The sequence below is a fragment of the Streptomyces sp. ADI95-17 genome, assembly GCF_003846175.1.
Taxonomy (GTDB): Bacteria; Actinomycetota; Actinomycetes; order Streptomycetales; family Streptomycetaceae; genus Streptomyces; species Streptomyces sanglieri.
Map to the genome: position 1 here is coordinate 479,810 of NZ_ML123044.1, position 57,671 is coordinate 537,480.

The following is a 57,671-nucleotide window of genomic DNA, read 5'->3' on the forward strand; positions in this document are numbered from 1 at the left end:
GCGTCCAAGATGACCTGGGCCAAGGGCCAGGGCCTGGGAGGCGCGTCCTTCTGGGAGTTCAGCGGCGACACCGCCAACGGTGAACTCGTCGGCGCCATCAACAGCGGTCTGAAGTAACCCCCACGGTCTGAAGCAGGCCGCACGGTCCGAAGCCCCCCACCGGCACCGTGCGGCACCCCGGAAAGCAACCGGGGAGACGGGTCCGCCCCCCGTCTCCCCGGTTTTCCCATGTCTAGGCCACGTTGACCCGCTGGCCGGGCGGAGCCGCCTCCAGCCAGGCGAGGAATCCGGTCAGCGCGTCGTCGCTCATGGCCAGCTCCAGGCGGGTCTCCCCATGGAGACAGCCGAGCACCACGGCGTCGGAGAGCAGTGCGAGCTCCTCCTCGCCCTCGGGGAGCCGCCGGGCGACCACCTCGATCGCGGAACGCTCCAGGACCCGGCGGGGTCGAGGAGCGTAGGAGAAGACACGGAACCAGTTGATCCGGTCCTCGCTGTACCGGGCGACCCCGTACACCCAGCCCTTGCCCGAGAGATCGGGCTCCTCGGGCACATTCCAGCGCAGGCTGCAGTCGAAGGTCCCGCCGGAGCGCTGAATCAGCCGCCGGCGCAGACCGAAGACGAAGAGTCCAATCAGGACCAGTGCGACGACCAGCCCGCCCACCCACAGCGCGAGGAACATCTCCACCGACCTCCTCGCGTCGTCGAGTAACGGATACCGCCAGAACTACAACCGCACCTGCATCGCCTCAGCCGCGACACGGTCTGGAGAGGTCTCCAGCTCGGGCCGCGGCTGAGGGTAAAGCTACGTGGTCGCGGGGCGCTAGCGCACCGCCACCGCACGCAGTCGCACTTCGGCGCGCCGCTCGGAGGCGGCGTCCGTGTCCGACTTCGCGCGCTCCAGCGCACGCTCGGCGCGCTGGACATCGATCTCGTCCGCCAGCTCCGCGATCTCGGCGAGCAGCGAGAGCTTGTCGTCCGCGAACGAGATGAAACCGCCGTGCACAGCGGCGACCACGGTCGCGCCGTCGCTCGTACGGATCGTCACCGGGCCCGATTCCAGCACACCCAGAAGCGGCTGGTGACCGGGCATGACGCCGATGTCGCCGGACGTGGTGCGCGCGACGACCAGGGTGGCCTCGCCGGACCAGACACTGCGGTCCGCGGCGACCAGCTCGACGTGCAGCTCAGCAGCCAAGGGTGGCTCCTCGGGTCACCACCCGGCCGTTCGAGCCGGGTGTTGGGTCAATTCTACGGGGCGTGGTGAGGGGGGCGGGACACACCCACCCCCCTCGGTGAGCCAGGGGCTCAGGAGACGCCGAGCTCCTTGGCGTTGGCCTTCAGGTCCTCGATGCCACCGCACATGAAGAACGCCTGCTCGGGGAAGTGGTCGTACTCACCGTCACAGATCGAGTTGAACGCGGCGATCGACTCGTCGAGCGGCACGTCCGAACCGTCCACGCCGGTGAACTGCTTGGCGACGTGGGTGTTCTGCGACAGGAAGCGCTCGACACGACGGGCACGGTGGACAACGAGCTTGTCCTCCTCGCCCAGCTCGTCGATACCGAGGATCGCGATGATGTCCTGGAGGTCCTTGTACTTCTGGAGGATCCCCTTGACACGCATGGCCGCCGCGTAGTGGTCCTCCGCGATGTAGCGGGGGTCCAGGATGCGGGACGTCGAGTCCAGCGGGTCCACGGCCGGGTAGATGCCCTTCTCGGAGATCGGACGGGAGAGAACCGTCGTCGCGTCGAGGTGGGCGAACGTGGTGGCCGGGGCCGGGTCGGTCAGGTCGTCCGCGGGGACGTAGATCGCCTGCATCGAGGTGATCGAGTGACCACGGGTCGACGTGATGCGCTCCTGCAGCAGACCCATCTCGTCGGCCAGGTTCGGCTGGTAACCCACCGCGGACGGCATACGGCCGAGCAGGGTGGACACCTCGGAGCCGGCCTGGGTGTACCGGAAGATGTTGTCGATGAAGAAGAGCACGTCCTGCTTCTGAACATCGCGGAAGTACTCCGCCATGGTCAGACCGGCCAGCGCGACGCGAAGACGCGTGCCCGGCGGCTCGTCCATCTGACCGAAGACGAGGGCCGTCTTGTCGATGACGCCCGAGTCGGCCATTTCCTCGATGAGGTCGTTGCCCTCACGGGTGCGCTCACCGACACCGGCGAACACCGACACACCGTCGTGGTTGTTGGCCACGCGGTAGATCATTTCCTGGATCAGAACGGTCTTGCCGACACCGGCACCACCGAACAGACCGATCTTTCCACCCTTGACGTACGGGGTGAGCAGGTCGATGACCTTGACGCCGGTCTCGAACATCTCGGTCTTGGACTCGAGCTGGTCGAAGTTGGGCGCCTTGCGGTGGATCGGCCAGCGCTCGGTGACCTCGGCGTTCGCCTCGGGCTTGTTCAGGATCTCGCCGAGGGTGTTGAACACCTTGCCCTTGGTGATGTCACCGACGGGGACCGTGATGCCGGTGCCCGTGTCGGTCACCGGGGCCTGGCGGACCAGACCGTCGGTGGGCTGCATCGAGATCGCGCGGACCACGCCGTCGCCGAGGTGCTGGGCGACTTCGAGGGTCAGCTTCTTGAGCTTGCCGTTCTCGGCCGGGTCGGCCACCTCTACGGTCAGCGCGTTGTAGATCTCCGGCATCGCGTCGACGGGGAACTCCACGTCGACGACCGGGCCGATGACCCGGGCGACGCGGCCCGTGGCAACGGCCGTCTCAACTGTGGTCGTCATTACTTGTCACTCCCCGCGGTCGCGTCGGCCAGCGCACTGGCACCACCGACGATCTCGCTGATTTCCTGGGTGATTTCGGCCTGGCGGGCCGCGTTGGCAAGCCGGGAGAGCGTCTTGATGAGCTCACCGGCGTTGTCGGTGGCCGACTTCATCGCGCGGCGGCGGGCAGCGTGCTCGGAAGCAGCGGCCTGCAGCAGCGCGTTGTAGATCCGGCTCTCGACGTACCGCGGAAGCAGGGCGTCGAGGACGTCCTCCGCCGACGGCTCGAAGTCGAACAGCGGCAGGATCTCGCCCTTGCCGTCCTCGTCCTTCGTGGCATCGAGACTGAGCGGCAGCATCCGGTCGTCGACCGGGTTCTGCGTCATCATCGACACGAACTCCGTGAAGACGATGTGCAGCTCGTCCACGCCGCCCTCGGCGGTCTCCTGGGTGACCGCCTCGATCAGCGGGGCCGCAGCCCGCTTCGCATCCGCGTACGTCGGGCTGTCGGTGAAGCCGGTCCACGAGTCCGCGAGCTTGCGCTCACGGAAGCCGTAGTAGGCAACACCCTTGCGGCCGATCACATAGGTGACGACCTCCTTGCCCTCGCCCCGGAGCCGCTCGGTCAGCTTCTCCGCGGCCTTGATGGCGTTGGAGGAGTAACCGCCGGCCAGACCGCGGTCGCTCGTGATGAGCAGGATCGCGGCCCGTGCCGGGGTCTCGGCCTCGGTGGTCAGCGGGTGCTTGGTGGTGGAGCCGGTCGCCACCGCGGTCACCGCACGGGTGAGCTCGGTCGCGTACGGCGTCGACGCCGCCACCTGGCGCTGCGCCTTGACGATGCGCGAGGCGGCGATCATCTCCATCGCCTTGGTGATCTTCTTCGTGGCGGTGACGGAGCGGATGCGGCGCTTGTAAACGCGAAGCTGAGCGCCCATCTGTCAGCCCTCGCCCAGGAGCTTGCCGTCCGAGGTCTCGAACTGCTGCTTGAAGGCGGCGACCGCGTCGGCGACCGACTGCAGCGTGTCGTCGGACATCTTGGCGCCCTCGGCGATGCTGGTCAGGAGGTCCTTGCGCTCACGGCGCAGGTACTCCAGCAGCTCGCTCTCGAAGCGACGGATGTCCTCGACCGGGACGTCGTCCATCTTGCCGGTGGTACCGGCCCAGATGGAGACGACCTGCTCCTCGACCGGGTACGGGGAGTACTGCGGCTGCTTCAGCAGCTCGACCATGCGCTTACCGCGCTCCAGCGACGCCTTCGAGGCCGCGTCCAGGTCGGAACCGAAGGCGGCGAACGCCTCCAGCTCGCGGTACTGGGCGAGGTCGACACGGAGACGGCCGGAGACCTGGCGCATCGCCTTGTGCTGGGCGGAACCACCGACACGCGAGACCGAGATACCGACGTTCAGGGCCGGACGCTGGCCGGCGTTGAACAGGTCGGACTCCAGGAAGCACTGGCCGTCGGTGATGGAGATGACGTTGGTCGGGATGAACGCCGACACGTCGTTCGCCTTGGTCTCGACGATCGGGAGGCCCGTCATCGAACCGGCGCCCATCTCGTCGGAGAGCTTCGCGCAGCGCTCCAGCAGACGCGAGTGGAGGTAGAAGACGTCGCCCGGGTAGGCCTCACGGCCCGGCGGACGGCGCAGCAGAAGCGACACGGCGCGGTAGGCGTCGGCCTGCTTCGAGAGGTCGTCGAAAATGATCAGGACGTGCTTGCCCTGGTACATCCAGTGCTGGCCGATGGCCGAACCGGTGTACGGCGCCAGGTACTTGAAGCCGGCCGGGTCGGACGCCGGGGCGGCGACGATGGTCGTGTACTCCAGCGCGCCGGCCTCTTCGAGGGCACCGCGCACGGAGGCGATGGTGGAGCCCTTCTGACCGATGGCGACGTAGATGCAGCGCACCTGCTTGTTCACGTCGCCCGAGCGCCAGTTGTCGCGCTGGTTGATGATCGTGTCGACGGCCAGAGCGGTCTTACCCGTCTGACGGTCACCAATGATCAGCTGACGCTGGCCGCGGCCGATCGGCACCATGGCGTCGACGGCCTTGTAGCCGGTCTGCATCGGCTCGTGCACCGACTTACGGACCATGACGCCAGGGGCCTGCAGCTCGAGGGCGCGGCGGCTGTCGGTCGCGATCTCGCCGAGACCGTCGATCGGGTTGCCGAGCGGGTCGACGACGCGGCCGAGGTAACCCTCGCCGACGCCGACGGAGAGCACCTCACCGGTGCGCTGCACCGGCTGGCCCTCTTCGATGCCGCTGAACTCGCCGAGGACGATGGCACCGATCTCGCGCTCCTCAAGGTTGAGGGCGAGACCGAGGGTGCCGTCCTCGAACTTCAGCAGCTCGTTCGCCATGGCCGAGGGAAGACCCTCGACCTTCGCGATACCGTCGCCGGCAACGCTGACCGTACCGACCTCCTCGCGCGAGGCCGCGTCCGGCTTGTACGACTGGACAAAGTTCTCCAGCGCGTCCCGGATCTCCTCCGGCCGGATCGTGAGCTCCGCCATCTGGGTTCCCTGCTCTCCTTGTTGGGCCCGAAGTTTCTTAAGGGGGTCTGGGGGCCGACCCCCAGGAATCTTCTGCAATTTCTGCACGGCCCAACCGGGCCGCTGGTCTTGCTCTGTTCTGTTGCTGCGCTGCGTCGGTCAGCCGGCCATGCGTCGGGTCGCCTCTTCGAGGCGCTCCGAGATGGTGCCGTTGATGACCTCGTCACCGACCCGCACCGCGATCCCGCCGAGGACCGTGGGGTCCACGTCGAGGTTCAGGTGCATCGGGCGGCCGTAGATCTTCGCCAGCGCGGCGCCGAGGCGCTGCTTCTGCCGATCGCTCAACGGCACGGCCGAGGTGACCACGGCGACCATGCGCTCCCGGCGGTCCGCGGCCAGCTTGGAGAGGGACTCCAGTCCCTCTTCCAGGCTACGTCCACGCGGCTGGGTGACAAGCCGCGTGACGAGGCGCTCGGTGGCGGGCCGTGCCTTGCCGCCGAGCAGGCTGCGCAGCAGCTGCCCCTTGGCGGCGGCGGACGCGGACCGGTTGGTGAGCGCGGCGCGCAGCTCCTTGTCGGAGGCGACGATCCGGCCGAACCGGAACAGCTCGTCCTCGACGTCGTCGAGGTCTCCGCTGCGCTGGGCGGCGGTGAGGTCTGCGATGTTCGCCAGTTCCTCGACCGAGTCGACCAGGTCGCGCGACTGCGACCAGCGGGAGCGGACCATGCCGGAGATCAGGTCGACGGTCTCGCCGCCCACCTGACCGCGCAGCAGTCGTCCGGCCAGCTCCGCCCGGGCCTCGCCGGCCTGCGACGGGTCGGTCAGGACCCGCCGCAGTGAGACCTCGCGCTGGAGCAGCGCCGTCACGGCGGCCAGCTCCTCGGCGAGCTTCGCCGCGTCGACCGACGTGTTGTCGGTCAGCGCGTCGAGCGACTCACGTGCGGCAGCCAGTGCCTCGCGGCTCGCGCCGTTCATCGGACAGCCTCGGCCTTCGCCTCGAGCTCGTCGAGGAAACGGTCGACGGTGCCGCTCTGCCGGGCGTGGTCCTCAAGGGACTCGCCGACGAGCTTGCCGGCCAGGTCGGTGGCGAGCTTGCCCACGTCCTGACGCAGCGCGGAGGCCGCGGCCTTGCGGTCGGCCTCGATCTGGGCGTGGCCGGCAGCGATGATCTCCTCGCGCTGCCGCTGGCCTTCCGCCCGCATCTCCTGCAGGATCACAGCGCCCTGCTCCTGCGCCTCCTGGCGCAGACGCGCGGCTTCGTGGCGGGCCTCGGCGAGCTGGGCCTTGTACTGCTCAAGGACGCTCTGGGCCTCGGTCTGGGCCGCATCGGCCTTCTCGATACCGCCTTCGATGGCCTCGCGACGCTCTTCCAGAACCTTGTTGATGTTCGGGAGGAGCTTCTTCGCGAGGAAGCCGAAGACGATGACGAAGGCGATGAAGCCAATGACGAGCTCAGGAATCGGCGGGATGAGCGGGTTTTCCGGCTTCTCCGCCGCGAGCTGAACCAGGGGGTTCAAGTCAGTGCCTTCCGTCGAATGGTCTGTTCGCGACCCGTCAGGAGGTCGGGTACACGAACGGCATGACCAGACCGATCAGGGCGAGCGCCTCACAGAAGGCGAAGCCGAGGATCTGGTTGGCGCGGATCAGGCCGGCAGCCTCGGGCTGACGAGCGAGAGCCTGGGTGCCGTTACCGAAGATGATGCCGACGCCGACGCCGGGGCCGATGGCGGACAGGCCGTAACCAACGGAGCTGAGGGAACCGGTGACGGCGGCAAGGGTCTGGGACATGCCAGTTCTTCCTTCTCTTTCACGGACCGGCGGGGGTTGGCCACCGGACGACTGGGGGTATGGGAGGCGCGATCAGTGGTGCTCGGCGAGAGCGCCCTGGACGAAGGTGCACGCCAGGAGCACGAAGACGTATGCCTGAACGGCCTGGATGAAGAGCTCGAAGGCCGTCATCACGATGACCATCACGAACGACACACCCGCGTAGGCGATACCGATGCCGTTGAGCAGGTACCAGCTGGCGATGGTGAAGAGCAGCAGCAGCGTGTGACCGGCGAACATGTTCGCGAAGAGTCGGACCGCGTGCGTGAAGGGCCGGACCAGGACGTTCGAGAAGAACTCGATGACCATGATCAGCGGGAGCACCGGGCCGAGCGACTTGTCGTAGCCGGTCAGGTTCTTGAAGCCGCCGACGAAGCCGTGCTTCTTGAACGTGAGGCTCATCCAGAGGACGTAGACGATCAGAGCCAGAGCCGCCGGGTACGCGATGATCGACGTCACCGGGAACTGGGCGAGCGGGATGATCGACCAGAGGTTCATCATCCACACGAAGAAGAAGAGCGACACCATCAGCGGGACGTACTTCTCGCCCTCGCGCTTGCCGAGCGTCTCGTAGACGATGCCGCGGCGGACGAAGTCGTAGCCGGCCTCGGCGACCATCTGCAGCTTGCCCGGAACGACCTTCGGCTTACGGAAGGCGGCCCAGAAGAAGCCGACGATGATGACCGTACCGAGGAGCGCCAGCAGCATCGTCTTGTTGAAGTAGATGTTGCTGTCCGCGTCACCGAAGATCGGCTCGAACAGGAAAGAGTGCAAGCCAGGACCCGGGAAACCACAACCGTCGAAGATGTGGCAATCGGTCTCGAAGGCGAGCACCTGTGTCGGGTCAGCACTCACCGCGGGCTCCTTCAGCGTGGCGCATAGGTACGGCAACCTCGTTGTGTCGGCGCGGCGCGCAGCCGCGGTTCGGCACTGGACTGGTGTTACGGATGTGTGAGCGGCAGTCAGGCATTGAGCCTCGCGATCGAGCAGGCGTCAGCTCACATGCCCGCGCCCGCAGTGCCGCAGTTGGAACCGGACGATAGCAGGGTCTTGAACCTGCACTTATCCCGCCCCTACCCTTCACGACTTCGAGCCCGTGTTCTTGGGCTTTTCCGCCTTGTCGGACTCGGGTTCGACGTAAAGGATCTTGGCCTTCATGTGTGCACGCGTCTGTGCGCCGATCCACACGAGGGTCATCGCGACCAGCGTGATCGCGAACGCCTTCGGGTTGAACATCGTCGTGTTCTTGAAGGCGGCAACAAAGATGAACAGAAGGAGAAGCTGAGTCGTATACAGCATCAGCCCCATCGCCTGGAACAGGTGGGGCAGGGACCGCGCGGTCCGTTGCAGGACCAGCAGTCCGATCCCCATGAAGAGGATCACCACGATCGTCGCAACGCCCGCGCCAAGGGCTCCCTTGCCACCGGCGACACCAGCACTGACGGCGACGGCAACAGCACCGGCGACAGCGGTGGGCACGGCGGCTTGAAGGAGAGTCCGGGCGTCGTTGGACGGCATGGCGGCAGCTCCGCTTGCAGGGGGTGGGCAGTGTGTCGTCATGGACGAGCGTAGGCCCGGTCCGAGTCGATGCCTCGGGCCAATGGACCGTGCTACTCAGGTCCTTCGGCTCCGTCACCGGGCTTCGTGAACGGTATCACAAACTATTTGATGAGGTCTTTACCAAGAAAGTGTGCTTACAGTCACACGTGAGAGTGAATTCGCGCATGTGAGCAAGGCAACGCAATTGCTTGTCTGGTATTGCCCCTTGGTGCCCGAATTCTCAACGTGCGGATTCGGCCTTGTCTCTGTCCGAAAAACGCGAACGAGGGCCGATCGCAGTCGCCCCGTTGACGCCGGAGACTCCCACGACCACCGGAGTGCGCTCCTGCGACTCGGGCCCCTTCCGTCCCATCGGGGCTTCCAGGGGCCCCTGTTGGGCCTCGGCCTCCGACGAGGGCTCCGCCCCGGGCGTCCCGCCCTTGCCCCGGTGCCGGCGGTAGCGGGGCGGTACGAAGCGTTCCGCCCAGTACGGGGCCCGCGGGGTGAAGCGGGGCACCAGCAGCAGTACGAGGCCGATCGTGCTCATGCCCACGATCACCAGCACGATCCACAAGGACGTCGAGTGCACCGAGTAGCCCACCGCACCGAAGGCGATCAGGGCCGACCAGAAGTACATGATCAGCACGGACCTGCTGTGCGAATGGCCGATTTCCAGCAGCCGGTGGTGCAGATGGCCGCGGTCCGCCGCGAACGGCGACTGCCCGTTCCACGTCCGGCGCACGATCGCCAGCAACAGGTCGGCGGCCGGGATCGCGATGATCGTCAACGGCAGCAGCAGCGGAATGAAGACCGGCAGCATCGCGTGGGTGGCCTCGCGCTCGCTGCCGGCGAAGAGCTTCATCGTGTCCGGGTCGACCCGGCCGGTCACCGAGATCGCCCCGGCCGCGAGCACCAGACCGATCAGCATCGAACCGGAATCGCCCATGAAGATCCGCGCGGGATGCATGTTGTGCGGCAGGAACCCCAGGCACATGCCCATCAGGATCACCGTGAACAGCGTCGCGGGGGCCGCCGCCTCGATCATGTGCCCGTACCAGAGCCGGTAGGTGTACAGGAAGAACGCGGCGGCGGCGATGCACACCATGCCCGCCGCGAGACCGTCCAGACCGTCGACGAAGTTGACCGCGTTGATGGTGATGACGACCAGGGCGACCGTGAGCAGCGTGCCCTGCCACTGGGTGAGCGCGACGGTGCCGACGCCGGGGATCGGCAGCCACAGGATCGTCAGACCCTGGATGACCATGACCGCGGCGGCGATCATCTGCCCGCCGAGCTTGATCAGGGCGTCGATCTCGAACTTGTCGTCCAGCACACCGATCAGCCAGATCAGCGCGGCGCCGGAGAGCAGCGCCCGCGGCTCGGTGGAGAGCTGGAAGACCCAGTCGAGGTTGTGGAGATGGGCCGCGACGATCAGTCCGGCGCACAGCCCGCCGAACATGGCGATGCCACCGAGCCTCGGTGTCGGTTCTCGGTGGACGTCACGCGCACGGATCGCGGGCATCGCCCCGATCGCGATGGCGAACTTACGCACCGGACCGGTCAGCAGATAGGTCACCGCGGCCGTGACACAGAGCGTCAGCAGGTAATCACGCACGGGCTGCCCCATAGATTTCGCCGGCCATCTCAGCCCACACCCTAAACCGTCCGGCAATCACTGACGGCCGCGCTGCAGGGGCCTCATGACCGAGGACACAGCGAGCGCGCCGATCGGTTCCACACCGGTCGTCTACCCCGGATAGGGCGGATACCGCTCCGCCAGCTCCCGGACCTCGGCCCGGACGTCGCCCTCCTCACGCACCGCCGCCCCGAAGAGCACCGCCAGCCGGGCCATGTCCGCGTCGTCCATGCCCTGGGTGGTGACGGCCGCGGTGCCGAGCCGGATGCCCCGGGCGTCCCCGTACGGCAGCGCACAGGTGTCCAGCACCACACCCGCCGCCGCCAGCCGGGCGCGGGCGGCCGGCCCGTCGACGCCCAGCGGGGCCGGGTCCGCGACGATCAGGTGGGTGTCCGTACCGCCCGTGGTGACCTCGAAGCCCTCCGCCTCCAGCCCGGCCGCCAGCACCCGGGCATGGGCCACCACCCGATGTGCATACGTGGTGAACGCCGGGGTGGCCGCCTCGCCGAACGCGACGGCCTTCGCGGCGACGGTGTGCATCTGCGCACCGCCCTGGGTGAAGGGGAAGACCGCCCGGTCGATCCGCTCCGCCAGCTCCGCGCCGCACAGGATCATCCCGCCGCGCGGCCCGCGCAGCACCTTGTGGGTGGTCGCGCAGACCACATCGGCGTACGGCACCGGGCTCGGCGCAGCGCCCCCGGCGATCAGCCCCATCGGGTGCGCGGAGTCGGCGATGAGATACGCGCCCACCTCGTCGGCGATCTCCCGGAACAGCTCGTGGTCGGGATGGCGGGGGTACGAGATCGAGCCGCTCACGATCGCCTTGGGGCGGTGGGCGCGGGCCAGGGCGCGCACCTGTTCGTAGTCGATCAGGCCGCTCTCCGGGTCCACTCCGTACCCGACGAACTCGAACCAGCGGCCGGAGAAGTTGGCGGGCGAGCCATGGGTGAGGTGTCCCCCGTACGGGAGTCCCATCGCCAGCACCGTGTCGCCGGGGCGGAGCAGGGCGGCGTAGGCGGCGAGGACCGCGGAGGAGCCGGAGTGCGCCTGGACGTTGGCGTGCTCGGCGCCGAAGAGCGAGGTGGCCCGGCGGCAGGCGATGCGTTCGGCGACGTCGGCCTGCTCGCAGCCGCCGTGGTGGCGGGCGCCGGGATAGCCCTCGGCGTACTTGTTGGCGAGCGGAGAGCCGAGGGCCGCGAGTACCGCGGGCGAGGTGAAGTTCTCGGCGGCGGTCAGCTGCAGGCTGCTGGACTGGCGGTGCAGCTCCCCCAGCAGCACGGCGGCGATCTCCGGGTCCTCCCGGCGCAGGGCCTCGAAGTCCTGCGGCAGGGCGGCCCCGGGGGCGGAGGGCGGTGCGGCTGGAGTGGTGACCGGCATCGATGGGCTCCGGGCCTGGGGAGGGGGTGCGCTGGCGTCGGATCCAATGTAGGCCCGCGACGGGCCTCCTGCCCGCTGTACGGCGCCGTCGTGCACCCGTTGGGCCCTGCCCTGCCCGGCGGTGCGTACGCCCGTCAGGGTGGCGCGGACGGTGCGCCCGTCAGTGGTCCACGGGTACGCCGGTGAGCGCGGTGACGACCGGGTCCAGGGCCTGGTTGATCTCGTCGCCGATGGAGCGGAAGAACGTGATCGGGGCGCCGTACGGGTCGTACACCTCGTCCGCCTCGGCGGTGGGGGCCAGCAGCCAGCCGCGCAGCGCGGCCGCGGCGCGGACCAGTGCGCGGGCGCGCTCGACGACGCCCTCGTCCCGCGCGTCGGGCAGCGTGGCGGGGTCTATCGCCCGGACCAGCCGGGTGAATTCCTTGAGGGTGAACGTGCGCAGGCCGGCCGAGTGACCCATCGAGATCACCTGCGCGCGGTGGTCGCGGGTGGCGGTGAGCACCAGGTCGGCGCGGATCACGTGCTCGTCGAGCAGTTCACGGCCGACGAAGCCGGTGGTGTCGGCGCCGAAGTCGGCGAGGACGGTCTCGGCGTTGGCCTCCATGGGGGCGCCCTCGTGGCCCCAGGTGCCCGCGCTCTCCACGATCAGTCCGCCGCTGAGCGGATCGCCGAGGCGGTCCACCAGGGCATGGCGGGTCAGCCGCTCGGTGATGGGCGAGCGGCAGACGTTGCCGGTGCTGACGTGGAGGATGCGGAAAGTGTCGGCCCGCCCCGCTATGCCACGCCCCTCGGGGGCGGTCAATTGGCCACCTCAAGGTCGGGTACCACCTTGCGGAGCTCCTCGACGGAGAGCGCGCCGGCCCGCAGCAGCACCGGGACCTTGCCGGTCACGTCGACGATCGACGAGGGCACGATGCCGGGTGTCGGGCCGCCGTCCAGGTACACCGAGACGGAGTCGCCGAGCATCTCCTGGGCCGCGTCGCAGTCCTCCGGGGCCGGGTGGCCGGTGAGGTTGGCGCTGGAGACGCCCATCGGTCCGACCTCCGTGAGCAGCTCGATGGCGACCGGGTGCAGCGGCATCCGGATGGCGACGGTGCCATGGGTGTCCCCGAGGTCCCACTGGAGCGACGGCTGGTGCTTGGCGACGAGCGTGAGGGCGCCGGGCCAGAAGGCGTCGACGAGCTCCCAGGCCTGCTCGGAGAAGTCGGTGACCAGGCCGTGCAGGGTGTTCGGGGAGCCGATCAGGACGGGGGTCGGCATGTTGCGGCCGCGGCCCTTGGCTTCCAGCAGGTCGGCGACGCCCTCGGAGCTGAAGGCGTCGGCACCGATGCCGTACACGGTGTCGGTGGGCAGCACGACCAGTTCGCCGCGGCGGACGGCCGACGCGGCCTCACGCAGACCCGTCGTACGGTCGGTCGCGTCGTTGCAGTCGTATCGCCGTGCCATCAGCCGGCCTCCTCAAGCGTGTACGGGTGTCGCGGGTACGGGTCGTGCGGGTGGTGGCCGCCGGTCACGGCATGGCCTTGCGGGCCGTGGCGAACCGCGGCCGGTTGTTCAGGTCGGGGTGGTCGGCCGCGTCCGCCCAGCCGCGCTCCTCGGTGAAGATCCACGGCACCTGGCCGCCCTGGGTGTCGGCGTGCTCGATGACGACGAGGCCGCCGGGGCGCAGCAGGCGGTGTGCGGTGCGTTCGATGCCGCGGATGGTGTCGAGGCCGTCCTCGCCGGAGAAGAGGGCCATCTCCGGGTCGTGGTCGCGGGCCTCGGGTGCCACGTACTCCCATTCGGTGAGCGGGATGTACGGCGGGTTGGAGATGACCAGGTCGACCTGGCCGTCCAGCTCGGGGAGGGCGCTCAGCGCGTCTCCCTGGTGGACGGTGACCCGGGATCCGTCGGCGTTCTTCCTGGTCCACTCGATGGCGTCGTCGGAGAGCTCGACGGCGTGCACGCGCGAGCGCGGCACCTCCTGGGCCATGGCCAGGGCGATGGCGCCCGATCCGCTGCACAGGTCGACGACGGTCGGCTCGACCACGTCCATCGCGCGCACCGCGTCTATCGCCCAGCCGACGACCGACTCGGTCTCCGGGCGGGGGACGAAGACACCGGGTCCGACCTGGAGCTCCAGGTAGCGGAAGAAGGCGCGGCCGGTGATGTGCTGGAGCGGTTCGCGGGCCTCGCGGCGGGCGATGGCCTCCCAGTAGCGGGCGTCGAACTCCGCGTCCGGCACCCGGTGCAGCTCGCCCCGCTTGACGCCGTGGACGAACGCGGCGAGTTCCTCCGCGTCGAATCGCGGCGAGGGCACACCGGCGTCGGCCAGCCGCTGGGTGGCCTGGGCCACCTCGGCGAGCAGCAGGTTCATCGCGGTTCTCCGTACGGTTTACGGGCGGGGCGGGGTTTTGCTCAGGCGGCGGCGAGCTTGGCGGCGGAGTCGGCGTCGACACACGCCTGGATCACGGAATCCAGGTCGCCGTCGAGCACCTGGTCCAAGTTGTACGCCTTGAAGCCGACCCGGTGGTCCGAGATCCGGTTTTCCGGGAAGTTGTACGTACGGATCTTCTCGGAACGGTCGACCGTACGCACCTGGCTGCGCCGTACGTCCGAAGCCTCCTGCTCGGCGGCCTCCTGGGCGGCGGCGAGCAGTCGCGAGCGCAGGATGCGCATGGCCTGCTCCTTGTTCTGGAGCTGGCTCTTCTCGTTCTGGCAGGAGGCGACGACGCCGGTCGGCAGATGGGTGATGCGGACGGCGGAGTCCGTGGTGTTGACGGACTGGCCGCCGGGGCCCGAGGAGCGGTAGACGTCGATGCGGAGGTCGTTGGCGTGGATCTCGACGTCGACCTCCTCGGCCTCGGGCGTGACGAGCACACCGGCGGCGGAGGTGTGGATGCGGCCCTGCGACTCGGTGGACGGCACGCGCTGCACGCGGTGCACGCCGCCCTCGTACTTCAGCCGGGCCCACACGCCCTGGCCGGGCTCGGTGGCGCCGTTGCCGCCCTTGGTCTTCACGGCGACCTGGACGTCCTTGTAGCCGCCGAGCTCGGACTCGGTGGAGTCGATGATCTCGGTCTTCCAGCCGACGCGCTCGGCATAGCGCAGGTACATGCGCAGCAGATCGCCGGCGAACAGGGCGGACTCGTCGCCGCCCGCGCCGGCCTTGATCTCCAGGAGCACGTCCTTGTCGTCGCTGGGGTCGCGCGGGACCAGGAGGAGGCGGAGCTTCTCGGTGAGCTCCTCGCGCTGCTTCTCCAGGTCCTTGACCTCGGCGGCGAAGTCGGGGTCGTCGGCGGCGAACTCGCGGGCCGTCTCGATGTCGTCCCCGGTCTGCTTCCAGGAGCGGTACGTCGCGACGATCGGGGACAGCTCGGCGTAGCGCTTGTTGAGCTTGCGCGCGTTCGCCTGGTCGGCGTGGACCGCGGGGTCCGCGAGCTTCTTCTCCAGATCGGTCTGCTCGCCGATCAGTTCCTCGACCGCCTCGAACATCTTCGGGCTCCTGGTTTCTTCACTCGTGCGTGCCTGCTGGACGGCGTGATGCCGGCCGGGCGGGGGTACGTAACGGGGCCGCGTACCCCCGGCCGGAAAAAACGCCGGTCCCGACGCCCCCGCAAGAGGGCGCCAGGAACCGGCGCAGTGGCTCGCTACTTGCTGGCGGAGCCGGCAGCCTTGCCGAAGCGGGCCTCGAAGCGGGCCACACGGCCACCGGTGTCGAGGATCTTCTGCTTGCCCGTGTAGAACGGGTGGCACTCGGAGCAGACGTCGGCGCGGATGTTGCCGCCGTCGATGGTGCTCCGGGTGGTGAACGACGCGCCACAGGTGCAGCTGACCTGCGTCTCGACGTACTCGGGGTGGATGTCGCGCTTCAAGGGTTTCTCCTAGGTTCGGGAGGGCGCCGGGTCGTACGCGCGGATTGCGCGTCCGTGAACCGGGGCCGACGTACCAGTCTGCCAGGACCGGCCGTATCTCCCAAAACCGGGGGCGGGCCGCAACTATTCCCGGCCCGCCCGGTCACCGTACGACGTCGCCCGCGGTGCCCTTGTCGCCCGCCGACTTCTCGGTGGCGGAGGCGGGGATCGCCTTGTCGTGCGCGAGCGCGGTCCACACCTGCCGGGCGGACTCCTCCAGCGGTACGACGCGGTTCGGGTCGGCCGGGTCGTACTCGACGGGCAGGGTGACCATGTGGACGTTCTTCGAGCCCAGTCCCTTGAGGCCGTTCGCGAAGCCGGTGAGCTTCTCGACCGAGCCCAGGTCGGAGTCGGTGGTGATGGTCTTGGTGGCCGTGTCCGCGAGGTCGAACAGGGTCTTCGGGTTGGTGAACACCCCGACGGTCTTGACCTGCTCCATCAGCGCCTTGATGAACGCCTGCTGGAGCTGGATGCGGCCGAGGTCACTGCCGTCGCCGACGCTCTTGCGGGTACGGACCAGGCCCAGCGACTGCTCGCCGTCCAGGGTGTGGGTGCCGGGTTCGAGCTTCAGATGGCTCTTGGGGTCGTCGATCGCCGTGGTGGTGGTGATCTTCACGCCGCCCAGCTCGTCGATGAGCTTCTTGAAGCCGGTGAAGTCGACTTCGAGGTAGTGGTCCATGCGGATGCCGGACATGGCCTCGACGGTCTTGACCGCGCAGGCCGGCCCGCCGACCTCGTACGCCGTGTTGAACATCGCGCGCTGCTCGCCCGCGACGGGCTTCCCGTTCGTGTCGCTGGTGCAGTCGGGGCGGGTGATGAGGGTGTCGCGCGGGATGGAGACGACGGAGGCGGTCTTGTGGCCCTTGTTGATGTGCAGCACCATCGCGGTGTCCGAGCGGGCCGTGCCCTCGTCGGCGCCGTACGCGGAGTTCGCGCCGGACCGGGAGTCCGAGCCGAGCACGAGGATGTCCTCGGAGCCGTTGTCGATGTTGTCGGGGCGGTCCTTGCCGAGCGCCGCGTTGATGTCGACGGCCTTGAGGTTGCCGTTGAGCCTGAAGTAGGCGTATCCCAGTCCGGCACCGCCGACGACCACGACACCGGCCAGGCTCCAGGCGATGATCGCCTTCGCCCGGCGGCGACGGGAGGGCTTCTTCCGGCGCTTGCCGGTGGGGCGTATTCGGCCGCCGCTCCCGTTCTGCTCGGTCATGGGTCTCCTTCGGTCGTCAGCTCTCCCCGGCTACCCCCAGCGGTGTTCGGGCGCTGGGCGGTCGGCTTGTCGGTACTGCTTACGACGCCGCGGCACCAAGAAGGGTTGCACAGCCACCCGTTGTGTCCGCGTGAGGACAAAACGGGTATCCGGCACCGGCGAACAGCAGGTGATCCCCCGCTCACCTGCGGTTTCTTGCCCGATGCAGCCATCTCCGCGCCACTCGGCAGCACGTCCGGCATGTGGCAAAGGTCTCGAAACGGCCACGGGCGCCGGGTCGGCTGCGTCACATCCGCGCCGCCCCATGACACAGGGCCGCCCCCGTCACCGAAGTGACGGGGGCGGCCCTGCGGTTCGGCCGGTCCGGGGCGACGTCAGTCGTTGCCGTTGCCCGGGGCCGGCGTCGTCTTCTGGATCTGGAGCAGGAACTCCGCGTTGGACTGGGTCTTCTTCATCCGGTCCAGGAGGAGCTCGATCGCCTGCTGCTGGTCGAGCGCGTGCAGCACCCGGCGCAGCTTCCAGACAATCGCCAACTCGTCGCTGCCGAGCAGGATTTCTTCCTTGCGGGTGCTGGACGCGTCGACGTCCACCGCCGGGAAGATGCGCTTGTCCGAGAGCTTCCGGTCGAGCTTGAGCTCCATGTTGCCGGTGCCCTTGAACTCCTCGAAGATCACCTCGTCCATGCGCGAGCCGGTCTCGACGAGCGCGGTGGCCAGGATGGTCAGCGAACCGCCGTCCTCGATGTTGCGCGCGGCACCGAAGAAGCGCTTCGGCGGGTAGAGCGCGGTCGAGTCGACACCACCGGACAGGATGCGGCCGGAGGCGGGGGCCGCGAGGTTGTACGCACGGCCGAGGCGGGTGATGGAGTCCAGCAGGACGACCACGTCGTGACCCAGCTCGACGAGACGCTTGGCGCGCTCGATGGCCAGCTCGGCGACGGTGGTGTGGTCCTCGGCGGGGCGGTCGAAGGTCGAGGAGATGACCTCGCCCTTCACCGACCGCTGCATGTCGGTGACCTCTTCCGGACGCTCGTCGACCAGGACGACCATCAGGTGGCACTCGGGGCTGTTGACGGTGATCGCGTTGGCGATCGCCTGCAGGATCATGGTCTTGCCGGTCTTCGGCGGGGCCACGATCAGCCCTCGCTGGCCCTTGCCGATCGGGGCGACCAGGTCGATGATCCGCGTCGTCAGGACGTTGGAGTCGGTCTCCAGACGGAGCCGGTCCTGCGGGTAGAGCGGGGTCAGCTTCTGGAACTCCGGGCGGCCGCGGCCGGTTTCGGGCGCCATGCCGTTCACCGAGTCGAGGCGGACCAGGGCGTTGAACTTCTCCCGGCGCTCGCCGTCCTTGGGCTGGCGCACCGCACCGGTGACGTGGTCACCCTTGCGCAGGCCGTTCTTGCGGACCTGGGCGAGCGACACGTACACGTCGTTCGGGCCCGGCAGGTAGCCGGAGGTCCGGATGAACGCGTAGTTGTCGAGGATGTCCAGGATGCCCGCGACGGGGATCAGGACGTCGTCGTCGGAGACGGGAACCTCGCTGGCGAAGTCCTCGCGGCCACGGCGGCCACGGCGGTCGCGGTAGCGGCCGCGACGGCCGCGACGGCCGCCCGCCTCGTCGTCGTACCCGTCGTCCTGCGGGCCGCCGCCCTGCTGCTGGCTCTGGCGCTGCTGGCGCTGGCCGCCCTGCTGGCCCTGGCCACCGCCCTGCTCGTCGCCCTTGCCCCGGCGGTCGCGCTGACGGTCGCGGCGCTCACCGCGCTCCTGACGGTCGCCGCGGTCGCCGCGCTGGCCGCGGTCCTGGCGGTCGCCCCGGCGGCCCTCGGCCGTGTCGGCGGCGGCTTCGGCCTTGGCGTCGGCGCGGTCCTCGCCCTTGGGCTCGGCCTGCGTGTCCGCCTTGGCCTCGGCGGCCTTGCCGTCCGCCTTGGTCTCCGGGCTGCCCGCCTGCGCGGTCGCACGGCGCCGGCGACGCTCGCCCGCGGGCTGGTCGTCGCTGGCCGGCTGGCCGGGGATGTCGATCTGCTGCTGGGCCGCGGCCTTCTCGGCGGGAGCGTCGGCGGCGGGCTCGCCCCCGGTGCGTGCCTTGGAGGTGGCACGGCGCTTCGGCTTGGTCTCGGACGTCGCGGCGGGCGCGGCGGCCTTGGGCGCGGCGGAGCTACCGGCCTGCGCCTCCTTGATGACCTCGATCAGCTGGCCCTTGCGCATCCGCGCAGTGCCCTTGATGCCGAGGCCGGACGCGACCTGCTGCAGCTCGGCCAGGACCATGCCGTCAAGGCCGGTGCCGGAGCGGCGGCGCCGTGCGGTGGTGCCAGTGGCAGCACCTTCGGCGGGCGCGGCGCTGTCGACGCTCTTGTCGGCAGTCACGCCCATCAGATCGGTGGTGTCGCTCACGAAGGGTCCTTCCCTGGAGCGGACGTCGGCCTTCTGGCTCGGCGACCGGTTGTGCTGTCCGACTGCGGTCTTTTCTTGCGGACCGTGCCGGGGCGGTGGTCCGCCGGGTACGGCGGAGAGATGAAGGTGTGCATGGGCCCGGCGCGAGCATCCCCCTGCTCGGCCCACTCCTGGACAAGCGAGGGGTGTCGTGCCGGTTCCGGAGCGTGCACGAAACTGCTCAGGCAGGCTGCTCAGGCAGTTGGGGAGGCTCCCGGAAGAATTGGTGGTCCCGGAAAGGGACACGAAGCAACGCGCCACATAGACGTCGGTTGCAGACTTGAGGTTAACACTACCGGCTCCAACAAACATTCCCCCTCTCACTCACCGGCAATCACTTCTCGGCTACGGGGCGAGCGGCAGCACACTCGCGCCCGGGGCGTCGAGAGCGAGACGGTTGGCCGCCCACCCCTCGCCCGCCAGCTGTGCGACCTTGTCGGCCGCACCGACCTCGGCCAGTGCGAGCACGGTGGGCCCGGCACCGGAGATGACCGCGGGGACGCCGTCCGCCCGCAGTCGGTTGACGAGTTCCACGCTCTCGGGCATCGCCGGGGCGCGGTACTCCTGGTGCAGCCGGTCCTCGGTGGCGGTGAGCAGCAGCTCGGGGCGCCTGGTCAGGGCCTCGACGAGGAGCGCGGCACGGCCGGCGTTGAAGGCGGCGTCGACGTGCGGGACGGCGCGCGGGAGCAGTCCGCGGGCCGTCTCGGTGAGGACCGGCTTGCCGGGTACGAAAACCACCGGAACGATGGATTCTGCGGGATCCATCCTGATCGCGCGCGCCGATCCGCCGTCCATCCACGCGAGGGTGAACCCGCCGAGCAGACAGGCCGCGACGTTGTCGGGGTGGCCCTCGATCTCGGTCGCGAGTTCCAGCAGCGCCGCTTCGTCGAGCCGGGCGTCGCCGCCGGTCGTCACGGCGCGGGCGGCGACGATTCCGGCGCAGATGGCGGCGGAGGAGGAGCCGAGGCCGCGTCCGTGCGGGATGCGGTTGGCGCAGACGATCTCCAGACCCCGGGGCTGTCCGCCGAGCAGGTCGAAGGCCGTGCGCAGGGAGCGTACGAGGAGGTGGCGCTCGTCGCGGGGCAGCGTGTCCGCGCCCTCACCGGCGATGTCGATGTGCAGTCCGGAGTCGGCGACGCGGACGACGACGTCGTCGTACAGCCCCAGCGACAGGCCGAAGGCGTCGTAACCCGGGCCCAGGTTGGCGCTGGTCGCGGGGACGCGCACCCGGACGGCGGCGGCTCGGAAAGCGGGACCGGCCATCGGTTGGACGACTCTCCTTGTGAGGCAGCGGGGGTGGTGAAGCGTTTTCCTGGCGGCAGGAGGTCGTGGCGGCGGGGAGTGGTGTTCCGGGGAACCCGATGGCCACAACGGCCCATGCACCGCGGCAGATGCGGCGGGGCGGGTTGGCTACAGCTTATCGAAGGAAGGTTCTGTGGCGACATAGGGCGCACAGGAGGCGCACGATGCGTGTCGCACGCCTCCTATGCGCTCTCCGCCCCGAAAAGGGGCGGTTGAGCTGGGTTCCTGCCCGGTCCGCCGGGATCGGCCGACGGACCGGGGCACGCCCCGGGCAGGCCCTAGACCAGGCCCAGCTTCTCGGCGGCGGTGGCCGCGTCGACCGGGACCGTGACCGGCTGCGGTGCGCCCGCGACGGCCCAGTCGGGGTCCTTGAGGCCGTTGCCGGTGACCGTGCAGACGATCTTCTGGCCGGGGTCGACCTTGCCCTCCTCGGCGGCCTTCAGCAGGCCGGCGACGGAGGCGGCCGAGGCGGGCTCGACGAAGACGCCCTCCTGGGAGGCCAACAGCCGGTAGGCGGACAGAATCTGTCGGTCCGTCACCTCATCGATGAAACCGCCCGATTCGTCCCGGGCGTCCAGCGCGTACTGCCAGGAGGCCGGGTTGCCGATCCGGATCGCGGTGGCGACGGTCGACGGGTCCTTGACGATCTCGCCGCGGACGATGGGCGCGGATCCGGAGGCCTGGAAGCCCCACATGCGCGGGGTGTGCGTGGACATGCTGTCGCCCGCGTACTCCTTGTACCCCTTCCAGTACGCGGTGATGTTGCCCGCGTTGCCGACCGGGAGGACATGGATGTCCGGGGCGTCGCCGAGCGCGTCGACGATCTCGAACGCGGCGGTCTTCTGGCCCTCGATGCGGACCGGGTTGACCGAATTGACCAGCGCCACCGGGTAGTTGTCCGAGAGCGAGCGGGCCAGCGTCAGACAGTCGTCGAAGTTGCCGTCGACCTGGAGGATCTTGGCGCCGTGCACCAGCGCCTGGCCCATCTTGCCGAGCGCGATCTTGCCCTGCGGCACGAGGACGGCGCAGACCATGCCGGCCCGCACCGCGTACGCGGCCGCGGAGGCGGAGGTGTTGCCGGTGGAGGCGCAGATGACGGCCTTCGCGCCCTCCTCCTTGGCCCGGGTGATGGCCATCGTCATGCCGCGGTCCTTGAAGGACCCGGTGGGGTTGGCGCCCTCGACCTTGAGGTGCACCTCGCAGCCCGTGCGCTCGGAGAGGACCTGAGCGGGGACGAGCGGCGTACCGCCCTCACGGAGCGTGACGACCGGCGTCGTGCTCGTGACCGGAAGGCGGTCCCGGTACTCCTCGATGATGCCGCGCCACTGGTGGGTGCCCTTGCTGGTCATGGGTCCTTACTCCCCTTCAACACGCATGATGCTGGCGACACCGCGCACGGTGTCGAGCTTGCGCAGCGCCTCGACGGTCGCCGAGAGGGCGGCGTCGGACGCGCGGTGGGTGACGACGACGAGCGATGCCTCGCCGTCCTTGCCCTGCTGGCGGACGGTATCGATCGATACGCCCTTCTCGGCGAAGACCGTCGCGACCTGGGCGAGCACGCCAGGCTTGTCGGCCACGTCGAGACTGATGTGGTACCGCGTGACCACGTCGCCCATGGGGCTGACCGGCAGACGCGTGTACGCGGACTCACCGGGGCCGGTGGCCTCGTTGAGCTTGTTGCGGCAGACCGCGACCAGGTCGCCGAGGACCGCGGAGGCGGTCGGCGAGCCACCGGCGCCGGGGCCGTAGAACATGAGCTGCCCGGCCGCCTCGGCCTCGACGAACACCGCGTTGTACGCCTCGCGGACGGAGGCCAGCGGGTGGCTCAGCGGGATCATCGCGGGGTGGACCCGGGCGGTGACCGACTGCCCGTCGGCGGCGCGCTCGCAGATGGCGAGGAGCTTGACGGTGCAGCCCATGCGGCGGGCGGACGCGATGTCGGCGGCGGTGACCTCGGTGATGCCCTCGCGGTGCACATCGCCGATCCTCACCCGGGTGTGGAAGGCGATCCCGGCCAGGATGGCGGCCTTGGCGGCGGCGTCGAAGCCCTCCACGTCGGCGGTCGGGTCGGCCTCGGCGTATCCGAGGGCGGTGGCCTCGTCGAGCGCCTCGGAGTACCCGGCGCCGCTGGTGTCCATCTTGTCGAGGATGAAGTTGGTGGTGCCGTTCACGATGCCGAGGACCCGGTTGACCTTGTCACCGGCGAGGGATTCGCGCAGCGGCCGTACGAGCGGGATGGCACCGGCCACGGCGGCCTCGTAGTAGAGGTCCCGGCCGTGCTGCTCGGCGGCGGCGTGCAGTGCGGCGCCGTCCTCGGCCAGCAGCGCCTTGTTCGCGGAGACGACGCTCGCGCCGTGCTCGAAGGCGGTGGTGATGAGCGTGCGGGCGGGCTCGATGCCCCCGATGACCTCGATGACGACGTCGATGTCGCCCCGTTTGACCAGGGCCGTCGCATCGGTGGTGATCAGTGCGGGGTCGATGCCCTCGCGCACCTTGGAGGGCCGGCGCACGGCGACACCGGCGAGCTCCACCGGCGCGCCGATGCGCGCGGCGAGGTCGTCGGCGTGCGTCGTCATGATGCGCGCCACCTCTGAGCCGACCACTCCACAGCCCAGCAGCGCCACCTTCAGCGGACGCATACGCATCATCCGACCTCGTTTCCTTTACATCTGATGTGTGGACCAGTCTCACTCACCGGACGGGGGATTCTGCCACTCGTCCGGATCCTGAGATATGTATTTCATCAGCCGACATCGAGACGCAGGAGATCTTCCTCCGTCTCGCGCCTGACGATGACACGCGCCCGACCGTCGCGCACGGCGACGACCGGCGGACGCAGGGCGTGGTTGTAGTTGCTCGCCATGGAACGGCAGTACGCGCCGGTGGCGGGCACGGCGATCAGGTCGCCGGGGGCGAGGTCGGACGGCAGGAACGCGTCCTTGACCACGATGTCGCCGCTCTCGCAGTGCTTGCCGACGACCCGGACGAGCATCGGCTCGGCGTCGGAGGTGCGCGAGACGAGCGCGACGGTGTACTCGGCGTCGTACAGCGCGGTGCGGATGTTGTCCGACATGCCGCCGTCGACGCTGACGTACGTACGCAGCCCCTCCAGGGGCTTGATGGTGCCGACCTCGTACAGCGTGAAGGCGGTCGGTCCGACGATGGCGCGCCCCGGCTCGACGGAGATCCGCGGGGTGGCGAGCCCGGCCGACTCGCACTCGCGGGTCACGATGTCGCCGAGCGCCTTGGCGATCTCGTGCGGCTCGCGCGGGTCGTCCTCGGAGGTGTACGCGATGCCGAGCCCGCCACCGAGGTCGATCTCGGGCAGCTCCACCCCGTGCTCGTCGCGCACCTCGGCGAGCAGCTGGACCACGCGGCGGGCGGAGACCTCGAAGCCGGCCATGTCGAAGATCTGCGAGCCGATGTGCGAGTGGATGCCGATGAGCTCCAGGCCGTCGAGGGTGAGCGCCCGGCGCACCGCCTCGGCCGCCTGTCCCCCGGCCAGCGCGATCCCGAACTTCTGATCCTCGTGCGCGGTGGCGATGAACTCGTGGGTGTGCGCCTCGACGCCGACGGTCACCCGGATCTGCACCCGCTGGCGCTTGCCGAGCCGCTGCGCGATGTGCGCGACGCGGGCGATCTCCTGGAAGGAGTCGAGCACGATCCGGCCCACGCCGGCCTCGACGGCCCGCTCGATCTCAGCGACGGTCTTGTTGTTGCCGTGGAAGGCGATGCGCTCGGCCGGCATCCCGGCGTCCAGCGCGGTGGTCAGCTCACCGCCGGAGCAGACGTCGAGGTTGAGTCCCTCCTCCTGGAGCCAGCGCACGACGGCGCGCGACAGGAAGGCCTTTCCGGCGTAGAACACGTCGGCGCCCGGCCCGAAGGCGTCGGCCCAGGCGCGGCAGCGGGCCCGGAAGTCGCTCTCGTCCAGGAAGTAGGCGGGGGTGCCGAACTCCTCGGCCAGCCGTGTCACTTCGATCCCGCCGACGGTGACCGCGCCGTCCTCGGTGCGGGTGACGGTTCGGGCCCAGACCTTCGCGTCCAGGGCGTTGAGGTCGGCGGGCGGGGCGGTGTAGTGGCCCTCCGTCATGACGTCGGCGTGACGGGGTCCGGCGGGGTGTGCGGATCGGCTCATCGTGTTGCTCTGCTCTCTCGGGTCTCTCAGAGGACTTCGGGTGCGCTGATGCCGAGCAGGGACAGGCCGCCCGCCAGCACCGTCCCGGCGGCTTCGGCAAGAGCCAGCCGGGAACGGTGGGCGGCCGAGGGTTTCTCGTCACCGACGGGCAGCGGCGAAGCGCTGTCGTGGAAGTCGAAGAAGGCCTGCGCGAGGGCTTCCAGCTGCCGGGCGACCCGGTCGGGCTCCCGGTGCCGGGCGGCGGCGGCGAGCACCCCGGGGTGGTCGGCGAGCAGCGCACCGAGCACGGGCGCCGCCACGCTCTCCTCGTACGCCGCGCCGAACCCGAGCTGCCGGGCGTTCCGTCCCAGCGCACGGATCCGGGCGTGCGCGTACCGCACCCGGAACAGCGGATTGCTCTCCCGCTGTACGAGCAGCTCGTCGCTCCCGGTGCCCCGGGGCCGGTCGTGCGGGGCGGCCCGCAGCAGCGCCCAGCGCGCGGCGTCGTTCCCGAGCCGCTCGAAGAGATCACGGTCGGCGGCCGGCACCGGCAGCACGTGCAGCGCCTCCCCGCCCGCCGTCCGCTCCCCGACCTCGGCCCCCTGGGCCCGGAGCAGCCGCTCGACGGCCTCGGTGACGACCCGGGCGCGAAGCTCCTCGACGGGTACGAACGAGACCGCCGCACCGGCGAGGGCGTCCCCGTGCCCGTACGCCGTGCCGTGCTCGGCGACGTCACGCACCAGGGTGTCGAGGCCGCGCGCCCCGGCCCGCAGCGTGAAGTTCAGGAATCCCGGCCCGGTGACCTCGACGTCCCTGATTCCCGGCGTCCCCAGCACTCGTTCCCGGAGGATCTCGGCCACGTCCCTGGCCGGCAGCTCGGCGGGCCCGGCCAGCTGGAGGGCGACGGCACAGGCGTACTCCCCGCGCCCGCCGGGCCTGGTCCGCTCCACCCGCACGCGCGCGGGCACGGGGGCGCGCAGGGCGTTCTCGTCGACCGCGCGGCGCACGGCGTGCAGCACGGTCCTGGAGAGATCGGCGGGGGTCACAGGACAAGCGTATGGGAGGAAGGGGGGCACCCCGCGACCCCGTTTCGCCATGCGGTCACCCCGCGGCGCGCTCCGCGGTCCCGGCGCTCCGCCTGCCGTCGAGCGACGGCCGGTCCTTCCGCCCCATCAACTCCCGCACCAGCCGCACCAGCTCGGTCGGCTCGAAGGGCTTCGCGAGAAACGCGTCGACCCCCGCGGCGACCCCGCTGTCCACCTCGTACGGTGTGCAGGCGCTGATGATCGCCACGGGCAGATGTCTGGTCCGGGGATCGGAGCGCAGTCTGGTGGCGGTCTGCAGACCGTCCAGCCTGGGCATGACGACATCGAGCGTGATCACATCGGGGCGGACCCGATGCACCAGATCAAGACACTCGACACCATCGGCCGCGGTCACGACCTCGAAGCCCTCAAGCTCAAGGTTGACCCTGATCAACTGCCGGATGACCTTGTTGTCGTCGACAACAAGCACGCGGCCACACGCCCCTGACACCCTTCGAGAGTAGGGCTGACTCCGTGGCTGCGTCCGGGTTTTACCCACTTCCGCCCCCGGACGGGTGGCGCGAGGTATGGCCGGATGCATCCGGAGCACACCGCATGCCCCCTCCGTCCGGCCCCCCGCCGCCGCGTCGGCGAGCCGGGAAATACCTGTTCACGGACACCCCGCGGAAGCTGGTAGTGTTTCACCCGTCGCCGAGCAACACAGCGATACGCCCTCGTAGCTCAGGGGATAGAGCATCGGCCTCCGGAGCCGTGTGCGCAGGTTCGAATCCTGCCGAGGGCACTTCGGAAGAAGTGCCAAAAAAGACCTTCTGGCCAGCGGAAACGCTGAGCGGGGGGTCTTTTTCATGTCTCGCGGAGCCGGGGCGCTCCGTCGAGGAAGCCGCCGGTGAGCTGTGCGAACCGCTCACGCACGGGAGACGGGGGGCGTGGGAGCACCGTGGCCGCGAACACGTTCCGGCTCGGTTCACGCCAGCCCGGTCCTTGGGCGGCGGCGGTCAGTTCCCCGCTCCGGGTGCGGACTTCGCGCGGCAGACAGTAGCTGTCGGCCAGTGTCTCCGGCCCGCCTCAACACCACGGGCATCGCCCAGGGATTCGCCATGGCGGGCAGAAGTTCCTTCGAGCACTACGATCTGGGCGCATCCGCCCCGAACCGCGATCCTCTGCCGCAGCCGGACGAGTCCGGGCGTGAGGGCGACCGCACGGATCCGAGCCGCGAGCAGCAAGAAGGGCGATAGAGGTTCACCGATGGAAAGCTCCAGCAAGACCACTGTCGGCGGGCAGCCCGTGCGCCGCCGCCGTGTGCCGGCCGCGGTCGTCGTCGTTCTGGTGCTCCTCGCCTGCGTCGACACCACGATCGGTGTGGTCTCCTGCGTCGCCGACGACGTGTCGTCGGACCTGTCGGACCAGGAGATGGCCTGCTGCTGGGAGGACGGAGCCACGCCTGCCTGGATGAGCGGCCAGATGGGCATCCGCATTCCGGAGGCGGCATCGGACCGTCGCGCGGGTCACAAAGGCGGGCAGCGCTACGACACCGGCCTGCTGTCCTTCGTCCTGCCCGCCGACGAAGCGGAGACGTACACCGGCCGGCTCATCCGGAACGGCACCAAGATGATCGGGAACTTCCATCCCGAGAAGAAGGACTACCGGCCTGCGGCCGCCTTCGGTCACCTCGGCCTGCCCGAGCCTGAGACGCTCGTCGAAGGGCTGCGGAAGATCAGCCTGTGTCCCGATGAACTCACGACCCCGGAAGGCAAGTATCTCCAGCGCTGCGTCGACCTCTTCACCCACGGGTTCGAGCCCGGCACCACGCGGATCTACGTCCGGTCGACCATCGAACCGTCCATGACACCCCCTCCCGCGAGCAAGGCTCCATAGTCTGCGGGGGCAGGTGGAACGCGACTCCGGGCCCCGTGGGCTGCGGTCCGCAGGTCACGCCGGCGGCCCGGATGGCGGATCCGGAAAGAGCCGTCGCATCGCTGGGTGAGCATGTGCCAAGGCGTCCGCGAGATCCGGTACTCGGAAGGCAGGTCGATCCGGCCGCCATCGACGCAGTCGATGACGTACCCACTTGCCGGAAACCGGAGCGCGAGCATCGCCCCCCTCCGTCGCGGGCGGCTTCGTCCGGCTCGCTCCGGACCTCAGCCCCAGCCCCGACAAGAGAACTTAGGTTAGCCTTAGTGGGGCTGAGGGTGTCGATGCCCACTTCTCTGGAGGCGGTGTGACCAGGCGCTTCTCTCTCACGTCCGCGCGTGGGTACGCGGATCTCGGGCGGCAGTACCGGGACTTCTACGCGGCGATCGGGACCTGCCGCGGCGGTGGTGTGGAGGGGGTCCGGGTGTACGACCTGCGGCCGGGGACCGGGGTCGGGAGTGTCACCGTCCATGAGCTGCTTCACGGGGTCACGCTCACCTTGTACGACCTGACGTTCCACGACGAGTTGATCCTCGACTTCGATCTCGCGGGCGACTACTTCGAGCTGGAGTACTGCGTCGACGGGCTGATGCACCTGGAGGAGCGGGCGACCGGGGCGACGGTCTTCGGGGCGAACGAGCTGTCGATATCGCATTCGCGGGCCTCGGCGGGGCGTCTCGTCCGTCCTGCCGGGCAGCGTTATCGGGGTGTGTCGATCGCGGCCCGCCGGGAGGCGGTCACCGTCTTCTTCGGAAGTCTGGGAGCGGCGGCCTGGGAGGAGAGCGTCGAGGGAATGCCGGCCGAGCTGCGCGACGCGCACTATCTCGGCCGGCAGGCTCCGCCCGAACTCGCGGCCGCGTTCGCCGACTTGTTCACGTGTGCGCTGCCGGCCCGGTTCCGGGCGCTGTATCTGGAATCCAAGGTCATGGAGATCCTCGCCCGGATCGTCGCGGGCACCGAGCCTCCGCGCGGCCCGGTCCGGCCGCCCATGGCGGAGTACGAGATCGAGCGGATCCGGCGGGTTCCGGAGCTGCTGATGGAGAACCTGCACGAGCAGCACACCGGGGAGTCGCTGGCGCGGGCCCTGGGGATGACTCCCAAGCGGCTGAACGAGGGGTTCAAGCAGCTCTACGGCGACACTGTCTTCAACCACCATCGCAACGCCTGCCTGCGCCGGGCCTCGATGCTGCTCGTGGAGACCGATCTCAGCGTCGCCGCCGTCGCGCTCAGGTGCGGCTACTCCAGTCCCAGCAACTTCTGCCACGCGTTCAAGAAGCACTACGGGCGGACACCCCGGCAGTACCGGGCGGGGCGGGCAGTGGCCGGTGTCCGGGAGGCCGTTTCCTGATCCCGCGGGGTCGCGGAGTGTGGAGCGGGCGTCCTTTTCGGGGGCGCCCGCTCCACATTTTCCGGTCCCGCTCTCCGTACATGTCCCGCCGTGTTCCTTCCGAGGATGGCCGGGTGGCCGACGCCACGCCTTCCCCGAAAGGACATCGTGAACGCCTCCCCGCTCCGGATCCCGATACGCGTCCGCGCGGCTCTCGCCGCCGGTTCGGCCCTCCTGCTCGCCGGCTGTGCGAACACCGCGCAACCCGTCGCCGTGCGCGGTGGCGACGAGGCGTCCGGGCGGGGCCGCTACCCGGTCACCGTGGACGTCATGGACGACGCCGGCAAGAAGCTGAGGCAGACCGTCGGGGCAGAGCCGAAGCGCGTCGTCGTGATCGGGCAGGCCCTGGCCGAGCTGATGGTCGAGTTCGGGCTCGACGACCGGATCGTGGGGGTCGCCCAGTTCAACGACCTGAGCTTCGACTTCACGGTGGCGGAGATGGTCGCGATGGGGCGCACCCCGCACAAGCGGCTGCTGGAGACGACCGGCGAACGGGACCGGGAGATCGCCCGGCGGGCGCTGCGCCGGGTGCACATGGACGAGTACGCGCAACGGAGCTTCCGGACCCTGTCCGGCGGCGAGCGCCAGCGCGTGGTGCTCGCGCGTGCGCTCGCCCAGGAGCCGGCCTTCCTCATCCTCGACGAACCCACCAACCACCTGGACATCAAGCACCAGTTGGAGATCTTCTCGATCGTCAGGGAGCTCGGCATCGGAGTGCTCGCCGCGCTGCACGATCTGCCGATGGCGGCGAGCCACTGCGACGAGTTGTACGTCCTCAAGGAAGGTGCCGTGGTGACCCACGGGCCGCCGGACGAGGTGCTCACGCGAGAGCTCATCCACGAGGTGTACGAGGTCGAGTGCGAGACCTACCGGAACCCGGTGACGGGCCGCCTCGCCATCGCCTACCTCGATGAACACAACCGCTGCCTGGACACGTACGACCGACCGGCCCGGAGGAACTGAACCGTGAAGCTGCGCCACTTCGCTCCCCTGATCGTCGCCTGCACGGCCACGTTTCTGCTGCTCGCCTACGCCACGGTCGTGACCGTGGCCATTCCGGCGATCGCCGCCGATCTGCACACCGATTTCGCGGCGTTGCAGTGGGTCGTGGACCTCTACACGCTCGCGCTCGCGGCGCTCCTGATCGTCTGCGGGGCGGTGGGCGACGCAATCGGCCGGCGCAGGGTCTTCCTGGCCGGGTTCGCGCTCTTCACGCTGGCCTCCCTGGCCTGCGGGCTGGCACCCGGGGTGCGGGAACTCATCGCGTTCCGGGGTGCGCAGGGGGTCGGCGGGGCGGCCATGTTCGCGACCACGCTGCCGCTGATCAGGTCGTCGTACCAGGGGCGGGAACAGCACCGGGCCTTCGCCGTCTGGGGTGCCGTGGCCGGGCTGGCCGCGGCGGTCGGCAATGTCTGCGGCGGGCTGCTCGCCGAGGCCCTGGGCTGGCGGTGGATCTTTCTGCTCGCGGTGCCGGTGGGGGCGGCCGGGCTGGTGCTCGCCGTCGTGTTCCTGCCCCGTGACCCGGAGCGCGGGGCCGGGCGGATGGACATGACGGGGTCGGTCCTGCTGAGTGCGGGCATCGCCGCCCTGGTCGTCGGGGCGCTCCTGTCCGGCGAGCACGGTGCGGGGGCGGGTCCGGGGCTCGCCGCCGTCGTGGCGGCCGTGACCATGCTCGCCTTCGTCGTGCACGAGCGCCGTACGCCGGATCCCGTGATCGATCCGGCGCTGTTCCGCCACCCCAGGTTCCTGGCCGTGGTCTCGGTGGCGTTCGGCTACTACTTCGCCGCGTTCGGACCGCTGACGGTGATGTCGTCGTGGTTCCAGGACGGTGCGGGCCTGGACGCGGTCGACACCTCGCTGCTGCTGGCCCTCCAGCCCGCGGTCTTCTTCGCCGTCTCCGCCACGTGCGGGGCCGCGCTCCAGCGCGTACCGCTGTGGATCCCACTGGGCGTCGGCACCGCGCTCTGCGCCGCGGGGTGTGCGGGTTTCGCGCTGCTGGGCGTCTCGTACGGGCCTGCGGCGCTCGTGCCGTCGCTGCTGCTGACCGGGGTCGGTGCGGGCATGGTGTCGCCGGTGCTTCCGTCCGCGGCCATGCGGGACGCCGACCCGTCCCGCGCGGGCACGGCCGCCGCCGTGGCCAACACCGCCCGCCAGGTGGGTCTCGCGCTGGGCACCGCGGTGTGCGGCGGGCTGTTCATCGGCCTCGCCGCTCCGGGGCGGCGGGAGTACACGACAGCGGTCGGCGAGGTCGGTGCCGTCGCGGCACTGGTCGCGCTCGGCGCGGCGGTGTCGGCGGTGGTACTGCTGAGGCGTGCGGACACGGGCGTGCGCGGGGCTCGTTCCCGGGTGGGTGCCAGTGAGTCGTAGACGGGTGAGTCGTAGACGGGTGAGTCGTAGACGGTGTCCCTAGGACCGGCGCCCCGAGGGCCGGTGTCCCGAGGGCCGGTGTCCCGAGGGCCGGTGCCGCCGGGCGGTCGCCGCGGCCCTACGCGCCCGCTTCCTCCGGTCCCGTGTCGTCCGGGCCGGAGGAGCCGATCTGTTCGGCCCGGAGCGCCAGGTCCTGGAGCACATCGGCGGAGGTCACGTCCGTCTGCCCGGAGTCGTGCACCTGGGCCAGCATCGCGAAGGCCAGGGTGAACGCGCCGACCAGCTGCTCCACCGCACCGCCGACCTCCCGGCCGACGAGCGTCGCGACCTCCTCGATCGAGGCGTCCTCGGGGACGGAGATCCGGGGCATCGTCTCGTTGAGGAGCACGGTCACCACGCTGGGATCGGTCTCCAGGTCGTCGCGGTCGACGTTCTCTTCGAGCAGCCGACGGATCTCGCCCGCCTCCGTGAGGATGCCCACCACCCGCTTCACCACTTCGCTCTGCTCCATCCGGCGAGCATAGGCGCGCAGCGGTGCGGGCGGTGATCAATCGGCGCTTCCCGTCGGCGGTCCGGGCCGGACGGGGCGGTTCGCCGCGAGTCCGGGGGCGTCGCGCAATGTCCGGAATATGCCTCTGGCACATCGGTGAAGCGGCACCCTGGGCAATATCAGGACATGCGGGAGGGTCCGACCCCCGGCGAGCCGGATTTTTCGCTCACCTGTGCGGAAAGGATGTTCTCCAGGAGATTGCCGGGTGACCGTCCGGAGGGGGACCGGTGCTGGGGCACGAGCGCAGTGACAACGACTTGAGCGGTACGGTGCACGGCCCCGCGATCCAGTCGGGGAAGGTGTACGGCGGTATTCACTTCCATACGGAGGCCGCCCCGGAGGCCCGCGGGCCGAAGCCGCCCTGGCAGCTCCCGCCCTCGATCCGGATCACCGGCCGTTCGGCTGAGGTGAAGACGCTGGAGGGGCACCGCGCCCGGGCCACCCGGGAGGGGCATCCGACGCTCGCCGCGGTCAGCGGGCTGGGGGGGTGTCGGCAAGACGGCGGTCGCGCTGGCCTGGCTGCACACCATCCGCCCGCACTTTCCCGGTGGCCAGTTGTACGCGGATCTGGGGGCCCAGGCGCCCGGCGGCCCGGTCGACCCGGGTGAGGTGGTCGGGCGGTTCCTGCGGGCCCTGGGTGTGCCGACCCCTCAGGTGCCCCCGGTCCTGGCCGAACGGGTCGCGCTGTACCGGTCGTTGACCGCGGACCGGCGGCTCGTGGTCATGCTGGACGACGCGGCGACCGCGGCGCAGGTCCGGCCGCTGTTACCGGCGGGGCAGTGCGTGACCGCGGTGACCAGCCGGCGGCGGCTGCCGGGGCTGAGCGTCGACGGGGGCCATGTCATCCATCTGGAGCCGCTCGGCCGGGAAGCGGCGGTGGAGCTGCTGGATTCGACCCTGGCGGACGGCCGGGTGGCCGCGCAGCCCGAGGAGGCGCGGGCGCTGGTCGATCTGTGTGCGGGGCTGCCGCTCGCGGTGCGAATCGCCGGGGCCCGGCTGGCGGCGCGCCCCCGGCACGGCATCACCACGATGGTCCGGGCACTGACCGAGGAACACGACCGGCTGGAGGCGTTGGCGATCGACGGCGACCACGATGTGCGGGCGGCGCTGGACCTCTCCTACCAGGGGCTGCCGGCCGGGGCCGCCCATCTCTACCGGCTGCTGGGGCTGCATCCCGGGCGGGAGTTCGGTGGGCCGGTGGCCGATGCGGTGCTGGGCTCGGACGCCGCCGACGCGCTCGATGTGCTGTACGACGCGAGCCTGCTCATCGACGCCGGTCAGGCGGCGGGGGCCGAGCGCTACCGCTTCCACGACCTGGTACGGCTGCACGCGCTGGCACAGGCGGACCGGGACGAGTCCCCCGAGGAGCGGGCCGCGGCGCTGCGCCGTATCGGCTACCACTACCTGGCCAACGCCACCCGTGCGGAGGAGCTCATCGACCCGCAGCACCGCACCATGGCCCGGGACTTCGGCCCCGGCCCGGTCGTGGTGGTGGAGTTCGGTGACGGCGGCGCGGGTGACGGCGCGGGTGCGGCGGACGCCGCGCTGGACTGGCTCGAACACGAACTGCCCAACCTCATGGCGGTGCTCCGGATCGCCCGTGCGGCCGGAATCCCGGCGCTGGGCTGGCAGTTGGCCGACGCCATGTGGCCGCTGTTCCTGCGGCGCAAGTTCTACGAGGAGTGGCGCGAGGCGCACCGGGAAGGGCTGCTCGCGGCCGAGGAGTGCGGCGACGAGGCGGCGGTGTGCCGGATGCTCACCTCGGGCGGCCTGGGCGAACTCGACATGGACTGCCCGGAACAGGCGCTGGGCATGTTCGAGCGGGCCGCCGCTTCCTTCCTGCGCACCGGGGACGCGCTCGGGCACGCCCGGACGCTCAACTACCGCGGTCTGGCCCATCAGCGGCTCGGCGAGCCGGACCGGGCCGCCGGGTTCTTCGGCCGGGCGGCCGCCGAACTGCCGGACTGCGGCGACCGACGGGCCGGTGCGCTGGCGCGGTTCAACCTCGCGGATGTCGCGCTGTCGCGCGGGCTGTACGAGGAGGCCGCCCGTGAAGCCGAGGCCGCCCGCGACGTGCTGCGGGAGGCCGGTGACACGTACAACACCGCCCGCGCCGACGCGCTGGCCGGCCGGGCGTACCTCGGCCTGGGACGGCTCGACCGGGCCGAGGCCGGTCTGCGGGCGGCGCTGGACACGCTCCGGCCCATGTCCGCCGGCTACGAGACGGCCCGCGCGCTGGGAGGCCTGGCGCTGGTCTCCGAAGGGCGCGGGCAGCCCGGACTCGCGCGGCGGTGCTACCGGGAGGCGCTGGTCCTGTACTCCGCCGTCGGCGGGCCCGACTCGGCCGACGCGCAGGAGGTACGGGACAGGCTGGGGGCACTGGGACCGGAGGCCGGGGAGAACGGCACCGCGGACAACGGCGACGCCGCCGGCTGAGTGCGCGTGTTCCCGATGACCCGTACCGCCGTCGCGCCGAACTCCGCGACGGGCAGCCCGGCCACCAGCCAGGCATGGGCGACCGAGGCCCAGACCGCCCACCGCGTACCCCGCCGGCGCCCGTCCAGTACCACCGGGCGGCCCGCTCCGCCGAGGAGCAGCCAGCACCGGGGGCCGCGGTGTACGGCCACCACCAGGGCCCCGGGGTGACGGGCGGCCAGCGCCGTCGCGGACCGGGGCCCGTCTCCCCGGGCCACCAGCACATCGGCGAGCAGCGGCAGCGGGGACGGGGCGGGCAGCCGGACGCGTACGTGTTCGTCCACGACCGGGGCGCCGGTGTCCGGGTGCAGCAGGGTGACCTCGGTGCGGCGGACCGGTCCCCGGGCCCGGGGGTCCTCGTACAGCACCACGGTGAGCGCGGTCATCGCGCTGCCCCGCCCCGCTCGTCGTACCGCACGCCGAACGGCAGCGGTGCGTGCTCTGCGGCGGGTCGCACCGCGGGGGCGCGCAGTCGCAGCTTGCGGTAGATCAGCGCGCGCATCCTGGTGGCGAACCGGCCGGGTTCGGAGGTGATCCGGTCCGCGATCCGCTCGTACCGCTGCCGCCGGTAGAGCGCGGAGGAGCGGGCGAGCTGGCGGCCGAGCGGGCGGTCGCCGTGCAGCCTGGGGACGAGAGAGGCCAGTTCGGCCACCGGTGACCCGGGGTCCACGTCCGCCTCCGGTGCGCCCGCCATCAGGACGGGGACGCCGGTCATCGATCCGTAGAGCGAGACGGATCCGTGGTCACCGACGACGTAGTCGGCGGCGACGAGGGCGCCGACCCAGTCCGCGTGCTGGCTGATCACGGTGAGACCCATCCTGCCCAGGGGCGCCAGCCAGCTGCGGATCTGCCATTCCCCGTGGGCGTTCCAGATGTTGGGGTGGAGCAGGAGCGCGATCCGGTGGTCGTCCCTGGGCAGTTCGGTGACCAGCCGTTCCAGAACTTCCGGGCTCTGCCCGAACAGGGAGCGCGGCCCCCAGGTGGAGCAGGCGAGCACCAGCCGCTGCCGGGCCCTGGTGTGCAGTGCCTCGCGGTAGAGCGCCCGCAGCGGCAGGCTCGCGGCGATGCGGTCGAAGCAGGGGTCGCCCACCACCTCCGCCGCGGGCAGCGCCTCGGGGCACTCGCGGCCGAGCCGGGTCAGCTCCTCGTGGTGTGCCAGCACGATCGACTCGGGCACCAGCCTGCCGTCCTGGACGAGCCACTGCCGGTTCAGCCCGTACACCCCGCGCTCCGCGACCGGGCGTCCGCGCTGCCCTGCCGGGACCAGCTTGTTGTGCCCGGCGCCGTGCGGCAGCACGATCACCGGGGCGTGCAGGTCGTTCAGCCCGCCGTGGGCCGCGGACAGCGCCAGGTCGAAGGGCAGCTGGACCGCCTGGTGCCACGGCAGGACCAGCCCGCCCAGCTCCTCCAGGAAGGAGTCCACCCCGTGGCTGAACACGTCGGGCGCCGGTGTGAAGAAGACCTGCACCCGGGCGTCGCCCTCCAGCAGCCGTACCGCGTCCAGCAGCCGCTGTCCGGCGGTCACCGTATGCACGACGGCCAGCACCCTCCGGCGGATCTGCCGGGTGGCCCAGCGGTCCACGTCCAGACGCATCGGCACATGCGGCCGATGCGTTTCGGCCATTGTGAGACTCATAGAATCGTTCCCCCGATTCCTCGCCCTCGGACCGGTGGCCCCGTCCGAGACGGCCGCGTCGTTTCGCGGCGCACGCCGAACTCATGCCCGACGCGCTTGACGGGCCGCTTGCAGGAATCCTGCACTCCGGGTGCGGGCGGTTCGGGGCCGCTTCCGGGCGGTTCCGGGGGATCTCTCCCGGGCGGCCGGAACGGCGGGTGGAGGGTGCGCCCAGTACGCGCCCGTGCGCCCCTGCCTGCTCCCCGCGCCCGGGGTGACAGTGGAAGGTCCAGCACACTCGTGCGGGCGCTGCCGTCGGCGGCAGGAAGCAGCGCACCCAGCGGGGGCGATGTGGAACTTCTTGCTCTGGGACCTCTTGAACTATGGCATCAAGAACAGCAGTGCAGGCTCGGATCGGTGAAAACGCGCTGTGTACTGGCGGTTCTGGTGCATTCGCTCGGTGAGCCGGTCTCCATGGACGCGTTGATCGACCGGGTCTGGGGCGATGATCAGCCCGAGTCGGCCGTGGGCACCATGCAGAGCTATGTGTCGAGGCTGCGCGGGCTGCTGCGCGACTCGGTCGGCGATCTCATCCAGGTGGAGCGCCCGTCGCCACGTCAGTACCAGCTCCGCATCGACGACCGTACCGACGTCGATGTCTCGCACTTCCAGCAGCTGCGCAAGGACGCCCGCGCGGCAGCCGGGCAGGGCAAGCGGGAGCTGGCGATCGGTCTGCTGCGCACGGCCGAGGACAGATGGCGCGGGGATCCGTTGCCCGAGTCCACGAGCGACTGGGCCGCCTCGGTACGGGGCCGGCTGGTGGAGGACCTGCGCCGGGTGCGGGAAGAACGCATCGGTCTGGAGCTGGAGTTGGGGCGGCACGCCGATCTCGTCGGTGAGCTGCACGGACTGGCGTCGGAGAATCCGCTGGCCCAGCAGGTGATCGCCGCACTGATGACGGCGCTGTACCGGTCCGGGCGGCACGACGAGGCGCTAGCCGTCTTCCGCACCACGCGGAGCCGGCTGCGCGACGGGCTCGGCATCGAGCCCGGTCCGGAGCTGCAGGAACTTCACCGGCGCATCCTCGGACAGGACCGTACACTCCTGGAGACGGCGGTGAGCGCAGACCGGCAGGCGGACCCGGGGCCGCGCAGCAATCTGCCGCGCGACAGCCGCGACTTCACCGGCCGTGCCGCCGAACTCCGGGTGCTGTTGGGCGAATCGGCACAGGCGGACGGCCGCGCCGCACGCGATTCCGGGCAGCCGGCCGACTCCGCCGCGTACGCGCTGCCGCTCACCGTCGTCCACGGCATGCCCGGCATCGGCAAGACCACGCTCGCGGTGCACGCCGCCCACCGGCTCCACGACGCCTACCCGGGAGGCCGGCTCTACGTCGATCTGCACGGGTTCGACGGGCAGGCGCCGTACGACCCCGCCGAGGCTCTCGCGGTGCTGTTGCACGCCGCCGGGGCCGGCGGTGATCTGCCGGACTCACTGGACGAGCGGGCGGCGCGGTGGCGCGAGTGGACGGCCCGTCACCGTGTGCTCGTGGTGCTGGACAACGCGCGGGACGCGGCCCAGGTGCGTCCGCTGCTGCCCGGCGCCGCGACCTGCCGGGCGATCGTGACCAGCCGGAGCCGGCTCGCCGGGCTCGACGGCACCTCCTCGCTCCTGGTGGAGGGGCTGTCCGACGAGGAGGCCGCCGCTCTCTTCACCCGGATCGCGGGCGCCGCCCGGGTCTCCGGCGCCCCCGAGGCGCTCGCGCTCGTGATCCGGGCCGCCGGCTGCCACCCCCTTCTCCTCCACTGGTTCGCCAGCCGCTTCCGGCACCGGGAGTCCTGGACCCTGCGCCATCTGCTGGACCGGCTGGCCGAGGCGGCCGACCCGCTGGACGAGTTCGACGACGGCGAGCTCGTCTCCGCGTTCCGCTTCTCGTACACCGAACTGGCGGACCCGACACAGACGTTGCTGCGCCACCTGGCGCTCCACCCCGGCCCGGACATCACGGTGACCGCAGCCACCGCTCTGGTCGGAGCGGACCCGGACGACGCCCGGATCCGCCGCGGCCTGGACGAACTCCACGACTTCCACCTCCTTGAGGAGCCCACCCCGGGCCGGTACCGGCTGCACGATCTCACCAGGGCCTTCGCGCTGCGCATGTTCGACCGGGCGGAGCCGGAGGAGTCCCGGGCCCGGGCGGCCGGCCGGCTGTTCGGCCACTACCTCACCACGGCGCACCACGCCGACCTGCACACCCATCCGCACCGCCGGAGACTGCCCGCGGGGCCCGAGTGCACCTCGGCGTACGCCACCGACTTCCGCGACGCCGACGACGCCTCGGCGTGGCTGGCCCGGGAGCGGGCCAACCTCCTCGCGGCCGCCCGTACGGCCGCCGACGAGGCGCCCGCGTACGCGGCTCTCTTCCCGCACGTGCTGGCGCCGGTGTTGAAGCACTGGGGCACCTGGGCGGTCACGAACGAGCTCTACGGAGCGGCCGTTCACGCCCTGCGCGCCCTCGGTACCCCGTACGCCCTCGCGCAGACGCTGATCGAGGCCGCCGACGTACTGGCGCAGACCGCTCCCGACGAGGCGTTGAACTGCGCGGGCGAGGCGCTGGAGCTCTTCCGCGGTCTCGGCCATCCGCACGGCTGCGCGGACGCCCTCTTCCAGGCGGGCCGGGCCCATCTGGCGGCGGGGCGCGGAGGGGCGTCGCTGCGCGTCCTCGACGAGGCCCTGACCGGGTACCGGCAGGTCGGGGACCGCGAGGGGGAGGCGGGCGCGCTGAACGTCCAGGGCGCGGCGTTCTTCCAGGCGGGCCGTCACGGGGAGGCGCTGGGCAGGGCACGGGCGATTCTCGGCATCTACGAGGAGACCGGAAACCTGCTCGGCCGGATCCACGCCCAGAACAACCTGGGCGAATTCCATCAGAGCCAGGGGCAGTACGAGGAGGCCCTCGCCCACTACGAACGCTCACTGGTGCTGGCGCAACGGCACGGCGGCCGGCAGGAACTGGACATCCTGGACACCAACATGGGGGCGGTCTACCAGGCGACCGGGCAGACCGCGCGGGCCCTGGCCTGCTTCCGGCGCTCCCTGGAGAGCCATCGCGCGCACGGCGACGCGCTGGGCGAGGTCAACACACTGATCAATCTGGGGACGATGTACGCGGAGACCGGACGCACCGGCGAGGCGCTCGCCCATTTCCGGACGGCCGGGGACGTGGCCCGCCGGATCGACAGCGGTTACGAGTACATGCGGGCCCTGCTCGGCGCGGCCGACGCCCACCGGGCGTCGGGGCAGTTCGCCACCGCGTCGCAGACGTACGAGCAGGCTCTGACGGCGGCCCGGAGGACCGGCTCCCTGCTCGGCTCGGCGCAGGCCCTTTCGGGCCTGGCGCACACGGCACTGGACACCCGCCGCTGGGGCCAGGCCCGGCGCCACGGCACCCGGGCGGTGGCGCTGTACCGGAGGCTGGAGGCATGGGAGGAGGCGGACGACCTGCGCCGGCGGCTCCTGGAACGCCCCGAGGTGACCGGCTCCTGAGCTGCTTCGCCCGGGAGCCGGACCTCGGTCAGGCGTCTACCACATCCACTGCTTCGTCTCCGCGCGCGCCATCACGACGACCGGGCCCCCGGTCGTCGGCTGCTCGACCACGGACCGGAGACCGGACACCGCTTCGCCCTGCGCATGGGCGAGTCCGCAGACACCCGGAGCGAAGACGGCGGCAGCGGCGACAGCGACCGCGAGGGCACGGAACCGGTTCTGGTTCATGGCTACAACATCCTTGTTGGATACACGACTTGAAAGATCCCCAGCCGATTTGCGGGGGACTCGGCGCGAGACATTACCGGGATCATGACAATGCGTACCAACATATTTACGCGGGCGTTCAACAGGTGACGGCAACGCTCGCGCGCCCCGTCACCCCACCGGCAGCCCCGGCGCCGGATACCCGTCAATCAGCTCCTTCACCTCCGCGCGCACCTTCTCGATCGCCGGCTCGTCCCCGGTGCGGGCGGCCTCGACGGCCCGGGTGATCCACTCCGCGACCGCGGCCATCTCCGAGGCCGGGACACCCCGGGAGGTCAGCGCCGGGGTGCCGATGCGGATGCCGGAGGGGTCGAAGGGCTTGCGGGGGTCGTAGGGGACGGTGTTGTGGTTGACGACGATTCCGGCCCGGTCCAGGGCCTTCGCCGCGGTCTTGCCGGGGACGCCGCGGGAGGTCAGGTCGATCAGCAGGAGGTGGTTGTCCGTGCCGCCGGAGACCAGGTCGAAGCCCCGGGAGGCCAACTCCTCGCCCAGCGTGCGGGCGTTGGTGACCACCTGGTGGGCGTAGGCGCGGAAGTCCGGGCCCGCGGCCTCCCTGAGCGCGACGGCGATCGCCGCCGTGGTCTGGTTGTGCGGGCCGCCCTGGAGGCCGGGGAAGACGGCGCGGTCGATGGCGCGGGCGTGTTCGGCCCGGCTCAGCAGCATCGCGCCGCGCGGGCCGCGCAGGGTCTTGTGGGTGGTGGTGGAGACGACGTCGGCGTACGGGGCGGGCGAGGGGTGCGCGCCGCCCGCGATCAGGCCGGCGATATGGGCGACGTCGGCGACCAGCACCGCGTCGACCTCGCGGGCGATCTCGGCGAAGCCCGCGAAGTCGACGGTCCTGGGCACGGCCGTACCGCCGCAGAAGATCAGCCGGGGGCGCTCCGCGCGGGCCAGGTCGCGCACCTCGTCCAGGTCCACCCGGCCGGTGTCGCGGCGTACGCCGTACTGCACGCCCCGGAACCAGGTGCCGGTCGCGGAGACGCCCCAGCCGTGGGTGAGGTGACCGCCCATCGGCAGTGACATGCCGAGGACGGTGTCGCCGGGCTTCAGGAACGCCAGGTAGACGGCGAGGTTGGCGGGCGAGCCGGAGTAGGGCTGGACGTTGGCGTGGTCCATGCGGAAGAGGGACGTGGCGCGTTCGGCGGCCAGCGTCTCCACCTGGTCGATGTTCTGCTGGCCCTCGTAGTACCGCTTGCCGGGGTAGCCCTCGGAGTACTTGTTCTGGAGCACGGTGCCGGACGCTTCGAGCACGGCGGCGGAGACGTAGTTCTCGCTGGGGATCAGGCGCAGGGTGTCCGCCTGGAGCTGCTCCTCGGCGGCCACCAGGGCGGCGAGCCGCGGGTCGGCGGCGGCCAGGGCGGGGTGGCGGGGGTGGGTGCGTACGGGTGCGGTCACGGGATCCTCCCGGGTCGGTCGCATCGTGGCGACGTGGACCCGGATGCCCAGGCGGACGGCCCTCCGGCGATGACGCCCCGGGCGGGCCCGGGGTGTGCCGCTCCCTCGTGGTCGATTCCACGGAGCACCCGTTGCCGGATGCGCGCCAGTCGCGGCACCGGCCACTTTATCGGGCACGGGGTCGCCCCGCCCGGTTTCCCGCCTCCCCCGCCGGGCCGGCCTCCCGTGGCCGGGCCCGCCCGACGAGGGTTCCACAACGGCGCATTTCGTGGATTTCTCGGCGAACTGCCCTGCGCATTGGTTCACTTGGTCGATTCTTGGTCAGTACATGCCCCTTACATGAGGTGTTCCTCGCCAGAGTGGCGCATTACATGTGCACAACATCCGGCACATGTAATCCACACGCGTAGACCCACATCGCAGGGGGTTGTATGAGATCCAGCCGCGCGAGAAGTCGCGCCGTGCTGAGCATGGCAGCGACGCTGCCGCTGCTGGCCGGCGCGCTCGCCCTCGGGATACCGAACGCCAGCGCCGACTCCGCGCCGGGCGGGCGGGACGCGCTGCAGGGCACCAAGCCCGCCTGGGCGACCGCCGGGGCGGACCTGGGAGCCACGTCGGACAGCGGCAAGGTCAGCGTCCGGGTCCATCTGGCCGGTCGGGACGCGAAGGGGCTGGCCGCCTATGCCGCGGCCGTCTCCGACCCGCAGTCCGCCTCGTACCGGAAGTTCCTGAGCGCCGATCAGGCACAGGCCCGGTTCGGGGCGACCCAGCAGCAGATCGACCAGGTCGGCCGGTGGCTGAGCTCGAACGGGCTGACCGTCACCGGCAGCAACCGGCACTACGTCTCGGCCACCGGTGAGGTCGCCGCCGCCGAGAAGGCGTTCGGCACCCAGCTGCGCAACTACCGCAAGGGCGGCCGCACCTACCGCGCCCCGGCCTCCACCGCCTCCGTGCCCGCCGCCCTGAGCGACGCCGTGCTCGCGGTCTCCGGCCTGGACAACGCGCCGCACAAGTCGAGCCACGACGAGGCGCTGCCGCCGCCGGACGCGGTGTTCCGCAACTCCGGCCCCTTCTCCACGTACTACGGCTCGAAGACCGCGTCGTCGCTGCCCAGCGCCTACGGGACCAAGGCGCCGTACGCCGTGAAGGGGTACACCGGCAAGCAGCTGCGCGCCGCCTACGGTGCGGGACGCTGGACCGGCAAGGGCGTCACCGTCGCGATCACCGACGCGTACGCCTCGCCGACCATCGCGAAGGACGCCGCCGAGTACGCCAAGCGCAACGGCGACGCCCCGTACCGTCGCGGGCAGCTCACGCAGGTGCTGCCGGACGACTACACGAGGACCGAGGAGTGCGGCGCGTCCGGCTGGTACGGCGAGGAGACCCTCGACGTGGAGGCCGTGCACGCGGTCGCGCCCGCCGCCGACATCGTGTACGTGGGTGGCGCCTCCTGCTACGACGCCGATCTGCTGGACTCACTGAACAAGGTCGTCGACCACCGGCTCGCCGACATCGTCTCCAACTCCTGGGGCGATGTGGAGGCCAATGAGACACCGGACGTCGCAGCCGCGTACGACCAGGTCTTCATGATGGGCGCGATCGAGGGCATCGGCTTCTACTTCTCCTCCGGCGACGACGGCGACAACGTCGCGTCGACGGGTACGAAGCAGATCGACGTACCGTCCAACTCCGCCTGGGTGACCTCCGTCGGCGGGACCGCGCTGGCGGTCGGCAAGCACGACAAGTACCAGTGGGAGACCGGCTGGGGCACGCTCAAGTCGAGCCTCTCCGAGGACGGGAAGAGCTGGGACGGCTTCCCGGGCGCGTACACCTCCGGCGCGGGCGGCGGCACCAGCTCGTCCGTGAAGCAGCCGTTCTACCAGCGCGGAGTCGTCCCCGACTCGCTCGCGCGGGCGAACGGGAAGCAGCGGATGCGCACGGCCCCGGACATCGCGGCCGTCGCGGACCCGAACACCGGCTTCCTGGTCGGCCAGACCCAGACGCTGCCCGACGGCTCGCTCGGCTACGACGAGTACCGCATCGGCGGTACGTCACTGGCCGCGCCGGTCATCGCCGGTGTCCAGGCGCTCGCCCAGCAGGCCGGGCACGGGCGGCCGCTCGGCTTCGCCAACCCGGCGATCTACGCCCGGTACGGCTCGAAGGCGTACCACGACGTCACCGACCACCCGCTGGGCCCGAACCGGGATCTCGCGGTGGTCCGGGTCGACTACGCCAACGGCGTGGACGCGGCGGACGGCCTGCTGACCTCGCTGCGGGGCCTGGGCAAGGACGCCTCGCTGAAGGCGGTCAGGGGATACGACGACGTGACGGGGGTCGGGACTCCGGCGGCCGGTTACGTGAACTCGTACCGCTTCCCGTTCCGCAGGCACTGAGCCACCGGTCCGGTACCGACGGCCGTCCCGGAGCACTGGCTCCGGGGCGGCCGTCGGCCGTGTGCACGGGGGCGCGTCCCGCGGATCAGGCCGAGGCGCGCTTGCGGGGGGCCGCCTTCTTCGCCGCCGGCTTCGGGTCCGCCTTCGCGGTGGTCTTCTTCGCCGCCGTCCCGGCGCCGGTCCGGCCGGCCGACTTCTTCGTCGACCGCGCGGCGGTCTTCTTGGCGGGCGCCCGGCCGGACGCGGGCTTCTTCGCGGCGGCCTTCTTCTTGGTGGCCGCGGTGGCCTTCTTCTTCGCCCCGGTGCCGCCGGACTTCTTGCGGCCGCTGAGGGAGGTGACCTCGGCGACCGGCGCGTCCGCCGCCTCCCCGGCCTCCGGCTCCTCGCCGCGAGCCTCCTTCGCCGCCCGGACGCTGCTCTCCAGAGCCGCGATCAGGTCGATGACCTTGCCACCGGAGTCGTCCGCCGCGGCGGGCTCCAGGGTCCGGCCGTCCGCCTTCGCGGCGATGAGCTCCTCGACCGCCTCGCGGTAGTCGTCGTGCAGCGAGTCCATGTCGACCTCGCCGAGGGTGTCCATCAGCGCGTCGGCCAGGTCGAGTTCGGCGTCCCGGACCGTGACCTCGGTCTCCGGGGCGACGCCCTCGGGGCTGCGGATCTCGTCCGGCCAGAGCAGGCCGTGCATGGCGATCACGTCGTCGACCACCCGGAGCATGCCCAGCCGCTCGCGGCCGCGCAGCGCGTACTTCGCCAGGGCGACCTTCTGGCTGCGCTTCAGCGCCTCACGGAGCAGGGTGTACGGCTTGGCCGCCGGGACTCCGTTGGCGGAGAGGTAGTACGCCGCGTCCATCTGGAGCGGGTCGATCGAGGCGGCCGGCACGAAGGCCACGATCTCGATCGTCTTCGCCGTGGGCAGCGGGAGCGAGCCGAGGTCCTCGTCGGTGATCGGGATCATCGAGCCGTCGGCCTCCTCGTACGCCTTCCCGATCTCGCCGGCGGAGACCTCCTGCTCGTCGATCTCGCAGACCTTGCGGTAGCGGATCCGACCGCCGTCGGCGAGATGGATCTGGCGGAAGGAGATCGAGTGGTTCTCCGTGGCGTTGACCAGCTTGATGGGGATGCTGACCAGCCCGAAGGAGATGGCGCCGTTCCAGATGGACCTCACCGTTCACCCCTTGTGTCCGCGTGGATACCGTCAAGTCCGCAAAGCGTGTGATTCTTATCGTATGACGCCGATCACAGAGGTGGCCGGGCGACGGCTGGCGCTCAGCAATCTCGACAAGGTGCTGTATCCGGCCACCGGGACCACCAAGGGCGAGGTGCTGCACTACTACGCGGCCACGGTCGCCGGGGCCCTGCTCGCCCAGCTGCGCGACCGGCCGGTGTCCTTCCTGCGCTATCCGGACGGGCCGGACGGACAGCGCTTCTTCACCAAGAATCCGCCGCCCGGTACGCCGTCCTGGGTACGGACCGCTCCGGTGCCGCACCACGAGGACAAGCAGGCCAGGCAGGTGGTCGTGGAGGATCTGGCCTCGCTGATGTGGGCGGCGAACCTGGTGGTGGAGTTCCACACCCCGCAGTGGCGGGCCGGCGCGCCGGGGATCGCCGACCGGATGGTGTTCGACCTGGACCCGGGCGCGCCCGCGACGGTCGTGGAGTGCTGTGCGGTGGCGCTGTGGCTGCGCGAGCAGCTGGCGGCGGACGGGCTGTGCGCGTACGGGAAGACGTCCGGGTCGAAGGGGCTGCATCTGCTCGTACCGCTGGAGCCGACCCCCTCCGAACGGGTGTCGGCGTACGCGAAGGAGCTGGCCGTCCGGGCGGAACAGGACCTTCCCGGCCTGGTCGTGCACCGGATGAAGCGGGCGCTGCGGCCGGGGAAGGTCTTCGTCGACTTCAGCCAGAACGCGGCGGCGAAGACCACCGCCACCCCCTACACGCTGCGCGCCCGGCCCGAACCGACGGTGTCCGCGCCGGTCACCTGGGCGGAGATCGAGCGGTGCCGGACCCCCGGCGAGCTGGTCTTTCCGCTGGGTGCGATGGGTGCGCGGCTGGAGCGGTACGGGGATCTGCTCGGGCCGCTGGCCGACCCGGACCGGGCCGGGCGCCTGCCGGCCGCCCGGTAGCGGCTCCTCCCCCTCCCCCGCCTGACGCTCCGTCATGTTCCCTCGGCCCCGGGCGGGAGCCATTCTTCGCCCCGTCATCGGAAGCGGCCGATTCTCGACGGTCCTCCGATAGCGCATGTCATGGACCTTTGTCATGCTCGCCAGGAAAAGACCGCATGTGGCGGGCGGATCGTCCGACCGGTGGTGCACACTCCTCGCAGACACTGCTTCGTTGAAATGCGTGGGGAGGCGATGGGGTGTTCGCAGGGATCGATGAGGTCGACTGGACCTCGATGGAACACGCCTACGGGCCGGCCGGTGATGTGCCTGCGATGCTGCGGGGTCTCGCGTCCGCGGATCCGGCGGAGCGCGAGGCGGCGCTGGACGGGATGTACGGGGCGGTTCACCACCAGGGTGATGTGTACGCCTGCACGCTGGCCAGCATTCCTTTCCTCTTCGAGCTGGTCGTGGATCCGGGCATCCAGGACCGGGGCAGCATCGTCGAACTTCTCACCAGCATCGGCGGTATCGATCTGGACGAGGACGACGAGGACGAGATCGGCGAGGACGAGTTCGAGGGCGCGGCCAACTACGCGATGGCGGCGACCGCCGTCACCGCGGGCGCCGGGGTCTTCTTCGAGCTGATGGCCGACGAGGACCCGGGGGTACGGCTCAACGCGCCCCTGGCGCTCGCCGCGCTGCACGGACATCCGGACAGGGTGCTCGCGCTGCTGCGGGAGCGTCTGCCGATCGAGCCGGACGAGGAGGTGCGGCTCGCCCTGGTGGAGGCCGCGGGGCGGGTCGCCCTGCGCCACCGGGCACTGGCCGGCCAGGCGGCGGCGTGGCTGAGCAGGCTGGCCGGCGAGGGGTTCCCGGCGGGGCTGCGGCTGGCCGCGCTGGCCCAGCTGGCCCGGTGCGCACCGGACGCGCTGCCCGGCGATGTCGTGCGGGTGGTGACGGGGCTGCTGCGGCAGCTGCGCTCGGTGCCCGCACGCAGGTCCGGGACCGCCCCCGCGGTCGACGCCCAGACCGGTGCGGCCGCTTCGGCCGAGGCGGTCGCGGCCGTCGACGCGTACCCGGACGCGGCCGGGGAGCCGCCCGCCGAGGAGCGGGTCGCGCCGGTGGCCCGGGTGGGCCAGTTGCGGGCACTGTCCGGCGAGGAGGCCCCGGTGCCCACCGCCCCCTGGACGGCGGATCTGCTGCGCACCCTGCACATCGGGCTGGACGACCGGGTCGCCGAGCGGACCGCACTGCTGACGGATCAGCTGCGCAGCCCGGACCACAGGCAGCGGATCGACGCGCTGCGGATGTGCAGCGGGCTGATCCGGACCTGGCGGGGCTCGTACGAGGAGCTCGTCCGGCTGGTCGGTGAGCAGCTCGCCACCCCCGAGCCACGGCTGGCCGAGGCCGCCTCGCACGTGCTGGAGGAGCTCTTCGGGCTCGCCGCGCCCGCCGCGGACGCGCTGGCGGCACGGGTGGCGGCGGATCCCGGGGCCTGGGTGCGGGACTGGCCGAGCGGGCCCCCGGCGCTGGGCAGTGCGGTGAAGGCGCTGGCCCGGCTGGGCGACGCCCGCGCCGTGCCCGCGCTGGCCGCCGCGCTGGAGCGGCCCGAGGTGCCGCACGACGTGGGCTTCGCCATCGGCTTCCTGGGAGCGGCGGCGGCCCCGCTGGCCGAGCTGCTGCGCCGCAGGCTCGGCGAGGTCCCGCTGGACGAGCGGGTGCACGACCGGGCGGGCCCGCTGCTCACCGGCCTGGCCGCGCTGCGGGCGGACGAGGCGCTGGGGGAGGTGTTGCGGGTGCTGCGCGGCGCGCCGGAGTTCCGGGGCGAGTGGCTGCGTACCGAGGCGCTGCGGGCACTCGGTTCGTTCGGGCCGGCGGCGCGCGGTGCCCTGCCGGAGCTGCGGGCGCTGCTGCGGAGCCCCGGGGCCACCTCGGCGACCGAGACCGCGAAGGCCCTGTGGGCGGTCGAGGGGGACGCCGATGCCGTGCTGCCGGTGCTGATCGAGGGGCTGCGGGCGGAGCGGGTGCACGAGCTCCGGTCGGCGGTGAACGCGCTGGGCGGGCTGGGGGTGCGGGCCATGGTGGTCGCGCCCCGGCTGCGGGCGCTGCTGGGGCACGACGAGCAGTGGCTGCGGGTGGACGCGGCGGTCGCGCTGTGGGACGTGTCCGGGCGGGCCCACGAGTCCGTGCCGGTGCTCCTGGCCGACTGGGAGAAGAATCATCATGTGCGCATCCGGGTGGCGGAAGGCCTGGCGCGGATGGGTGCCGCTGGTGCAGGGTCGGATGCGGCACGCGTGCTGCGCGCCGAACTCACCTCCGTACGCCGTCACAACGCGATGGACGGCGTGTTCGGCAGCCACGACACATACGAGGACGAAAAGCTGCTGGCGCTCTGCCGACAGGCGCTTCTGCGGGACACGGGGAAGGGACCCACAACATGATCATTTTCGGTACGCGAGGCTATCTGTACCAATTGGCGATACTGACGCTGGTCTGCGGCTGGTGCGGCAACCCGGCCGCGCACACGCTGCGCAAGAGGGTCACGAAGTTCACGCTGTTCTTCGTGCCGCTCTTCCCCTTCTCGACGAAGTTCGCGACCCAGTGCACGTTCTGCGGCGGTGAGCAGCAGATTCCCAAGGAGCAGGCCGACCAGCTGCTCGCCCAGCACGCGGCCTCCCAGCAGGGCAATCCGTACGGACAGCAGCAGGGGCAGCCGGGTTACGCGCCGAACGGGCAGGGCCAGAACCCGTACCAGAGCTGATCGGCACCTCAGCAGGAATACACCAAATAAACATATTCGCATTTGAACGGGCATAACGGACTCCCTTCCGAATAAGGTCATGAGAACTGGACCTCCGGAAGGGAGAGTCATGCGTCCGCGTCACCGGGTGCGGTGCCGCACGGCGGTGGCCCTCGGGGCCCTCGCCGGCCTGGCGCTGCTGACCGGCTGCGGCAGCGGCGGCGGGCTGCGGAGCGCCGGACGGACCCCCACCGCCGTGGGGCCCGCCAGGCTCTGGCCCTGGCTGCCGCCCGCCTCGGCCGCCCCGTACGACTACGGCGAGGGCGAGACCGCGCGCATCCCCGGCATCGAGGTGCCGGACGGCGATGTGCACCGGCTGGATCCGGTGGCGGTGGTGCGGGCGGGGCTGGCGGCCCGGCCCAACCGGTCCAGCGGCACGGCCGACCTCCCCGCCGACACCGTGAAGAAGATCAACGCCTGCCGGACCGAACCGGCTTCCTGTCCCGTGCTCCGGCCGTACTTCCGCGATCTGACGGGCGACGGCAAGGACGAGATGGTGCTCGGCATCCGGCTGGCCGACCACCAGCTCTCCGTACGGGTCTACATGCCCCGGGCGGGCGGGCTGACCCGGATCCTGTCCACCTCGGACGCGGTGATCAGCGTCGAGCTGGCCGGACGGGACCTGATCATGCGGGTGCCTTCGGCGATCACCGGGTACGAGTACCGCACCGCCTGGTCCTGGGACGCCCGGCAGCGGGCGATGCTGCCGACCCAGGACGAGATCCAGCGGATCCCGCCGTCCCGGACGCCGCAGCCGCGCCCCTCGGCCACCGCACCGCCCGCCCGGCCGACCGCCGCACCCGCCTCCCCCACCGCGGCGCCGTCCGCCGGGGTCTCCGCGGAGCGCCGGTGAGCCGGCCGGGACCCGGCACGAGTGGGCGGGCAGCGCGGCGGCGCCGCCCCCGGGTGCCGTCCTGGGCGGCGACGCTCACCTGGAAGTCGGCCGTCTTCCTCACCGTGATGTGCTGCGCGCTGGCCGCGCTGCTGGGCGCGCTGGTCCATGCCGGGGTGACCCATCAGACCGTCGACCGGGCCCGCGAGAAGGCCCTGTCCCGGCTGACGGACGTCACCGCCGCGTACGAGACCGGCGAGGCGCTGCCGCCGGGTTCCGGAATCGATCCGCCCGGACTGCCGGCCGCCCTGCGCGCCCTGGCCGCCGGGGGCCGGCGCGGCACGCTCGTCGGCGAGCACGACGGGCGTCCGGCCATGTGGGCGGCGGGCCCGGCGGACGGCCGCGCGCTGGCCACCCAGGTGGACTACACCCAGAGCGCCCGCACCATCGACAGCCTCGACGGGGCGATCCTCGTCTCCTCCCTGCTGGCCATCGGCGCCACCCTGCTGGTCGGCGTCTTCGCGGTCACCCGGGTCACCCGGCGGCTGCACCAGACGGCCCGGGTGGCCCGCCGGATCAGCGCCGGTGACCTCGACGCCCGCGTCCGTGACCCGCGCACGGCGGACCCCTCGCGCCCGCAGGACGAGGTGGCGATCGTCGCCGGGGCGCTGGACACGATGGCGTCCACGCTCCAGCGCAAGCTCCAGACCGAGCAGCGTTTCACCGCCGATGTGGCGCACGAACTGCGCACCCCGCTGACCGGCCTCTCGGCCGCCGCCGAGTTGCTGCCGCCGGGGCGGCCGTCCGAGCTGGTGCGGGACCGGGTCCGGGCGATGCGGGCGCTGACGGAGGATCTGCTGGAGATCTCCCGGCTGGACGCCCGTACGGAAGCGGTCGATCTCGATGTGTACGAACTGGTGCCGCTGGTCGAGCGGGTGGTGCGCGCGTCCGGGACCGGCACCGCGATCCATGCCGAACCCTCGGCGAGTGCCGCGCACGTACGCGTCGTGACCGACAGGCGGCGGCTGGAACGGGTGCTGGGCAATCTGATCGCCAACGCGCACCAGCACGGCCGGCCCCCGGTGGTGCTGACGGTCGACGGGCCGGTGGTGACCGTACGCGATCACGGCCCGGGTTTCCCGGACTACCTGCCGGCCGACGGCCCGCAGCGGTTCCGCACCGAGGCCGGCGGCAAGGGGCACGGACTCGGGCTGACCATCGCCGCCGGGCAGGCCGCGGTGATCGGCGCCGGCCTGGAGTTCCGCAACGCACCGGACGGCGGGGCGATGGCCCGGGTGACGCTGCCCGAGCACACCGGCCCGGACGACGGGGCGCCGGAATCCGGTACCGGCACGAAGTCCGCGCCCCGCCAGGAACAGTGACGGACCGTCGGAGCCCATACCGACCGCTACCACGCACCGACCACCACCGCACACCGGTCGGCCGTCCACCACCGCACCGCCGGACATACTTGCTACGACATAAGGGAAATAGCCACCGGCTCTTGCTACGTTTCCTGGCATGACCGCAACGACGGCGGACGCACCCCCGCCCGATCTACGTCTGCCCAAGCGGCGCGGAGTCGAGCTGCTGCTCCTCATCGGGGCCGTCCTCATCTCCGTCTACGGCTACGCCGCCGTCGGCCTGGCAAAGAACGGCGCGGTCCCGCCCGACGTGGCCGGCTACGGCGCGGGCCTCGGGCTGCTCGCCCTCCTCGCCCATCTCGCGGTCCGCTTCCGCGCCCCGTACGCCGATCCGCTGCTGCTGCCCATCGCCGTACTGCTCAACGGACTGGGCCTGGTTCTGATCTACCGGCTCGACCTGGAGACGCCGAAGGACCAGGCGGCCCCCACCCAGCTGATCTGGTCCACGCTCGGGGTGGCGCTGTTCATCGCGGTGGTGGTCCTGCTGCGCGACCACCGGGTGCTCCAGCGGTACGCGTACCTCTCGGTCGCCACCGCGCTGGTCCTGATGATCGTGCCGATCTTCTTCCCGGCGGTGAACGGCGCCAAGATCTGGATCCGGGTCGGCGGATTCTCCTTCCAGCCGGGCGAGTTCGCCAAGATCCTGCTCGCGGTGTTCTTCGCCGCGTACCTCGCCGCGAACCGCAACGCGCTCGCCTACACCGGCCGCCGGATCTGGAGGCTCCAGCTCCCCACCGGCCGGGTGCTCGGCCCGATCGTGGCGATCTGGCTGCTGAGCGTCGGCGTGCTGGTACTGGAACGCGATCTGGGCACCTCGCTGCTCTTCTTCGGCCTCTTCGTGATCATGCTGTACGTGGCCACCGGCCGGACCGGGTGGATCGCGGTGGGCCTGCTGCTCGCCGCGGTCGGCGCGTTCGTCGTCGGCTCCTTCGAACCGCATGTGCACAGCCGGGTCCAGGACTGGCTCGACCCGTTCGCCTCCATCGACGCCGGTCAGGGCCCCGGCCAGCTGGCCCAGTCGCTGTTCGCGTTCGCCGCGGGCGGGATGCTGGGCGCCGGACTCGGCCTCGGCCACTCCATCCTCATCGGCTTCGCCGCCAAGTCCGACTTCATCCTGGCGACCGCGGGCGAGGAGCTCGGACTGACCGGACTGACCGCGGTCTTCCTGCTGTACGCGCTGCTGGTGGCACGCGGTTACCGGGCCGGGCTCGCCCTGCGCGACCCCTTCGGGCGGTTGCTCGCGATCGGTCTCGCCTCGATCCTGGCGCTCCAGGTGTTCGTGATCGCGGGCGGGGTGATGGGGCTGATCCCGCTGACCGGCATGGCGATGCCGTTCCTCGCCCAGGGCGGGTCGTCCGTCGTCACCAACTGGATCATCGTGGCGCTGCTGATCCGGGTCAGCGATCAGGCCCGAAGACCGCAGCCCGGCCAGGTGGAGACCGGGATCATCGCGCCGATCGCGCGGGACGAGCGGTGATCCGCTACATCCGGCGGGCCGCCGCGCTCCTTCTGGTGCTGCTCGTCGCGCTGCTGCTGAACGCCGCCCGGATCCAGGTCCTCGACGCCGACAGCCTGGACAACAACCCCGCCAACCGCCGCCTCACGATCGCCCGTTACGACCAGCCGCGCGGCAACATCCTGGTCGGCGGCAGGTCCGTGACCGGTTCGAAGAACACCGGCGAACAGCTCAAGTACGAGCGCACCTACCGCAACGGTCCGCTGTACGCGCCGGTGACGGGCTACGCCTCGCAGACGTACGGCACGACCCTGATCGAGAACGCCGAGGACTCCGTCCTGTCCGGCACCGATTCGATGCTCGCCCCGTTCCCGCTGTGGAACGAGATCACCCGCAGCCAACAGCCCGGCGGTAACGTCGTGACGACCGTCAAGGACTCGATGCAGCGGGCCGCGTACGAGGGGCTCGGCGGCCGGCGGGGCGCGGTCGCCGCCGTCGAACCGTCCACCGGGAAGATCCTGGCGCTGGTCTCGACCCCCTCGTACGATCCCGGCCGGCTCTCGGGCACCGGCCCGTCCGTCACCGACGCCTGGGAGCGGCTGAACGCGTCGAAGAGCCTGCCGATGCTCAACCGGGCGATCCGGCAGACCTATCCGCCGGGCTCCACCTTCAAGGTCGTCACCGCGGCGGCGGCGCTCGACGCGGAGGTCGTCACCGATCCCGACGCGGACACCGACACCCCGTCGCCGTATGTGCTGCCGGGCACCTCGACCACGCTGCCCAACGAGGCACGGGGCTGCGAGGAGGCCTCGCTCGCCGAGGCGATCCGGGTCTCCTGCAACACCGTGATGGCGGACCTCGGGGTGCGGGTCGGGCTCAAGGGCATGGTGGACGCGGTGCAGAAGTTCGGCTTCAACGACACCGGGCTGCGGATTCCCTCGGGAGTGGCGAAGAGCAATTTCGACACCGAGATGACCGACGACCAGCTGGCGCTGTCGTCGATCGGGCAGTTCGACACGACGGCGACCCCGCTCCAGATGGCGATGGTGGCGTCCGCCGTGGCCAACGGCGGTGACCTCATGCGCCCCTACCTGGTCGACCGCACCACCACCCGCGGCGGTACGACCGTCCACCAGAAGGGTTCGCGCACCTACCACCGGGCGATGAACCCGCGCACGGCGATGCAGCTGCGGGACATGATGGTGGACGTCGTGGAGAACGGCACCGGGTCCAACGCCGCGATCGACGGGGTGACGGTCGGCGGCAAGACCGGCACCGCCCAGCACGGCATCGACAACTCGGGCCGCCCGTACGCCTGGTTCATCTCCTGGGCGCAGGCACCGGGTTCGGCGCAGCCGGCCGTCGCGGTCGCGGTGGTCGTCGAGGACGCCGCGGCGAACCGGGCGGACATCAGCGGCGGCGGCAGCGCGGCCCCGATCGCGCGTTCCGTCATGGCGGCGGCGCTGGGCGGCTGACCGTGCCGCGGCGGGCTCGGAAGCCTTCCCGGCGCCCGTGCCCGTGCCTGTGCCCGTGCCTGTGCCTGTGCCTGTGCCCGTGCCTGTGCCCGCCGCGGGCCGGTCAGCCGATCGGCTTGCGCGACTCGGACCGGACCTTGGCGGTGTCCGCCGCCAGCTGCGTCAGGTCGATGGAGCCGGGAGCCTTCACCGCGGTCTCGGGCGTGATCACGGCGACCATGGCCCCGGTGTTCCCGTCGCCCCAGGCGCACATGGGGAAGCTGGTCGTCGTGCCGTTCGTCTTCTGCTGCAGGACCTGGCACTCGACCGTGATGCCGTATCCGTCGGGGGTGAACTTCCTGGCCGGTACGGCAAGGGTCGCGCCGTCCGCCTCCGCGGCCCCCGAGAGCATCTTGCGCCGGGCGAACTCGGGGCTCTTCAGCTGTCCCCACATCCCCGACAGCACGAGCGCACCGCCCTTGGAGGAGGTGTACTGCGCGACGACCGCCTTCGGGTTCCGGATGCTGGGATCGTAGGTGTTCTCGATCTCCTTGCCCTTGTCCCGTGACATGTCGCTGGCCAGCGTGAACTCACCGTCCAGCAGCTTCTGCTCGGCCGTGAGCCGGTACTCCGCCGGCGGGAACCCGCTGCCGGCGACCGACTTCCCGATGTCCATCACCTTGAAAGCGGTGTAGCCGAGACCGCCCACCACCGCGAGTACGGCGACGGTGATCCCGACGACGAGTCCGGTCCGCTTCTTCTTCGGCGGCTGCGCGCCGGGCCACCCGGGCTGTCCGGGAAATCCGGGCTGTCCGGGGACCCCGGGCTGCCCCCATGCTCCCTGCGGCGGAACCTGCTGCTGCGGAGGTCCGTACGAGGGCTGCTGCGGGTAAGGACCGTGCTGGGGCTGCGACTGCGGAGGTCCGTACGGTCCCTGGGGCTGGGGCGGTCCGTACGGCCCTTGGGGCTGGGGCGGTCCGTACGGGCCTTGGGGCGGCTGCGGCGGCATGCTCATGGCACCACGGTACGTCACACATGCGAACGCGAATTCGACCCCGGTGAGTTCGGCCCGACGGCTCCCGCGAGCGCTTCCGCCCCTCAGTCGCCGGACGCGCCCGGCCCGCCCTGCGCTATCGCCTCCTCGACCTCGGCGACCCGGGCCTGCTCCTCCTCCGCGAAGCGGTCCCGGTCCAGTTGTTCGGCTATCTCCTCGTCCTGGGTCATCAGCAGGTCCAGATTGGAGTCGCCCAGGTCGAAGACGCCCATGTCGACGTAGGCCTTCTGGAGCCGTTCGCCCCACAGGCCGATGTCCTTGACGCACGGCACTATCCGGCTGAACAGCAGCTTGCGGAAGAGCTGGAGGAACTCCGAGTGCTCGGAGAGGTCCTTGGCCTCCTGCTTGGCGATGCCGAAGTTCTCCAGCACCTCGACGCCGCTCAGCCGGTCCCGCATCAGGTAGCAGCCCTCGATGACGAACTCTTCACGCTCGCGCAGTTCGGCGTCGCTCAGCTGCTGGTAGTAGTCGCGCAGCGCCATCCGCCCGAACGCGACGTGCCGGGCCTCGTCCTGCATGACGTACGCCAGGATCTGCTTGGGCAACGGCTTGGTGGTGGTGTCGCGGATCATGCCGAAGGCGGCCAGTGCCAGCCCCTCGATGAGGACCTGCATGCCGAGGTAGGGCATGTCCCAGCGGGAGTCGCGCAGGGTGTCGCCGAGCAGCCCCTGGAGGTTGTCGTTGATCGGGTAGAGCATCCCGACCTTCTCGTGCAGGAACCGGCCGTATATCTCCGCGTGCCGGGCCTCGTCCATGGTCTGGGTCGCGGAGTAGAACTTGGCGTCCAGGTCGGGGACGGACTCCACGATCCTGGCCGCGCAGACCATGGCGCCCTGCTCGCCGTGGAGGAACTGGCTGAACTGCCAGGAGGTGTAGTGCTTGCGCAGCTCGCCCCGGTCCTTCTCGGTCATCTTCGCCCAGTGCGGGGTGCCGTACAGGGTCAGGGCTTCGTCAGGGGTGCCGAGCGGGTCGGTGGGGTCGACCTCCAGGGACCAGTCGATGCGCTTGTTGCCGTCCCACTGCTTGTCCTTGCCCTTCTGGTAGAGGGCGAGCAGGCGTTCGCGGCCGTCGTCGTAGTCCCAGCTGAAGCGGGCGGCGCCGGAGGCGGGTACCTGCCACGAGGGTGCGTCGGGGGCGGTGGTGTAGAGGTCGTGTGTCGACACGGACGGCTCCTTCGCCTGGCATGTTTCGGCAATTCCCTTGGCGGTCACGTCAGTTGGCAGGTTCACACGTTGGTAGACGCCGGGTCAACAAGTCGTGCGCGAGGGATTGACGGCCTTACTGACGAGGAGTCTCATAAGGGGTGACCGACGGTAACCCAGGTGTGAGGTGCCTCCAGCCATGACCCCAGTGACCGAACTCGACGTCCAGCTGCTTCGCGACGCGCTCGGCCCGCTCCGGGACCGCGAACAGATCGCCGAGCGGCTGCTCGACTCCTCGGCCAAGCACTCCTTCGACCCGGACAAGGAACTCGACTGGGACTCGGCGATCGAGGACGGCAAGTGGTTCTGGCCGCCCGAGCTGGTCTCGCTCTACGACACTCCGCTGTGGCGGAGGATGTCCGAGGAACAGCGGATGGACCTGTCCCGGCACGAGGCGGCGTCGCTGGCCTCGCTGGGCATCTGGTTCGAGATCATCCTCATGCAGCTGCTTGTCCGGCACATCTACGACCGGCCGGTCACCAGCAATCACGTCCGCTACGCACTCACCGAGATAGCCGACGAGTGCCGGCACTCGATGATGTTCGGCCGCATGATCACCTGGGGCGGGACGCCCGACTACCCGGTGCCGCGCGTCTATCACAACCTCGCGCGGGTGCTGAAGACCGTCTCCACCACCCCCGGTTCGTTCGCCGCGACCCTGCTCGGCGAGGAGATCCTCGACTGGATGCAGCGGCTGACCTTCCCGGACGAGCGCGTCCAGACGCTGGTGCGGGGCGTGACCCGCATCCATGTGGTCGAGGAGGCGCGGCACGTCCGGTACGCCCGCGAGGAGCTGCGCCGCCAGATGGTGACCGCGCCGCGCTGGGAGCGCGAACTGACCCGGCTGAGCTGCGGCGAGGCGGCCCGGGTCTTCTCGGTCTGCTTCGTCAACCCGCGGGTGTACGAGAACGTCGGCCTGGACCGCCACGAGGCCGTCGCCCAGGTGAAGGCGAGCGGTCACCGGGCGGAGGTCATGCAGTCGGGCGCGAAGCGGCTGACGGACTTCTTCGACGACATCGGGGTGCTGAACGGGGTGGGGCGCAGGCTGTGGAAGCGCTCGGGCCTGCTGGCCTGAACCGGCCCGGTACGAGGGAAAGGGCCTAGGCTTCGGCATATGACCCCTGCTGCCGCCTCCGCGCCGCCGGCCCGCGCGTACCGAAGGCTCGGCGTCGAGGAGCGCCGGGCCCAGCTCCTCGGTGCGGCCCTCACCCTCTTCGCCCACCGGGCCCCCGACGAGGTCTCGCTCGACGAGGTCGCGACGGTCGCCGGGGTGTCCCGCCCGCTCGTCTACCGCTACTTCCCGGGCGGGCGCCAGCAGTTGTACGAGGCCGCGCTGAGGTCCGCCGCCGAGCAGCTGATCCTGTGCTTCGGCGAGCCGCCGGTGGGCCCGCCCACCGAGCGGGTGACGCGGGTGCTCGATCGCTACCTCGCCTTCGTCGACGAGCACGACACCGGTTTCAGCGCGCTGCTGCGCGGCGGCTGTGTCGTCGAGACCTCCCGTACGTCGGCGATCGTCGACGAGGTGCGGCGGGCGGCGGCCGAGCAGATCCTGCTGCACCTGGGCAGGGAGGGGACGGCGCCGGGCCCCAGGCTGCGGATGATGGTGCGCACCTGGATCGCGGCCGTCGAGGCGGCGTCGCTGATCTGGCTGGACGAGGGGAAGCAGCCCGACGCTGCGGAGCTGCGCGACTGGCTGGTGGACCAGCTGATCGTGCTGCTGGCCGCCACGGCTGCGACGGACCGGGAGACCGCCTCGGTGGTGGCGGCACTGCTGCCGCTGGAGACCGCCGGGGGGCCGGCCGGGCGGCTGGCAGAGCGGCTGGTGCCGGTGCTCGGCGAGGCGGCCCATCTGCTCCCCGAG

The 57,671-nt window shown here is 70.9% G+C and carries 48 protein-coding genes, 1 tRNA gene and 1 pseudogene (1 of these 50 cut by a window edge); 17 read left to right on the forward strand and 33 right to left on the reverse strand.

Going from position 1 to position 57,671, the window contains the following annotated elements:
• Window positions 1–232: 232 nt before the first annotated feature.
• The 25 genes from EES42_RS02015 to EES42_RS02135 all read right to left on the reverse strand — a co-directional run bounded on the left by EES42_RS02015 (window position 233) and on the right by EES42_RS02135 (window position 26,055).
• Window positions 233–679, reverse strand: coding sequence for a DUF2550 domain-containing protein (locus EES42_RS02015; RefSeq protein ID WP_124717357.1), 447 nt, complete (start codon window positions 677–679; stop codon window positions 233–235).
• A gap of 141 nt (window positions 680–820) precedes the next feature.
• Window positions 821–1,195 (reverse strand): F0F1 ATP synthase subunit epsilon, encoded by a 375-nt coding sequence (locus EES42_RS02020; RefSeq protein ID WP_124716359.1) that lies wholly within the window; start codon window positions 1,193–1,195, stop codon window positions 821–823.
• 110 nt (window positions 1,196–1,305) lie between these two features.
• Entirely contained in the window at window positions 1,306–2,748 is a 1,443-nt protein-coding gene (atpD, locus tag EES42_RS02025) for a F0F1 ATP synthase subunit beta (RefSeq protein WP_124716360.1), read from the reverse strand.
• Window positions 2,748–3,662 carry a F0F1 ATP synthase subunit gamma gene (locus tag EES42_RS02030; RefSeq protein ID WP_124716361.1) on the reverse strand — a complete coding sequence of 305 codons (915 nt, stop codon included), beginning with the start codon at window positions 3,660–3,662 and terminating at the stop codon, window positions 2,748–2,750. The genes atpD and EES42_RS02030 overlap by 1 nt, the downstream gene beginning before the upstream one ends.
• Before the next feature lie 3 nt (window positions 3,663–3,665).
• A complete protein-coding gene (atpA, locus tag EES42_RS02035) occupies window positions 3,666–5,237 on the reverse strand; it encodes a F0F1 ATP synthase subunit alpha (protein WP_124716362.1) in 1,572 nt (523 codons plus the stop codon).
• Between the two features lie 138 nt (window positions 5,238–5,375).
• Window positions 5,376–6,191, reverse strand: a complete 816-nt coding sequence (locus EES42_RS02040) for a F0F1 ATP synthase subunit delta (RefSeq protein ID WP_124716363.1) — start codon at window positions 6,189–6,191, stop codon at window positions 5,376–5,378.
• Window positions 6,188–6,733: a F0F1 ATP synthase subunit B gene (locus tag EES42_RS02045; protein ID WP_124716364.1), complete on the reverse strand. Its 546-nt coding sequence runs from the start codon at window positions 6,731–6,733 to the stop codon at window positions 6,188–6,190. The genes EES42_RS02040 and EES42_RS02045 overlap by 4 nt, the downstream gene beginning before the upstream one ends.
• 37 nt (window positions 6,734–6,770) lie before the next feature.
• Entirely contained in the window at window positions 6,771–7,004 is a 234-nt protein-coding gene (locus EES42_RS02050; RefSeq protein WP_072483720.1) for an ATP synthase subunit c family protein, read from the reverse strand.
• A gap of 72 nt (window positions 7,005–7,076) precedes the next feature.
• Window positions 7,077–7,913 (reverse strand): F0F1 ATP synthase subunit A, encoded by an 837-nt coding sequence (atpB, locus tag EES42_RS02055; protein ID WP_164495187.1) that lies wholly within the window; start codon window positions 7,911–7,913, stop codon window positions 7,077–7,079.
• Between the two features lie 210 nt (window positions 7,914–8,123).
• Window positions 8,124–8,561, reverse strand: coding sequence for a hypothetical protein (locus tag EES42_RS02060; protein ID WP_124716366.1), 438 nt, complete (start codon window positions 8,559–8,561; stop codon window positions 8,124–8,126).
• A 262-nt stretch (window positions 8,562–8,823) separates the two neighbouring features.
• Window positions 8,824–10,209, reverse strand: a complete 1,386-nt coding sequence (locus tag EES42_RS02065) for an MraY family glycosyltransferase (RefSeq protein WP_124716367.1) — start codon at window positions 10,207–10,209, stop codon at window positions 8,824–8,826.
• A 120-nt stretch (window positions 10,210–10,329) separates the two neighbouring features.
• Window positions 10,330–11,595 (reverse strand): serine hydroxymethyltransferase, encoded by a 1,266-nt coding sequence (glyA, locus tag EES42_RS02070; protein ID WP_124716368.1) that lies wholly within the window; start codon window positions 11,593–11,595, stop codon window positions 10,330–10,332.
• A 160-nt stretch (window positions 11,596–11,755) separates the two neighbouring features.
• Window positions 11,756–12,397 (reverse strand): arsenate reductase/protein-tyrosine-phosphatase family protein, encoded by a 642-nt coding sequence (locus EES42_RS02075; RefSeq protein WP_124716369.1) that lies wholly within the window; start codon window positions 12,395–12,397, stop codon window positions 11,756–11,758.
• The gene (locus EES42_RS02080) at window positions 12,394–13,041 is read right to left on the reverse strand and encodes an L-threonylcarbamoyladenylate synthase (RefSeq protein ID WP_124716370.1); all 648 of its coding nucleotides are present in this window, start codon (window positions 13,039–13,041) and stop codon (window positions 12,394–12,396) included. Before EES42_RS02080 ends, EES42_RS02075 begins: the two co-directional genes overlap by 4 nt.
• Before the next feature lie 64 nt (window positions 13,042–13,105).
• The gene (gene prmC, locus EES42_RS02085; RefSeq protein ID WP_124716371.1) at window positions 13,106–13,951 is read right to left on the reverse strand and encodes a peptide chain release factor N(5)-glutamine methyltransferase; all 846 of its coding nucleotides are present in this window, start codon (window positions 13,949–13,951) and stop codon (window positions 13,106–13,108) included.
• 41 nt (window positions 13,952–13,992) lie between these two features.
• Entirely contained in the window at window positions 13,993–15,069 is a 1,077-nt protein-coding gene (prfA, locus tag EES42_RS02090) for a peptide chain release factor 1 (protein ID WP_124716372.1), read from the reverse strand.
• A 155-nt stretch (window positions 15,070–15,224) separates the two neighbouring features.
• On the reverse strand, window positions 15,225–15,449 hold the full coding sequence (rpmE, locus tag EES42_RS02095; protein WP_093693080.1) for a 50S ribosomal protein L31: 225 nt from the start codon (window positions 15,447–15,449) through the stop codon (window positions 15,225–15,227).
• Between the two features lie 142 nt (window positions 15,450–15,591).
• Window positions 15,592–16,695: an LCP family protein gene (locus EES42_RS02100; RefSeq protein WP_124716373.1), complete on the reverse strand. Its 1,104-nt coding sequence runs from the start codon at window positions 16,693–16,695 to the stop codon at window positions 15,592–15,594.
• 374 nt (window positions 16,696–17,069) lie between these two features.
• Window positions 17,070–19,085 carry a transcription termination factor Rho gene (rho, locus tag EES42_RS02105; RefSeq protein WP_124716374.1) on the reverse strand — a complete coding sequence of 672 codons (2,016 nt, stop codon included), beginning with the start codon at window positions 19,083–19,085 and terminating at the stop codon, window positions 17,070–17,072.
• Between the two features lie 384 nt (window positions 19,086–19,469).
• On the reverse strand, window positions 19,470–20,387 hold the full coding sequence (thrB, locus tag EES42_RS02110; RefSeq protein WP_124716375.1) for a homoserine kinase: 918 nt from the start codon (window positions 20,385–20,387) through the stop codon (window positions 19,470–19,472).
• 317 nt (window positions 20,388–20,704) lie between these two features.
• Window positions 20,705–21,775: a threonine synthase gene (gene thrC, locus EES42_RS02115; RefSeq protein WP_124716376.1), complete on the reverse strand. Its 1,071-nt coding sequence runs from the start codon at window positions 21,773–21,775 to the stop codon at window positions 20,705–20,707.
• A 6-nt stretch (window positions 21,776–21,781) separates the two neighbouring features.
• Window positions 21,782–23,074: a homoserine dehydrogenase gene (locus EES42_RS02120; protein WP_164495148.1), complete on the reverse strand. Its 1,293-nt coding sequence runs from the start codon at window positions 23,072–23,074 to the stop codon at window positions 21,782–21,784.
• A 95-nt stretch (window positions 23,075–23,169) separates the two neighbouring features.
• Complete coding sequence (gene lysA, locus EES42_RS02125) at window positions 23,170–24,561, reverse strand: diaminopimelate decarboxylase (protein ID WP_124716377.1); 1,392 nt, start codon at window positions 24,559–24,561, stop codon at window positions 23,170–23,172.
• 26 nt (window positions 24,562–24,587) lie between these two features.
• Complete coding sequence (nrtL, locus tag EES42_RS02130) at window positions 24,588–25,586, reverse strand: ArgS-related anticodon-binding protein NrtL (protein ID WP_124716378.1); 999 nt, start codon at window positions 25,584–25,586, stop codon at window positions 24,588–24,590.
• A 55-nt stretch (window positions 25,587–25,641) separates the two neighbouring features.
• Complete coding sequence (locus EES42_RS02135; RefSeq protein ID WP_241196200.1) at window positions 25,642–26,055, reverse strand: response regulator; 414 nt, start codon at window positions 26,053–26,055, stop codon at window positions 25,642–25,644.
• A 240-nt stretch (window positions 26,056–26,295) separates the two neighbouring features.
• Here EES42_RS02135 and EES42_RS02140 point away from each other — a divergent pair.
• The 5 genes from EES42_RS02140 to EES42_RS02165 all read left to right on the forward strand — a co-directional run bounded on the left by EES42_RS02140 (window position 26,296) and on the right by EES42_RS02165 (window position 31,251).
• A tRNA-Arg gene (locus EES42_RS02140) sits at window positions 26,296–26,367 on the forward strand.
• Between the two features lie 464 nt (window positions 26,368–26,831).
• Complete coding sequence (locus EES42_RS02150; RefSeq protein ID WP_241196201.1) at window positions 26,832–27,461, forward strand: hypothetical protein; 630 nt, start codon at window positions 26,832–26,834, stop codon at window positions 27,459–27,461.
• Window positions 27,462–27,804: 343 nt separating this feature from the next.
• Window positions 27,805–28,845, forward strand: coding sequence for a helix-turn-helix domain-containing protein (locus EES42_RS02155; protein ID WP_124716381.1), 1,041 nt, complete (start codon window positions 27,805–27,807; stop codon window positions 28,843–28,845).
• Between the two features lie 147 nt (window positions 28,846–28,992).
• Window positions 28,993–29,847, forward strand: coding sequence for an ABC transporter ATP-binding protein (locus tag EES42_RS02160; RefSeq protein WP_241196202.1), 855 nt, complete (start codon window positions 28,993–28,995; stop codon window positions 29,845–29,847).
• Window positions 29,848–29,850: 3 nt separating this feature from the next.
• Entirely contained in the window at window positions 29,851–31,251 is a 1,401-nt protein-coding gene (locus tag EES42_RS02165) for an MFS transporter (protein ID WP_124716382.1), read from the forward strand.
• Between the two features lie 118 nt (window positions 31,252–31,369).
• Here the strand turns inward: EES42_RS02165 and EES42_RS02170 are convergent, their stop codons facing one another.
• Complete coding sequence (locus EES42_RS02170) at window positions 31,370–31,762, reverse strand: hypothetical protein (RefSeq protein ID WP_206433338.1); 393 nt, start codon at window positions 31,760–31,762, stop codon at window positions 31,370–31,372.
• A gap of 266 nt (window positions 31,763–32,028) precedes the next feature.
• Here EES42_RS02170 and EES42_RS02175 point away from each other — a divergent pair.
• Window positions 32,029–34,183 (forward strand): annotated as a pseudogene (locus EES42_RS02175) (NB-ARC domain-containing protein); the annotation flags it as partial.
• On the opposite strand, the gene EES42_RS45960 reads toward EES42_RS02175, so the two are convergent.
• Together EES42_RS45960 and EES42_RS02180 are read right to left on the reverse strand one after the other, a co-directional pair.
• On the reverse strand, window positions 34,096–34,662 hold the full coding sequence (locus tag EES42_RS45960; protein ID WP_241196203.1) for a transcriptional regulator: 567 nt from the start codon (window positions 34,660–34,662) through the stop codon (window positions 34,096–34,098). The pseudogene EES42_RS02175 and the gene EES42_RS45960 sit on opposite strands and share 88 nt — an antisense overlap.
• On the reverse strand, window positions 34,659–35,912 hold the full coding sequence (locus EES42_RS02180; protein WP_124716383.1) for a hypothetical protein: 1,254 nt from the start codon (window positions 35,910–35,912) through the stop codon (window positions 34,659–34,661). Before EES42_RS02180 ends, EES42_RS45960 begins: the two co-directional genes overlap by 4 nt.
• A 396-nt stretch (window positions 35,913–36,308) precedes the next feature.
• On the opposite strand from EES42_RS02180, the gene EES42_RS02185 reads away from it, so the two are divergent.
• Window positions 36,309–39,434 carry an AfsR/SARP family transcriptional regulator gene (locus tag EES42_RS02185; RefSeq protein WP_346775338.1) on the forward strand — a complete coding sequence of 1,042 codons (3,126 nt, stop codon included), beginning with the start codon at window positions 36,309–36,311 and terminating at the stop codon, window positions 39,432–39,434.
• A 36-nt stretch (window positions 39,435–39,470) separates the two neighbouring features.
• Here EES42_RS02185 and EES42_RS02190 read toward each other — a convergent pair whose 3' ends face one another.
• Window positions 39,471–39,662: a hypothetical protein gene (locus EES42_RS02190; protein ID WP_124716385.1), complete on the reverse strand. Its 192-nt coding sequence runs from the start codon at window positions 39,660–39,662 to the stop codon at window positions 39,471–39,473.
• Window positions 39,663–39,812: 150 nt separating this feature from the next.
• Entirely contained in the window at window positions 39,813–41,096 is a 1,284-nt protein-coding gene (gene glyA / locus EES42_RS02195) for a serine hydroxymethyltransferase (protein WP_241196205.1), read from the reverse strand.
• A 431-nt stretch (window positions 41,097–41,527) separates the two neighbouring features.
• Between glyA (EES42_RS02195) and EES42_RS02200 the strand changes: the two genes are divergently transcribed.
• Window positions 41,528–43,489 carry a S53 family peptidase gene (locus EES42_RS02200; RefSeq protein WP_124716387.1) on the forward strand — a complete coding sequence of 654 codons (1,962 nt, stop codon included), beginning with the start codon at window positions 41,528–41,530 and terminating at the stop codon, window positions 43,487–43,489.
• Window positions 43,490–43,574: 85 nt separating this feature from the next.
• Here EES42_RS02200 and EES42_RS02205 read toward each other — a convergent pair whose 3' ends face one another.
• The gene (locus EES42_RS02205) at window positions 43,575–44,651 is read right to left on the reverse strand and encodes a non-homologous end joining protein Ku (protein ID WP_124716388.1); all 1,077 of its coding nucleotides are present in this window, start codon (window positions 44,649–44,651) and stop codon (window positions 43,575–43,577) included.
• Window positions 44,652–44,712: 61 nt separating this feature from the next.
• Here EES42_RS02205 and ligD point away from each other — a divergent pair, with 61 nt between their 5' ends.
• The 7 genes from ligD to EES42_RS02240 all read left to right on the forward strand — a co-directional run bounded on the left by ligD (window position 44,713) and on the right by EES42_RS02240 (window position 53,575).
• Window positions 44,713–45,609 carry a non-homologous end-joining DNA ligase gene (gene ligD, locus EES42_RS02210; RefSeq protein WP_124716389.1) on the forward strand — a complete coding sequence of 299 codons (897 nt, stop codon included), beginning with the start codon at window positions 44,713–44,715 and terminating at the stop codon, window positions 45,607–45,609.
• A gap of 236 nt (window positions 45,610–45,845) precedes the next feature.
• Complete coding sequence (locus tag EES42_RS02215) at window positions 45,846–48,029, forward strand: HEAT repeat domain-containing protein (RefSeq protein ID WP_124716390.1); 2,184 nt, start codon at window positions 45,846–45,848, stop codon at window positions 48,027–48,029.
• A complete protein-coding gene (locus EES42_RS02220) occupies window positions 48,026–48,349 on the forward strand; it encodes a zinc ribbon domain-containing protein (RefSeq protein WP_124716391.1) in 324 nt (107 codons plus the stop codon). The genes EES42_RS02215 and EES42_RS02220 overlap by 4 nt, the downstream gene beginning before the upstream one ends.
• Window positions 48,350–48,458: 109 nt before the next feature.
• Window positions 48,459–49,241: a hypothetical protein gene (locus EES42_RS02225; protein WP_124716392.1), complete on the forward strand. Its 783-nt coding sequence runs from the start codon at window positions 48,459–48,461 to the stop codon at window positions 49,239–49,241.
• On the forward strand, window positions 49,238–50,602 hold the full coding sequence (locus EES42_RS02230) for a sensor histidine kinase (RefSeq protein ID WP_124716393.1): 1,365 nt from the start codon (window positions 49,238–49,240) through the stop codon (window positions 50,600–50,602). Before EES42_RS02225 ends, EES42_RS02230 begins: the two co-directional genes overlap by 4 nt.
• 139 nt (window positions 50,603–50,741) lie before the next feature.
• On the forward strand, window positions 50,742–52,121 hold the full coding sequence (locus EES42_RS02235; RefSeq protein ID WP_124716394.1) for an FtsW/RodA/SpoVE family cell cycle protein: 1,380 nt from the start codon (window positions 50,742–50,744) through the stop codon (window positions 52,119–52,121).
• The gene (locus EES42_RS02240; protein ID WP_124716395.1) at window positions 52,118–53,575 is read left to right on the forward strand and encodes a penicillin-binding transpeptidase domain-containing protein; all 1,458 of its coding nucleotides are present in this window, start codon (window positions 52,118–52,120) and stop codon (window positions 53,573–53,575) included. The genes EES42_RS02235 and EES42_RS02240 overlap by 4 nt, the downstream gene beginning before the upstream one ends.
• Before the next feature lie 103 nt (window positions 53,576–53,678).
• Here the strand turns inward: EES42_RS02240 and EES42_RS02245 are convergent, their stop codons facing one another.
• Window positions 53,679–54,569, reverse strand: coding sequence for a hypothetical protein (locus tag EES42_RS02245; RefSeq protein ID WP_124716396.1), 891 nt, complete (start codon window positions 54,567–54,569; stop codon window positions 53,679–53,681).
• Window positions 54,570–54,652: 83 nt separating this feature from the next.
• The gene (locus EES42_RS02250; protein ID WP_124716397.1) at window positions 54,653–55,771 is read right to left on the reverse strand and encodes a ferritin-like domain-containing protein; all 1,119 of its coding nucleotides are present in this window, start codon (window positions 55,769–55,771) and stop codon (window positions 54,653–54,655) included.
• A gap of 178 nt (window positions 55,772–55,949) precedes the next feature.
• Here EES42_RS02250 and EES42_RS02255 point away from each other — a divergent pair, with 178 nt between their 5' ends.
• Window positions 55,950–56,885, forward strand: a complete 936-nt coding sequence (locus EES42_RS02255; protein ID WP_124716398.1) for an AurF N-oxygenase family protein — start codon at window positions 55,950–55,952, stop codon at window positions 56,883–56,885.
• Window positions 56,886–56,924: 39 nt separating this feature from the next.
• Window positions 56,925–57,671, forward strand: the 5' portion of a protein-coding gene (locus EES42_RS02260; RefSeq protein WP_124716399.1) for a TetR/AcrR family transcriptional regulator. It continues 6 nt past the right edge of the window; the window shows 747 of its 753 coding nt (coding positions 1–747); its start codon is at window positions 56,925–56,927; its stop codon lies beyond the right edge, outside the window.

Excerpts from the sequence above, each read along its gene's own strand:
- EES42_RS02015 (WP_124717357.1), bottom strand. The coding sequence starts at position 679 with ATGTTCCTCGCGCTGTGGGTGGGCGGGCTGGTCGTCGCACTGGTCCTG.
- atpD (WP_124716360.1), bottom strand. The coding sequence starts at position 2,748 with ATGACGACCACAGTTGAGACGGCCGTTGCCACGGGCCGCGTCGCCCGG.
- EES42_RS02030 (WP_124716361.1), bottom strand. The coding sequence starts at position 3,662 with ATGGGCGCTCAGCTTCGCGTTTACAAGCGCCGCATCCGCTCCGTCACC.
- atpA (WP_124716362.1), bottom strand. The coding sequence starts at position 5,237 with ATGGCGGAGCTCACGATCCGGCCGGAGGAGATCCGGGACGCGCTGGAG.
- EES42_RS02040 (WP_124716363.1), bottom strand. The coding sequence starts at position 6,191 with ATGAACGGCGCGAGCCGCGAGGCACTGGCTGCCGCACGTGAGTCGCTC.
- EES42_RS02050 (WP_072483720.1), bottom strand. The coding sequence starts at position 7,004 with ATGTCCCAGACCCTTGCCGCCGTCACCGGTTCCCTCAGCTCCGTTGGT.
- EES42_RS02060 (WP_124716366.1), bottom strand. The coding sequence starts at position 8,561 with ATGCCGTCCAACGACGCCCGGACTCTCCTTCAAGCCGCCGTGCCCACC.
- EES42_RS02065 (WP_124716367.1), bottom strand. The coding sequence starts at position 10,209 with ATGGGGCAGCCCGTGCGTGATTACCTGCTGACGCTCTGTGTCACGGCC.
- glyA (WP_124716368.1), bottom strand. The coding sequence starts at position 11,595 with ATGCCGGTCACCACTCCAGCCGCACCGCCCTCCGCCCCCGGGGCCGCC.
- EES42_RS02080 (WP_124716370.1), bottom strand. The coding sequence starts at position 13,041 with ATGGCACGGCGATACGACTGCAACGACGCGACCGACCGTACGACGGGT.
- prmC (WP_124716371.1), bottom strand. The coding sequence starts at position 13,951 with ATGAACCTGCTGCTCGCCGAGGTGGCCCAGGCCACCCAGCGGCTGGCC.
- prfA (WP_124716372.1), bottom strand. The coding sequence starts at position 15,069 with ATGTTCGAGGCGGTCGAGGAACTGATCGGCGAGCAGACCGATCTGGAG.
- EES42_RS02100 (WP_124716373.1), bottom strand. The coding sequence starts at position 16,695 with ATGACCGAGCAGAACGGGAGCGGCGGCCGAATACGCCCCACCGGCAAG.
- thrB (WP_124716375.1), bottom strand. The coding sequence starts at position 20,387 with ATGGCCGGTCCCGCTTTCCGAGCCGCCGCCGTCCGGGTGCGCGTCCCC.
- thrC (WP_124716376.1), bottom strand. The coding sequence starts at position 21,775 with ATGACCAGCAAGGGCACCCACCAGTGGCGCGGCATCATCGAGGAGTAC.
- EES42_RS02120 (WP_164495148.1), bottom strand. The coding sequence starts at position 23,074 with ATGATGCGTATGCGTCCGCTGAAGGTGGCGCTGCTGGGCTGTGGAGTG.
- lysA (WP_124716377.1), bottom strand. The coding sequence starts at position 24,561 with ATGAGCCGATCCGCACACCCCGCCGGACCCCGTCACGCCGACGTCATG.
- EES42_RS02150 (WP_241196201.1), top strand. The coding sequence starts at position 26,832 with ATGGAAAGCTCCAGCAAGACCACTGTCGGCGGGCAGCCCGTGCGCCGC.
- EES42_RS02170 (WP_206433338.1), bottom strand. The coding sequence starts at position 31,762 with ATGGAGCAGAGCGAAGTGGTGAAGCGGGTGGTGGGCATCCTCACGGAG.
- EES42_RS45960 (WP_241196203.1), bottom strand. The coding sequence starts at position 34,662 with ATGACCGCGCTCACCGTGGTGCTGTACGAGGACCCCCGGGCCCGGGGA.
- EES42_RS02180 (WP_124716383.1), bottom strand. The coding sequence starts at position 35,912 with ATGAGTCTCACAATGGCCGAAACGCATCGGCCGCATGTGCCGATGCGT.
- EES42_RS02190 (WP_124716385.1), bottom strand. The coding sequence starts at position 39,662 with ATGAACCAGAACCGGTTCCGTGCCCTCGCGGTCGCTGTCGCCGCTGCC.
- EES42_RS02200 (WP_124716387.1), top strand. The coding sequence starts at position 41,528 with ATGAGATCCAGCCGCGCGAGAAGTCGCGCCGTGCTGAGCATGGCAGCG.
- ligD (WP_124716389.1), top strand. The coding sequence starts at position 44,713 with ATGACGCCGATCACAGAGGTGGCCGGGCGACGGCTGGCGCTCAGCAAT.
- EES42_RS02220 (WP_124716391.1), top strand. The coding sequence starts at position 48,026 with ATGATCATTTTCGGTACGCGAGGCTATCTGTACCAATTGGCGATACTG.
- EES42_RS02225 (WP_124716392.1), top strand. The coding sequence starts at position 48,459 with ATGCGTCCGCGTCACCGGGTGCGGTGCCGCACGGCGGTGGCCCTCGGG.
- EES42_RS02235 (WP_124716394.1), top strand. The coding sequence starts at position 50,742 with ATGACCGCAACGACGGCGGACGCACCCCCGCCCGATCTACGTCTGCCC.
- EES42_RS02245 (WP_124716396.1), bottom strand. The coding sequence starts at position 54,569 with ATGAGCATGCCGCCGCAGCCGCCCCAAGGCCCGTACGGACCGCCCCAG.
- EES42_RS02255 (WP_124716398.1), top strand. The coding sequence starts at position 55,950 with ATGACCCCAGTGACCGAACTCGACGTCCAGCTGCTTCGCGACGCGCTC.